This window comes from Microlunatus ginsengisoli (assembly GCF_039537205.1).
GTDB lineage: Bacteria > Actinomycetota > Actinomycetes > Propionibacteriales > Propionibacteriaceae > Microlunatus > Microlunatus ginsengisoli.
Map to the genome: position 1 here is coordinate 56,861 of NZ_BAABAB010000021.1, position 42,846 is coordinate 99,706.

The following is a 42,846-nucleotide window of genomic DNA, read 5'->3' on the forward strand; positions in this document are numbered from 1 at the left end:
CTTGTCCGGGATCCGGCTGCTGAGCACGTAGTCGAACGCCGAGATCGCGTCGGTGGCGACCATCAGCAGCCGGTCGTCGTCGAGCCGGTAGAGCTCGCGCACCTTGCCCTTGTGCACGAGCGGCAGTCCGAGCAGCTCGGCATAGTCGGGCAGGGCCTGGTCGGGCCGGGTGGCGTCGGGCTGGGCAGCTGGCACCCGGCCATTCTGACCGATCTCCGGGGTGACCCTCACGGTCCCCCACTGTTCCCGGACGGCACCAGCAAACCCCTTCGATCCGGCGGCACGGCGATGCAGGGTGGAGGGGTAGCCATCTCAGCCTCGGAAGGATCCATCCTCATGTCTACCCTCGTCCGCCCCACCAACGACCGGATGATCGCGGGCGTCTGCTCCGGGGTCGGTCGCCGGTTCGGGATCTCGCCGAACGTGGTGCGGCTGATCTTCGTGCTCAGCATGCTGCTGCCGGGTCCGCAGATCCTGATCTATCTGGCCGGCTGGATCCTGATCCCGAACGAGTCCCGCTTCTGACCGCGAGGCTCAATGGGGCATCCGATACAGCGTTGCCACGATGTCCTCGATGTCCGGCTCCTCCAGCGTGAGGTCGCGGACCTCGGCCTGGACGCCGACCGCGGCGAGCACCTGCGCCGCGGTCGTCGTCTCGGGCGCGAACGCGAAGCGCTGACGCAGTCCGTCCAGCTCGCTGCCGATGTGCTCGACGCCGGGGATGTGCAGCGGCGGGTGCGGCTCGATCAGGTCGACCACCAGCACCCGCCGCAGGGCGACCAGGCGGGCCAGGTCGGGCAGCGTTCCGTCGTAGGCCAACCGGCCGCGATCGACCACCAGCACCCGTTCGCAGAGCCGCTCGATGTCGCTCATGTCGTGAGTGGTCAGCAGCAGCGTCATGTTCGCCCGCTCCCGCTCGGCGATGAGGAACTGCCGTAGCCGCTCCTTGCTCAGCACGTCCAGACCGATGGTCGGCTCGTCCAGCACCAGCAGCCGCGGCCGGTGCACCAGCGCCGCCGCGACCTCGCCGCGCATCCGCTCGCCGAGCGACAACTGCCGGACCGGAGTGTCCAGCAGCCGACCCAGCTCGAGCTCGGCCACCAGCGCCGCGATCCGCTCGGCGGCGTCGCCGGCCGGGAGCCCGTGGATCGCTGCCAGGATCCGGAACGAGTCCTGCAGCGGCAGGTCCCACCACAGCTGGCTGCGCTGACCGAAGACGACGCCGACCTGACGGGCCAGCTCGCGCCGCTGCGGCACCGGCGTCATCCCGCAGGTACGGACCGACCCGCTGGTCGGCACCAGCACTCCGGTGATCATCTTGATCGTGGTCGACTTGCCCGCGCCGTTCGCGCCGATGTAGCCGACCGACTCGCCGGCGGCGATCCGCGCCGAGATGCCGTCGACGGCATGCACCACCCGCTTGCTGCGCCGCAGCCGTCCCGACTTGGCGCGCACCACGAACGAGCGGCGCAGGTCGGCGAACTCGATGATCGGTGCCGTGCCATCGGGATCGGCGATGCCGGGATCGGCGATGCTGGGATCGGTCACGCGTCAGCCGCCCGCCCCGACGAAGCGGCGGATGCCGGTCCGCCAGACAAGGGCCGCGATCACCCAGATCCAGATCGCGAACACCGGTGCGAGCCAACCGAGCCAGGCCGGCAGATACGGCGTACCGGGCAGGCCCAAGATCAACAGGGTCGGCAGGTAGGCGACGAAGGTGGCCGGGAAGACGAACGTGAACAAGATCCGGACCGGCTTGATCAACACGCTGCCCGGGAGCTGGGCGGCGTACGAACCGCCGTAGACGAAGCCGTTGGTCAGCTCGGCGCCGTCGACGACGAAGAACTGCAGGCCGCCGGCGATGGTGAAGAACGCCCCGAACACGGCGGCCCCGACGAACGGCGTGATCACCAGCAGATACAGCGTTGCCGGGTCGTACGTGATGTCCAGCCCGGGCAGAGCGATCGCGGCGATGACGGCTCCGATGGCGACCCGGCCCAGCCGCCTGAGCTGCAGATCGCCGGTGATCAGCTGGGCGAGCAGCGGCATCGGGCGGACCAGCATCACCTCGAGCCGGCCCATCCGGATGTTGGTCGGCATCGTGTCCAGCTCGCCGAAGACCATGTCGGCGAGCGAGAACCCGATGTTGGCCAGCGCGAAGACCAGCGCCGCCTGGCGGAAGTCGAGGCCGCCGAAGACCGGCACGTTGTACATGATCGCGTAGAGCTCGAGAAACTCGATCACGCCGACCCCGAATGAGGTCGCGACGGTCAGCCAGAAACTCGTCCGGTAGGCGTACTGGCTGCGGATCCGTGAGCCGAGCAAGATCGCGTACGTCCGGCGCCGGGTGAGCCCGCCGGCGGGCCGGCTCGCCGACAGATCAGCCACCCTGCACCACCAGCCGGCGCGATCCGCGCCAGGTGACGACCCGGGCGAGGGCGACCAGCAGCACCAGCCAGCCGAGCTGCATCAGCACCTGGAGCGCGGCCGCCGCGCCGAGCACCAGGCCGGACAAGACGTCGATCGGCACCTGGAGCATGGAAGGGAACGGGGTCGCGTACGCGATCGTGCGCAGCCAGGGCGGAAACAGGTGGATCGGCACGAACAGGCCGCACAGCGGCCCGACCAGCACGAAGTAGAGGCCGATGAAGCCCCGGACATCGACGCTCCAGAAGGCGACCAGGTTGAGCAGGTAGCGCAGCGTGAAACTGATCGACAGCGCTAGGGCCAGGCTGATCAGACCGAGCGGATATGCGGTCCACGACGTCGGCAGCGCGAGCCCGACGGTGAGCCCCCCGATCAGCAGCGGCGGCAGACCCCGGCTGAGCAGCTGGAAGCCGGCTCGCCCGACGTCGCGGGCCCACCAGCCGAGCTGCAGATCGATCGGTCTGGCGATGTCCACCGCGATCTCGCCGGTCCGCACCCGGTCGGCGATCTCGGTCCAGGCGAAGATGGCCAGCGGCGCGATCAGCGCCTGGCCGAGCCAGACGTACGTCGACGCGAGCTTCTGGTTGTAGCCGAGCAGCGTTCCGCCGCTGGCCGCGATCGCGGCGAACATGACGCTGATCCGGATGAACCCGAACACGCTCTGGGTCACCACCCCGGCCACGACGGCCAGCCGGTAGGTGCTGTAGCGCCGGAACTCCGCCGCTGCGAGCTCCAGATACCGACGCACAGTCACCCGACGCTAGGCGCCGGCCCGCGACCGGTCAAGCCGATTACCGCAGCGTGGGCTCCCTCCTGCAGGCGTGTCACCCGACTTCGCGCGCCCAACTGCGACTTCGCTCACCGTCGGAGGTGAGCGAAGTCTCGCTACGACGAGCGAAGTGGCGTCGACAGCCCGATCGGTCCCGCGACCTGCACAGTTTCGGCAGCGGAGGACGGGCTCACAGCACGAGGCCGGGCTGGTAGCCGGCCGCGTCGGGGTGCTCGGCAGCCAACTGTTCCACCCGGTCGACGATGCGGGCCACCTGCTGCTGGGCGGTACCGGCCAGCTCGAGCGGGCTCGCCACGAGCGCGTCCAGCTCGGCCCGGGAGAGCCGCAACCGCGGGTCGGCGGCGAGGCGGTCGTAGAGGTCGTTGGTCGCCAGACCCTCGCGCATGGCCAGCGCGACGGCGACCGCGTGCTCCTTGATCGCCTCGTGCGCGGTCTCCCGGCCGACCCCCTTGCGGACGGCGGCTAGCAACACCTTGGTGGTGGTCAAGAACGGCAGGTAGCGCTGCAGCTCGGCCTCGATCACCGCCGGGAACGCGCCGAAGTCGGCCAGCACGGTGAGGAACGTCTCGAACAGCCCGTCGAGAGCGAAGAACGCGTCCGGCAGCGCCACCCGGCGGACCACCGAGCAGGAGACGTCGCCCTCGTTCCACTGGTCGCCGGCCAGCTCGCCGACCATCGAGACGTAGCCGCGGACGATGACCGAGAGCCCGTTCACCCGCTCGCAGGATCGGGTGTTCATCTTGTGCGGCATGGCGCTGGAGCCGACCTGGCCGGGCCGGAAGCCCTCGGTCACCAGCTCCGCGCCGGCCATCAGCCGGATGCTGGTGGCGACGTTGGACGGGGCGGCGGCGACCTGGCCCAGGGCGGTCACCACGTCGTAGTCGAGCGAGCGGGGATAGACCTGTCCGGTCGAGACGAAGACGTTCGCGAACCCGAGATGATCGGCGATCCGCGCCTCCAGCGCTGCCAGCCGCTCGGCGTCGCCGTCGACCAGGTCCAGCATGTCCTGCCCGGTGCCGACCGGTCCCTTGATGCCGCGCAACGGGTAGCGGGCGATCAGCTCGCTGACCCGGGCGTACGCGATCAGCAGCTCCTCGGCCGCGGTCGCGAACCGCTTGCCGAGCGTGGTCACCTGGGCCGCGACGTTGTGCGAGCGGCCGGCGATCGGCTGCGCGGAGTACTGCGCGGCCAGCCGGGCCAGCTGGACCAGGGTCGCCACCATCTTGTCTCGGATCACCCCCAGCGCGGAGACGATCTGCAGCTGCTCCACGTTCTCGGTCAGGTCGCGGCTGGTCATCCCCTTGTGCACGTGCTCGAACCCGGCGAGAGCGTTGAACTCCTCGATCCGGGCCTTCACGTCGTGCCGGGTGATCTTCTCCCGCTCGGCGATGCTGCCGAGGTCGACCCGGTCGACGGCGGCCTCGTATGCCGTGATCACCTCGTCGGGGTCGGCGCCGCCGAAGTCCACGCCGAGATCGCGCTGGGCCCGGAGCACCGCGATCCACAGCTGCCGCTCGGCGACGATCTTGTGCTCGGGCGACCAGATGTCTCGCATCGCGGCCGACGCGTAGCGGGTGGCCAACACGTTGGGGACGCTCATGCGCCCAGCTCCGCAACCGCGACCGCGCCGGCGGCTGCCCGCTCGGCGATATCGCGCCGATAGAACGACCCGGCCAGGTCGATCCGTTCGATCCCGGCGTACGCGGCGGTGCGGGCCCGGTGCAGGTCGGCACCCAGCCCTACGACGGTCAGCACCCGACCGCCGGAGCTGACGATCCGGCCGGCCGGGTCGAACGCGGTGCCGGCCTGGACCACTAGCCGGCCGTCGGACCCGGCGACGTCCAGCCCCGAGATCACGCCGCCGGTCACCGGCGGTCCGGGATAGTTCTCCGCGGCCAGCACGACTCCGACCGCGCTCTCCGACCGCCACTGCAGTGGCGGGTGGTGCGCCAGCGATCCGCTCGCCGCGGCCAGCAGCAGCCCGGCGAACGGGGTGGCGAGCCGGGCCAGCAGCGGCTGGGTCTCGGGATCGCCGAACCGGGCGTTGAACTCGATCACCCGGACACCACGCCCGGTCAGCGCAAGGCCGGCGTAGAGCAGGCCGGCGAACGGGGTGCCCCGGCGGGCCAGCTCGTCCACGGTCGGCTGCAGCACCGTCCGGGTGACCTCCTCGACCAGGTCGACCGGCGCCCAGGGCAGCGGCGTGTACGCGCCCATCCCGCCGGTGTTCGGACCGGTATCGCCGTCGCCGACCCGCTTGAAGTCCTGCGCCGGCTGCATCGCCAGCACGGTGGTCCCGTCGGTGATGCCGAACAGGCTCACCTCGGGCCCGTCCAGGAACTCCTCGACCACCACCCGGCCGCAGCCGGCCGCGTGGGCCAGCGCGGTGTCCCGGTCGGCCGTGACCACGACGCCCTTGCCCGCCGCCAGACCGTCGTCCTTGACCACGTACGGCGGGCCGAACTCCGCCAGCGCCGCCGCGACCTGATCCGCGGAGTCACAGACCCGGGCGCGAGCGGTGGGCACGCCCGCCGCCGTCATCACGTCCTTCGCGAATGCCTTGCTGCCCTCGATCCGGGCCGCCTGCGCCGACGGTCCGAAGCAGGCGATTCCGGCGGCGCGGACCGCGTCCGCCACGCCGGCAACCAGGGGCGCCTCCGGACCGACCACGACGAGATCGGCCGCTACCTCGCGGGCGAGGGCCGCCACCGCCGGCCCGTCGAGGATGTCCACCTCCACATTGGTCGCGATGGCCGCCGTGCCCGGGTTGCCGGGGGCGACGTACAGCTTCGTCACCTGCGGATCCGCGCTCAGGGCCAGTGCCAGCGCGTGCTCGCGGCCGCCCGAGCCGACGACGAGGACAGTCAGACCGTGGGTCACCGGGCAAGCCTAATGGTGCTCAGCGGCCCGGGCGGGGCGCCGGCGCCGCCACCGAGTCACGGACGACCAGCGGGCAGTCCAGCAGCACCCGCCCGGCAATCGGGCTGTCGGCACCTTCGACCATCCGATCCAGCAGCGCCTGCATCGCGGCCTCACCCATCTCGCGATGCGGCAGCCGCACCGTGGTCAGCGCCGGAACCATCGTCGGCGCCACGTTCTGGTCGTCGTCGTAACCCACCACCGACAGGTCACCGGGGACGGATAGGCCGAGGTTCGCGGCCGCGAGGACCGCACCGGCGGCGGCCCGGTCGTTCGCACAGATCAGGGCCGTGGGGAGCGGATCGCGCGTGGTCAGCACGTGTGTCGCGGCCGCATGACCCTGTTCGATGTCCCAGCCGCCGACCACCGACGGCGGCACAGCGAGCCCGGCCGCCGCCATCACCTCGAGGTATCCCTGCTCGCGCAGGTGGGTCGCCACCACGTCCGGCGTGCCCGCGAGCAAGACGATGTCGCGGTGACCGCGCTCGACCAGGTGCCGGGCGGCCGCCGCACCGCCGGCGATCTCGTCCGGGACGAAACCGAGCACGCGGTCGTCGGGGTCGAAGCAGTTGGCCAGCACGATGGGCGCCCCGGAGCCCACGGGCGACGGCTCGTAGGAGCGGAGGCTCATCGCGGCGAAGAGAAAGCCGTCGACCTGCCGATCGCGGAGCGTGTCGAACGCGCGCGCCTCCTGGCTCGGGTCGCGCTGGGTGTCGATCACCAGCAGCAGGTAGCCGTGCGCCGCCGCCCGCTCCGATGCTCCCTGCAGCAGGCGACCCGCGTAGCCGGCGGTGGCGATCGCGTCGGTCACCACCCCGATGGTGGCACTGCGCTGGGTCCGCAGGCTCAGCGCAACGGGGTTCGGCCGGTAGTCCAGCTCCCGTGCGGCGGCCAGGATCGCCGCCTGGTTGGCCGCAGAGATGTTGCCGGCGCCGCGACCGTTCAGCACCAGCGAGACCGCGCTCCGCGACACCCCGGCGCGATCGGCCACGTCCTGGGAGGTCGCTCGACGGGTCATGACCGCGAGACTACCTAACGCGCGTCAGCCCCGGACGGGACCGACATCCGCAGAGCGGGGCCGGGACGCCCGGGTGCTGTCGGTGGACGGCGGGTCCGGTTACAGTGGCGACGGGTATCCGGGGGCCCGAGGCAGATTCCGAACCGAGGAAGCACTGATGCCGATCTCCCGCCGCGCCGCAGTCATCGCCGGTACCGTCACGCTCGTCGTCGCCGGCTGCGCCGGGCCGACCGGACACACCGATCTGGCCGTGCCGGTGCGGGTGGACGCCACGCTCGAGGCGGCGGCCCGGCCGTTGACCGCGACGACCGTCTCGGTGCCCTCGGCGCTCCGCGCCGCACCCTTCAACGTGAAGCGCACGCTGACCGTCCCGCAGGGCTGGACCGTCAGCGTCTGGGCGCGGCCGGCGAAGGCCAGACTGCTCGCCTGGGCGCCGGACGGCCGGCTGCTGGTCTCCCAGCCCGCGTCCGGCCGGATCACCCGGCTCACCCCGGACAAGCGTGGCTATCCGACCTCGCAGACCCTGGTCTCGGGGTTGACCCAGCCGCACGGGATGGCGTTCCGCGGCTCGACGCTCTATGTCGCCGAGAGCAACCGGATCAGCTCCTTCCACTACGAGAAGGGCAAGGTCAGCGGCCGGAGGACCGTCGTCAGCGGGCTGCCGGACGCCTCCACACCCGAACTGCACGGCGCCTACGCGCACGCCCTGAAGAGCATCGCGATCAGCCGTGACGGATCGCTGTTCTTCTCGATCGGTTCGAGCGGGAACGTCTCGGCCGGTGACCGCTCGGCCAGCCCGCAGCGAGCGACGATCATGAAGCTCGCGAAGGGCGCTCGCACGCCGACCGTGTACGCCCGCGGGGTGCGCAACGGCACCGGTCTGGCCTTCGCGCCCGACAACACGCTCTGGACGGCGGTGAACAACCGGGACCGGACCGCGTACCCCTACGACAAGGACTACGACGGCGACGGAGCGTCGGACCGCGGCAAGGTGATGACGGACTACGTCAACGAGCACCCGCTCGAGCCGATCGCCCACGTGTACTACAAACGCGACCTCGGCTGGCCGTACTGCAATCCGGATCCGGACGTCGAGCAGGGTGTCCGCGGCACCGCGCTGACCTTCGCGAACCGGCCGTTCGTGCGCGATGTCCAACTGAACCCGACCGGCTCGCATCTCGACTGCACGAAGCTGCCGAGGATCGAGCAGGGTCTGCCGGCCCATTCCGCACCGCTGGGCATGAGCTTCACCCCTGCTGCGCTGCCCGGCGGCTACGGGCACGGCGCCCTGATCGCCGCCCACGGTTCGTGGAACCGGACCCCGCCGCGCCCCCCGGAAGTCGCCTTCTTCCACCGCACGACGGGAGCGCTCGGCAACCGGCAGACCCTGGTCACCGGCTTCCAGCTCGCCGACGGCAGTCGCTGGGGCCGGCCGGTGATGGCGGTCCAGGGCAAGGACCACGCGCTCTACGTCAGCGACGACCTCGCCGGCGCGATCTACCGGATCGTGCCGAAGAAGGACTGAGCGGGTCGGTCAGAGCAGATCGTTGATCATGATCGACTGCTCGCGGCCGGGTCCGACGCCGATGCCGGAGATCCGGGCGCCGCAGAGCTCCTCCAGCCGGTTCACGTACGCCTGGGTGTTCTTCGGCAGGTCGGAGAAGTTGCGGCAGTCGGTGATGTCGTCCTCCCAGCCGTCGAGCTCCTCATAGATCGGCTTGGCGTGGTGGAACTCCGACTGGGTCAGCGGAAGCACGTCGTGCCGGACGCCGTCGACGTCGTACGCCACGCAGACCGGGATCTTCTCCCAGCCGGTGAGCACGTCCAGCTTGGTCAAGAAGATGTCGGTGAAGCCGTTGATCTTGGCGGCCTGCTCCACCACCAGCGGGTCGAACCAGCCGCACCGCCGGGGCCGGCCGGTCGTCGTGCCGAACTCGCCGCCGGCGTTGCGCAGCGCGTCGCCGGTCTCGTCGAGCAACTCGGTCGGCATCGGCCCCTCCCCGACCCGGGTGGTGTAGGCCTTGGCGATGCCGATCACCCGGTCGATCCGGGTCGGCCCGACGCCGGCGCCGACGCAGGCACCGCCGGCGATGGGGTTCGAGGACGTGACATAGGGGTACGTCCCGTGGTCCACGTCGAGATGGTGCGCCTGCGCACCCTCGAACAGCACGACGTCGCCGGCGTCGAGCGCGTCGTTGAGGATCCGGCCGACGTCGACGATGTAGGGCCGGACCCGCTCGGTGTAGGACAGCAGGTGGTCGGCCACCTGGACCGGGTCCAGGGCCCGCCGGTTGTAGACCTTCACCAGCAGGTGGTTCTTCTGATCCAGCGCGGCGTCGACCTTCTGCCGCAGGATCGACTCGTCCAGCAGGTCTTGGATCCGCAACCCGATCCGGTTCACCTTGTCGGAGTAGGCCGGTCCGACGCCACGACCGGTCGTGCCGATCCTGGCCTTGCCGAGGAAGCGCTCGGTGACCTTGTCGATCACCTGGTGGTAGCTGGCGATGATGTGCGCATTGGCCGAGAGCAGCGGGTGCTGGAACTCCACCCCACGCGAGGCAAGGGCCTCGATCTCACCGAACAGCACGTCGAGGTCGATCACCACCCCGTTGCCGAGGACCGGCACGCAGGAGGGGTTCAAGATCCCGGACGGGAGCAGGTGCAGCGCATAGCGCTCGCCGTTGACGACCACCGTATGGCCGGCGTTGTTGCCACCGGAGTAGCGGACGCAGTAGTCGACCCGGTCGCCGAGCTGGTCGGTGGCCTTTCCCTTTCCCTCGTCGCCCCACTGCGCTCCCACCACCACAATGCCCGGCATGTGATCGCCGCCCTTCGCTAGAAAGAGTGAAATCCCCGGGCGCATTGGCCACAGGGACTCTTGCGACGTAACTCTACCGACATCTCTCCCGCGGAGTCCGCACGGTCCGGCCCACCGCTCGAGAATGCCCTCCCCCGCGCGGAAAGTGTGCCGCTGTCGCATCGGCGGCCGGCGTGTCGCTGCAAGAGCCGCACAGTTTCGGTTGGCGGGGTGATGGGGGCGTCAGGCGGACAGCGCCCGGTAGGCCTCGAGCGAGGACTCGCGGAGGAACTCCGCGCAGCGCTGCTGCTCGACGTCGTCCCCGATCCGGCCGGCCGCCACGCTGAGCGCCCACAGCGCACGGAGGAAGCCGCGGTTCGGGGCGTGCGACCACGGAATCGGGCCCTGCCCGCGCCAGCCGCTGCGGCGGAGCAGATCGAGCCCGCGGTGGTAGCCGGTGCGGGCATAGGCGTACGCGGCCACGTCCTCGGCCGCCCCGCCGGCGGCCAGCGCCCGCTCGGCCAGCAGCGCCCAGCCCAGGCTGGAGGCCGGATTGGCCGCGACCAGCTCGACCAACGGGCCGTTCTCGGCGGCGGCCAGCTCCGCGGCCGCCGGATCGGGCGGCAGCAGGGTCTCCGGCAGCGACGAGGCGAGCAGGTTCACGGGCGGTTCGGTCACCGCCCCACTGTATCGGCGGCCCTTCGGGGGCCGAATGCCGATTGATAGACATCGAACGATTAGATGTCTAACATAGATGCATGAAGATCAGCCTCAGCGTCACGAGCTTCACCTGGCCGGACGGTCCCGGAGGCATCGCCGGCCGGCTCGCCGAGCTGGCCCGGATCGCCGACGACAGCCGGCTCGACACCATCTGGGTGGCCGACCACCCGCTGCAGTCCGACCCCGCCTGCTCCCCCGACGAGCCGATGCTCGACGCCTACACCACGCTGGGGCAGCTGGCCGGGCTCACCGGCCGGATCAGGCTCGGCACGCTGGTCAGCTGCGCCAGCTTCCGCGCGCCGGCACTGCTGATCAAGGCGGTCACCACCCTCGACGTGCTGTCCGGCGGTCGCGCCTGGCTCGGCGTCGGCGCCGGCTACAACGAACGAGAGGCTCGCGCGATGGGCCTCGACCTGCCGCCGGTCGCAGCCCGGTACGACCGGCTGATCGACACCCTCGAACTCGCCGCGCGGATGTGGGTCGACGACCGGTCGCGGTTCGACGGTCGCAGCACGGTGCTGGAGGCGCCGGTGTCGTCGCCGCTGCCGCTCAGCCGGCCGCGACCGCCGATCCTGATCGGCGGGGTCGGCGAGCGGCGGACCCTGCCGCTGGTGGCGCGCTACGCCGACGCCTGCAACCTGTTCGACCTGCCGGACAGCGGCAACGCGCTGCGCCGCCAGCTGGGCGTGATCGAGCGCGAGTGCGCGGCGCTCGGACGGCCGTACGAGGAGGTCGAGAAGACCGTGACGACGTTCCTCCGCGAGGGCGAGCCGGAGACCGACCTGGTCCGGCGCTGCCGGGAACTCGCTTCGATCGGCCTGGACCACGTGGTCGTGATCGTCCGCGGCCGGGCCTTCGACCGCGCCGAGGTGGAACTGCTGGGCCGGGCCGCCGACCGGCTCGCGCACGCCTGATGCCCCGGCCGGACGGCGCCGGCGTCCCCCTCGGGGTCGTCGTGGCGCAGACCGCCAAAGTCCTCGACCGGGCGTTCGAGGAGGCGCTGGCGAAAGCCGGCGGCAACCGGCCCACCTGGCTCGTGCTGCTGGCCGTCAAGTCCGGCGCGGGCACGCTGCAGACCGTGCTTGCCGACCGGGTGGGCATCTCCGGACCGACGCTGACCCATCACCTGGACCGGCTGGAGGCGGGCGGCCTGGTCCGCCGCAACCGCGATAGCCAGAACCGTCGGGCGCAGTCGGTCGAGCTGACCGAGGCCGGTGAGGCGATGTTCTTCCGGCTCCGCGACGCCGCGGTCGCGTTTGATGCTCGGCTGCGCACCGGGCTCGACGACGCCGCCATCGCCTCGGTGACCGAGATCCTGCAGCGGCTGGCGTCGAACGTCCGCGACTGACCTCGATCTTGTACCTGAGATGAACTGCCCAGCTGTTTTGCAGGATTACTGCTCTGCTGAAATCTGTCTATACTCGTCTCGTGAGTGCAACGACCGGACCTCGCTATCTCGGCATCCAGGGCCGTGGGACGATTGCGCTACCCGCGGACGTACGCCGCCGGCTGCACCTGGACGAGCCGGGGGCTCAGCTGGAGTTGACCGAGCGCGAGGACGGTGTGCTCGAGTTGCGTGCTGCGCTGCCGATTCCGGCCGACCAACGCTGGTTCTGGACCGAGCGCTGGCAGCAACGCGAGCGCGAGGTCGACGAGCACGTCGAGGCTGGACGACTGGTGACCCATGACTCCATCGAGGATTTCCTCGACCACCTCGACCGTCTCGACAATCTCGACCGGGAGTGAAGTTCGAGACCACGCCTGCCTTCGACAACGACTATCGACGGCTCAGGCGAGAGCACGCCGACGCGTTCAAGCGAGTCGTTCGGGAGAAGTTCGCGCCGGCGTGCGACGCTTACGCAACAGATCCCACGTCGATCTGGCCAGCTGCGCTGCGCGTGAAGTCCGTCCGGTCAGCGCCCGGAATCTTCGAGATGACGTGGTCGTTCGCAAGCCCTGACGGACGGGCCACGTTCGAGCTGATCACTGTGGACGGCGAGCTCAGATGCCGCTGGCGCCGCATTGGCGACCACGCGGTGTTCAAGGAACCATAGCGTCAGTAGTCGACCGCGTCCCGGATCAGCGGGCAGGTCATGCAGTGGCCGCCGCCGCGGCCGCGGCCCAGCTCGGCGCCCACGATGGTGATCACCTCGATACCGGCCTTGCGCAGCAGCGAGTTGGTGGTGGTGTTGCGGTCATAGGCCACCACGACGCCGGGTTCGATCGCGACCAGGTTGTTGCCGCTGTCCCACTGCTGGCGCTCGGTGTCGTACGAGCTGCCGCCGGTCTCCACGACGCGCAGCTCCGTCAGCCCGAGCGCGCGCTGGACGACGGTCACGAACGAGTCCTTCTCCGCGGTCACCTCCAGCCCGGGTGCCTTGTCGCTCGGTCGCAGGGTGAAGGTGTTGATGCCGTCGACGATGTCCGGATAGGCGGTCACACAGTCCACGTCGGCGAAGGTGAACACGGTGTCCAGATGCATCGCCGCCCGCAGCCTCGGCATCCCGGCGACGATCACCTGCTCGGCGCCGCCGCCCTCGAACAGCTTCTGCGCCACCTGGGTGATCGCCTGCCGCGAGCTCCGCTCGCTCATCCCGATCAACACCACCCCGTTGCCCGGCACCTCGACGTCACCGCCCTCGAGGGTGGCCAGGCGCCAGTCCTGCTCCGGATCGCCCCACCACACCTTCGAGCCGACGAAGTCGGGGTGGAACTGGTAGATGGCCTTCATCAGCAGCGTCTCGTCGTGCCGCGCCGGCCAGTACAGCGGGTTCAGCGTCACCCCGCCGTAGATCCAGCAAGTGGTGTCGCGGGTGTACAACGTGTTCGGCAGCGGCGGCATCAGATACTCCCGGCCGCCGAGGGCCTCGCGAGCCAGCGACACGTAGCCGGGACGGAAGTCGTCCGGGAGGTCCAGTGTCGACAACCCGCCGATCAGGAACTGGGTCAGCTCCCGGGGATCGAGGCTCTCCAGGTAGGCCCGGGTGTCGTCGACCAGACCGAGACCGACCTCGTTGGCGACGATCTTCCGATCCAGCAGCCAGTCCCGGGCCTCGGTGTTCGCCACCGTCTCGGCCAGCACGTCGTGCAGCTCGACGACCTCGACGCCGCGCTCGCGCATCTTGGTCATGAAGTCGAAGTGGTCGCGCTTGGCGTTCTGCACCCACAGCACGTCGTCGAACAACAGCTCGTCGCAGGTGGTCGGAGTCAGCCGGGTGTGGGCCAGTCCCGGGGCGCAGACCAGGACCTTGCGGAGCCTACCGACCTCGGACTGCACGGAGTAGGCGGCCGACGGCACCGGCGTCGATGACTGGGACATGGTTCTCCTCCGGAGTTCGACGAGCCTTCAATATGGTGACGAGGGCAGCTGATCACGAGAGACGGCGCCGTCGCTGATCAGATCCAGTCGCGGCGTTTGAACAGGGCATACAGCAGCGCCGCGGAGATCACCATCAGGACGAAGTACAGCCAGAAGCCTGCCAAAGTGCCGACCAGCGGGAACCGGACGTTCATCCCGACGAAGCTGGTGACCAGGGTCGGCACGGCGATCACGGCGGCCCATCCGGTCAGCTTCTTCATGATCGAGTTGAGCCGCAGATCGGCCAGCGCGAGGCTGGTGTCGAAGACCGACGACAGCGCCTCCCGCAGGGCGTCCGCCGCATTGGCCACCCGCTGGTGCCGCTCCTCGAGCAGCCGCCAGTGCCGGGCCAGCTCGGCGCGCCGCTTGCTGGACGCGGACCGGGACGGCTTGGCGTCGGGCAGGCTGTCGGCGAGCTCGGACAGCACGGTCCGCATCGGGTCGGTCATCCGGCGCAGCCGGGACAGGACCGAGCGGAGCCGAAAAGCCCACAGCTGCTCGTCCTTGGTCAGCGGCCGCTCGTGGAACAGCGCGTTCGCCAGCTCGTCGCTGGAGGTCTCCAGCCAGTCGACGACCTGTTCGTAGTTGCTGATCACCACCGCAACCAGCACCTGCAGCGCCGCCTCGACGCCGCCGGCGGCCAGCCACTCCTGTTTGCCGGCCAGTGCCGCCGCCGGGCGGAAGGTGCCGAACTCGTCAGCGCTGCAGATCAGCGCCCGATCGGTGACCACCAGCGAGACGGCTCGATCGGTCACCGCCGCGCGGTCGGTGTCCAGCTCGAGCACGTTGGTGACCACGATCCGCGCCTGGTCGAGCTGGTCGAACTTGGCCCGGCGATCGGTCGCGGTGAGGTCGCGGAGCGCGAACTCGTCCAACTCCAGCTGACCGGCCACCTCGTGCAGTGCTCGCGATGCATGCTCCGAGCGAGGCAGCACCCACCAGGCGAAGGCGTCGGAGTGCAGTTGCAGGACGTCGGAGAGGTCCTCACCGGTCAGGTCGTCGGCGACGACCCGGCTTCCCGACCAGACCCGGCTGAGCGGGGTCGGTCGGGAAGCACTCAACGCGGTCACGGCTGGAGACTACGCTCCGGACCGGCCGGGTGGTCGGCGCTCAGGCGTTCAGCGACGTACCGGTGCTGCGCAGGTCCTCGCAGGCGGTGATCACCCGGTCGGCCATGCCGGCCTCGGCCGCCTTGCCCCAGGCGCGGGGGTCGTACGCCTTCTTGTTGCCGACCTCGCCGTCCACCTTCAGCACGCCGTCGTAGTTGGCGAACATATGACCCGCGGCTGGGCGGGTGAACGCGTACTGAGTGTCGGTGTCGATGTTCATCTTGATCACGCCGAAGTCGACCGCGGAGCGGATCTCCTCCAGGGTCGAGCCGGACCCGCCGTGGAAGACGAGGTCGAACGGGCTCGCCTTGCCGATCTTCTCCCCGACCTTCTCCTGGATCTCCTTCAGCACCTCCGGACGGAGCTTGACCGCACCCGGCTTGTAGACGCCGTGCACGTTGCCGAAGGTGAGCGCGGTGATGTAGCGGCCCTTCTCGCCGGTGCCGAGCACCTCGACGGTCCGCAGGCCGTCCTCGACGGTGGTGTAGAGCTTGTCGTTGATCTCGTTGCTGACCCCGTCCTCCTCACCGCCGACCACGCCGACCTCGATCTCGAGCACGACGTTGGCCGCCGCGGTGAGCGCCAGCAGTTCGTCGGCGATGGCCAGGTTCTCCTCGACCGGAACCGCCGAGCCATCCCACATATGGGACTGGAACAGCGGCAGCCCGCCGTTCTTCACCCGCTCGGTGGAGATCGCCAGCAGCGGCCGGACGAAGCTCTCCAGCTTGGGCTTGGGGCAGTGGTCGGTGTGCAGCGCGATGTTGATCGGGTAGTTCTTGGCCACCTCGTGGGCATAGGCCGCCAGCGCGACAGCGCCGGTCACCATGTTCTTGATCGTCGGCCCGGACGCGTACTCCCCACCGCCGGTGGACACCTGGATGATGCCGTCCGAGCCCGCCTCGGCGAACCCAGCAAGGGCGGCGTTGATGGTCTGCGACGAGCTGATGTTGATGGCCGGATAGGCGAACGACTCCTGCTTCGCCTTGTCCAGCATCGCGGCGTAGACCTCGGGAGTTGCGATCGGCATTGCAGTTCCTCACCTCGAACGGATCTGTCTGCCGCCGCTCGCGCGCGGCGGGCAGGCACAGTCTGTCATCACGAGCGCCGAACGGAAAACGTGTCAGCACCGCCGGCCGCCGGCAGATCTGGTTTACAACGTTTTCGACACGAACCCCGCACCGACTATCCGGGGGCATCGTTCCGTGGGACGTTGTCTCGTGGCTCGGGGGCCACTCGACCGGCGCAGCCAACCCAGAGAAAGAAGCCCCCCATGCCCCCCGTCACTACCTTGCGACATCCGGATCGCCGATTCACCGCCGTCGCCCTGCTGGTGATCCTCGCGATGCTGCTCGCCGGCGCCGTCGTCTTCGTGCTCCGGAACACGGCCGGAACTCCGACCGCCGCGGCCGCTCCGGTCAAGGCCCACAAGCTGACCAAGGGCTCGCACGCACACGGCTACGTGATCGGCGGCGAGTGGTTCGGGACCTGGAAGACACCGGACGGCACCGGGTTCTGCATCGAGTTCGACAAGGACCATCCGAACAGTTCGGGGGCCGCGCCGCTCCCGGGACGGGTGCCCGGGATGTCCGCCGAGGAGTCCGCCCGGGTGAAGTACGTGGCGAACCACTACGGGCGGACGACCTCCAAGGTGGACGCGGCCGCGGCGGCGATCTATGTCTGGAAGACCCAGCGGACCAAGCGGTTCGACACCTTCTACGCCAAGCTGGTGAAGAAGGGAAAGATCTCCGCCGCGATCCGCGCCCGAGTCACCCAGATCTCTGCGGAGGCGGCGAATCACGGGCCCTACAAGCTGTCGATGACGATGGGCTCGGGGGTGGTCGGCCAGTCGGTGACCGGTGCCGTCACCGTCAAGGCACAGAACGGCAAGGTGGTTTCGGGTCGATCGGTCGTGCTGACCGCGAAGACGAACGCCACCCTGGTCAAGCAGGACAAGCTCAGCAACACCAAGGGCCGGGTCGGCTTCACCGTGAAGGTGAGTAAGGTCGGCTCGGTCCGGGTGGACGCGAAGCTGGTCACGCCGGCCGCCGGCGGGGTGTGGATCACCCGTCCCAGCTCCGGCCACCAGCGGCTGGTGCTGGCCGGTACGGCCACCGAGTCTGCGGTGGCAACGGTCGCGACCCTGCGCAGCGTGAACGGTCCGAGCCTCTCCAGCGCCTGCGCCGCCGACTGCGCCGGGGCAGCACCGGTGACCGTGCAGGCCAGCAATCCGTGCGGGGCCGCGACACTGCGGGAGATCGTCTACGTGAACGGCACCGCGTTGGCCGGCGGCACTGTCGACGTTCCCGCCTGCAAGACGGTGAAGAAGAGCTTCACGATCGCCGACGGCGCCGCGGTGACCTCGCGGTTCTGTTACCTCGACGGGGCCGGGACATGCATGGCTGCACCCGTGGCCAACGCCGGCGCTCTGTCCGTCGAGTGTCCGGCGCTGCCGGCGTACCGGTTCTCGGCGACCTGCCCGTGCGGCGGGGACAGAGCGATCACCTATGAGGTCCAGGTGCCGGCCGGCAGCCGGCGCAGCTACACCGCCACGCTGACCGTGAAGTCTGCGAACGGCTCGACCTGGACCCGCTCGGCCGTGCTGGCGACCGGCGGCGGCTGGCAGGCGCTGCCGACCGCGGCGCTCGCCGACGGATCCACGGCGACCCTGACCGTGACCGTGCTGGGCAAGACCCGGACGCTCGACCGGCTCACCGAGGCCGGCTGAGCGGGCTCAGCCGCCGAGCCGCCGGCGAAGCGTGTCGGCGGCTCGCTGGACGGCCTCGACCAGTGCGCGACGGCGCGCATCGTCGTCGTGCTCGGCCTGATAGGTGACCGATACCCCGGCGACGGCGTGCCCGGTGTGGTCGATCACCGGCACCCCGACCGAGGCGAGGCCGGCAGTCACCTGCCCGTCCTCGTACGCGAAGCCCCGCTGGCGCACCGTGGCCAGCAGGCGGCGCAGCTCGGTCAGTGTCGCCGGCCCGCGTCCGTCGCGTTGCACCAGCGCGGACGCGGTCGGATAGACCGCGCGGATCTGGGCCGCCGAGAGGGCCGAGAGGATGGCCAGGCCCGATGCCGTGAGGGTGGCCGGCAGCCGGACGCCGACATCGGTGACCAGCGGTGGACGCCCGGGGGCGCGCTCCTCGATCACGTAGTAGACGTCGGCACCGTGCAGCACCGCGAGGTGCGCGTTCTCGTGCACCGCCCCGACCAACCGGGTGAGCACAGGCTGGGCGACCCGGCGCAGCGGCATCTGCCGGGAATAGCTCGAGCCCAGCTCGAAGGCGACCACGCCGAGGCCGTACCGGCGCTCCTCCGGCAGGTAGGTGACGAATCCCTGCTCCTCCAACGCGCCGAGCAGGCGGTACGCCGTCGAGCGTGGGAGATCCAGCAGGGATGCGATCTGGGCCGCCGGCACCGGTTCGGCGTGCCGGGTCAGCAGGACGAGGATCCGCAGCACGGCATCCGCCGCCGGGGCCAGGGACATGCCACGAGAGTCTCAGATATGAGACGGATGCGCCAGAACACACCTTACGACCGGCGTGTCCCATCCCGTCCAATGGATGCATGTCCACTTCTTCTCTGCTCACGGTCCCGCCGCCGACCGCGCAGCCCGTGACCGTCGGCCGCGGCCCGGTCAGCATCGCCGAGGTCGTCGCGGTCGCCCGGTCGGGGGCGCGGGTGGAGATCGCCGAGGACGCGCTGGCCGAGGTCCGCCGGACGCGCGCGGTGATCGAGGCCCTGGCCGACGACCCGCAGCCGCACTACGGAGTCTCGACCGGGTTCGGAGCGCTCGCGACCCGCCACATCCCGGTCGAGCTCCGCACCCAGCTGCAACGCAGCCTGATCCGCTCGCATGCCGCGGGCTCCGGCCCGGAGGTCGAGCGCGAGGTCGTCCGGGCGCTGATGCTGCTCCGGATCTCCACCCTGGCGACGGGGCGGACCGGCGTACGGGAGGTGACGCTGCGGACGTACGTCGACCTGCTGAATGCCGGCATCACCCCGGTCGTGCACGAGTACGGCAGCCTCGGCTGCTCCGGCGACCTCGCCCCGCTCGCCCATTGCGCACTGGCGCTGATGGGTGAAGGCACCGTGCGGGACGCGACCGGAACCCTGCTGCCGGCCGCCGACGCCCTGGCGACCGCCGGGATCGCGCCGGTGGTGCTCGCCGAGAAGGAGGGCCTGGCGCTGATCAACGGGACCGACGGAATGCTCGGCATGCTCTGCCTCGCGCTGACCGACCTGGACAACCTGGTTCGGGTCGCCGACGTCACCGCCGCAATGAGCGTCGAGGGTCAGCTCGGCACCGACGACGTGTTCGCCGCCGATCTGCAGCGGCTGCGCCCGCATCCCGGTCAGATCGCCTCCGCGGCGAACCTGCGGGCGCTGATGGCCGGCAGCGAGATCCGCGAGTCCCATCGGACCGAGGAATGCACCCGGGTCCAGGACGCGTACTCGCTGCGTTGCTCGCCGCAGGTCGCCGGCGGAGCCCGGGACACCATGGCCTATGCCCGGGCGGTCGCGGGGATCGAGCTGGGATCGGCGGTCGACAACCCGGTCGTCACCCTCGACGGCCGGGTCGAGTCCAACGGCAACTTCCACGGCGCACCGGTCGCGTACGTCCTGGACTTCCTGGCCATCGTCGTCGCCGACCTGGCCAGCATCGCCGAGCGGCGGACCGATCGGTTTCTGGACAAGGCCCGCAGCCACGGCCTCAACCCGTTCCTCGCGGACGATCCCGGCGTCGACTCCGGCCACATGATCGCGCAGTACACCCAGGCCGCGATCGTCTCCGAGCTCAAGAGGCTCGCCGCGCCGGCGTCGGTCGACTCGATCCCGAGCTCGGCCATGCAGGAGGACCACGTCTCGATGGGCTGGTCGTCGGCGCGCAAGCTCCGTCGCGCCGTCGACGGGCTGACCCGGGTGCTCGCCATCGAGTTGCTCACCGCCGGCCGCGGCATCGAGCTCCGGGCGCCGCTCGCCCCGGCTCCGGCCACCGGCGCGGTGATCGCCGGCCTTCGTAGCGCCGGCTGGCCCGGCCCCGGGGTCGACCGCTGGCTCGCCCCGGAGATCGAGACCGCTGTCGGCTACGTCGCGTCCGGCGCCGCCGTCGCGGCTGCCGAGTCCGTGACCGGCCCCCTCAACTGACCGCATCGCCAGCCGTGCCCTGAGCCTGTCGAAGGGCACTCCCACTCGCACCCACCCTCGCACCCACCCGCCCCGAACAACACACCGCCCACCACCTACTCACCACCCCACCGCCCACCCACCGGTTCCGCCAGAAACTGTGCAGCTGTTGCAGTTGCCGCCGGCGTGTCGCTGTCAGAGCTGCACAGTTTCCGGGGCCGGGGGAGGCGGACGGGGGTGGGCGGGGAGACCAAGCAAAAGGAGACTGAAGATCATGGAAGGCGCTCGTCCCGTCCGCGCACCGCGCGGTACCACCCTGTCCGCCAAGAGCTGGGCCACCGAGGCCCCGCTGCGGATGCTGATGAACAACCTCGATCCGGAGAACGCGGAGCGGCCCGACGATCTGGTGGTCTACGGCGGCACCGGCCGGGCGGCCCGTGACTGGCGGTCGTTCGACGCCATGGTCCGGACCCTGCGCGACCTGGAGGCCGACGAGACCATGCTGGTCCAGTCCGGCCGGCCGGTCGGCGTGATGCGGACCCACGAGTGGGCGCCGCGAGTGCTGATCGCGAACTCCAACCTGGTGCCGGACTGGGCGAACTGGCCGGAGTTCCGCCGGCTGGAGAAGCTCGGTCTGACCATGTACGGCCAGATGACCGCCGGCTCCTGGATCTACATCGGCACCCAGGGCATCGTGCAGGGGACGTATGAGACGTTCGCCGCCGTCGCGGACAAGCGGTTCGGTGGCACGCTGGCCGGCACCCTCACCCTGACCGGTGGCTGTGGCGGGATGGGGGGCGCCCAGCCGCTCGCGGTCACCCTGAACGACGGCGTCTGCCTGATCGTCGACGTCGACAAGTCCCGGCTGCAGCGCCGGGTCGATCACCGCTACCTCGACGAGGTCGTGGAGGATCTCGACCTGGCGGTGGAGAAGGCGCTGCAGGCCAAGGCCGACCGCAAGGCCTGGTCGATCGGCCTGGTCGGGAACTGCGCCGAGGTCTTCCCCGAGCTGCTTCGCCGCGGCGTGCCGATCGACATCGTCACCGACCAGACCAGCGCGCACGACCCGCTGTCCTATCTGCCGGAGGGCATCAGCGTCGAGGACTGGGCCGACTACGCGGAGAAGAAGCCGGAGGAGTTCACCGACCGCGCCCAGGCGTCGATGGCCAAGCACGTGCAGGCCATGGTGGAGTTCCAAGACGCCGGTGCCGAGGTGTTCGACTACGGCAACTCGATCCGCGACGAGGCCCGCAAGGGCGGCTACGAGCGGGCGTTCGAGTTCCCGGGCTTCGTGCCCGCCTACATCCGCCCGCTGTTCTGCGAGGGCAAGGGCCCGTTCCGCTGGGCCGCGCTGTCCGGCGACCCGAAGGACATCGCCGAGACCGACCGGGTCGTGATGGAGCTGTTCAAGGACAACGACCGGCTGCAGAAGTGGATGCGCGGCGCCAAGGAGAAGATCGCCTTCCAGGGCCTGCCGGCCCGGATCTGCTGGCTCGGCTACGGCGAGCGGGACAAGGCGGGCCTGGCGTTCAACGACCTGGTCGCCCGCGGCGTGGTGTCCGCGCCGATCGCGATCGGTCGTGACCACCTCGATTGCGGCTCGGTCGCGTCGCCCTACCGGGAGACCGAGTCGATGGCCGACGGCTCCGACGCGATCGCGGACTGGCCGCTGCTGAACGCCTTGATCAACACCGCCTCCGGCGCCAGCTGGGTGTCCATCCACCACGGCGGCGGCGTCGGCATCGGCCGCTCCATCCATGCCGGCCAGGTCTCGGTCGCCGACGGCACCGAGCTGGCCGCGCAGAAGCTGGCCCGGGTGCTCACCAACGATCCCGGGATGGGTGTCATCCGGCACGTCGACGCGGGCTACGACCTCGCCGTCGACGTGGCCGAGGACAAGGGTGTGCGGGTGCCCATGCGCGAAGGCGCCTCGTCAACGCAGCGCGAAGGCGCTTCGTCGTCAACGCAGCGCGAGGACAACTGAGATGGCCGGCGGGGCTGCAATGGTGGAGACCCGCACCATCGACGTCGTGCCGGACGGCGAGCGGCACGGCCGCCCGCTGAACCAGTTCACCTTGTGGTTCGGGGCGAACATGCAGATCACCGCGATCGTCGACGGCGCGCTGGCGGTGGTGTTCGGCGCCGACGCGCTGTGGGCGATCATCGGGCTGACCATCGGCAACATCCTCGGTGGCATCGTGATGGCCCTGCACTCTGCGCAGGGTCCACGGATGGGGCTGCCGCAGATGATCTCCAGCCGGGCCCAGTTCGGCGTGCTCGGCGCAGCCATCCCGCTGGTCCTGGTGATCGTGATGTATCTCGGCTTCGCCGCCACCGGCACCGTGCTGTCCGGCCAGGCGATCAACGCGATCCTCGGCGTCGACGCGCCCTGGGTCGGCATCGTGATCTTCGGCCTGCTGACCGCCGCGATCGCCATCCTGGGTTACAAGTTCATCCATCATCTCGGCCGGATCGCCACCGTGGTGGGTATCCTCGGACTCGGTTACCTCAGTGTCCGAGTACTCGGTCAACTAGGCCCTTCGACAGGCTCCGGGCTCATCACCAACGCGCACTTCGACGTGGTCACGTTCCTGCTGGCGATCTCGCTCGGGGCCGGCTGGCAGCTGACGTTCGGGCCGTACGTCGCCGACTACTCCCGCTATCTGCCGCGTGACACCCCGGCCAGCAAGACCTTCTGGGCGACCTGGGCCGGCTCGGTGGTCGGCTCGTCTTGGGCGATGACCCTGGGCGCCCTGATCGCTTCCCTGCCCGGCGCCGCGGACGGCGGGTTCCTGGCCAACCAGGTCGGCTTCATCGGCAAGCTGGCCGGCGGCGGCCTGATCGCCCTGGTGATCTATCTGGTGATCGTGATCGGCAAGCTGACGGTGAACAGCCTGAACGCGTACGGCGGCTTCATGTGCGCGCTCACCACCGTCTCGGCGTTCACCAAGACGACATACGTCCGCAAGGGCATCCGTGCCGTCGCCATCTGCGCGTTCCTGGCCGTCTCGGTGATCATCGCGCTGGCCGCGTCGGCGGACTTCCTGACCTACTTCAAGAACTTCGTGCTGTTGCTGCTGATGGTGTTCACCCCGTGGAGCGCGATCAACCTGGTGGACTACTACCTGATCTCCCGTGAGCGGTTCGACATCCCGGCCTTCTACGACGCGCACGGCCGCTACGGCTCCTGGAACTGGATCGCGCTGGGGACGTACGCCGCCGGGGTCGTGCTGCAGATCCCGTTCCTGGCCCAGACTCTCTACACCGGGCCGATCACGGACCTGCTCGGCGGCGCGGACATCTCCTGGCTGGTCGGCCTGGTTGCCACCGCGGCGATCTACTACCCACTGGCGCGGCGGACCGCGCACCCGCCGCAGCAGATGATCTACCCCAACGACGATCGGGAGACGATCTCGGTATGAACAGCTTCGACGCTCTCTGGTCGGCGATCGCCGACCTCGGGCGGTCGCCGACCTCCGGCGGCTACCGCCGGTACGCCCTCACCCGCACCGACCACGACCTGCGCGAGTGGTTCGCCGCCGAGGCCACCACCCGTGGGCTGGACCTGACCACCGACCGGATGGGCAACCAGTGGGCCTGGTGGGGCGACCCGGACGCGAGGCCCGGCGTCGTCACGGGCTCCCACCTGGACAGCGTTCCGGATGGCGGCGCGTACGACGGCCCGCTCGGCGTGGTCAGCGCGTTCGCGGCGCTGGATCGGCTGCGGGAGCGGGGAATCACCCCGGCCCGGCCGCTCGGCGTGGTGAACTTCGGCGACGAGGAGGGCGCCCGGTTCGGCGTGGCCTGCGCCGGGTCGCGGGTCATTACCGGTGCGATGAGCGCCGAGCGCGCGCTGGGACTGACCGACGCCGACGGCGTTTCGATGGCCGAGGCGCTGCGGTCCGCCGGGCGCGACCCGGAGTCCATCGGAGCGGACCCGGAGACCCTGCGCCGGGTTGGCGCGTTCGTCGAGCTGCACGTCGAGCAGGGCCGGGGGCTGATCGATCTCGACCGGCCGGTGGCGATCGGCACCGACATCTGGCCGCACGGCCGCTGGCGGATCGACTTCACCGGTGAGGCCAATCACGCCGGCACCACCCGGCTGGAGGACCGGCACGACGCCATGATCGGGCTGGCCTCCACCGTGCTGGCGGCCCGGGCCGCGGCGGAAGCGAACGGTTGCGTGGCCACGGTCGGCAAGACGCAGATCACTCCCGGCGGGGTGAACGCCATCCCGTCGGCCGCCACGGCCTGGCTCGACGTCCGCGGCGCGGACGAGGCTCGGGTCAGGACCACCGTGGCCGATATCGCCGCGGCCGCCGGCGGCTTCGACGCTGCCGTGCGGGAGGAGTCGTGGACGCCGGTGACCCGCTTCGACGACCAGTTGATCAAGGAGCTAGGGACGATCCTGCCGGACGCGCCGCTGCTCGGCACCGGCGCCGGCCACGACGCCGGAATCCTCGCCGGGGCGGGGATCCCGGCCGCAATGCTGTTCGTCCGCAACCCCACCGGGATCTCGCACTCCCCCGCCGAGTTCGCGGAGCGGGAGGACTGCCTGGCCGGGGTTGATGCGCTGGCGGACGTCCTGGCCGAGCTCGTGGGAGCCGGATCGTGACCGCCTACTGGGTGCGCTTCGCCGAGCTTCCCGACGGTCTCGCCGAGCGGGTCCGGCTGACGGTCGCCGGCGGCCGGTTCGACGCGGTCGAGATCGGCGTCGACGCGGCTCCGGCCGACGTCCGGCTCGACGGGGTCGTCCTGCCCGGCTTCGCCAACGCGCACAGCCATGCGTTCCACCGGGCCCTGCGCGGACGCACCCACGGCGACGGCGGCACGTTCTGGACCTGGCGGGAACAGATGTACGCGACCGCGTCCCGGCTCGACCCCGACGGCTACTTCGCGCTCGCCCGCGCGGTCTATGCCGAGATGGTGTCGGCCGGCATGACGGCGGTCGGGGAGTTCCACTACCTGCACCATGATCACGGCGGACGGCGTTACGCCGACCCGAACGCGATGAACGACGCGCTGGTCGCCGCCGCGGCCGAGGCCGGGATCCGGCTCACCCTGCTGGATGTCTGCTATCTCAGCGGCGGGCTCACCGCAACCGGTCACCTGCCGCTGGATCCGGTGCAGGAGCGGTTCAGCGACGGCTCGGTGGACGACTGGGCCGAGCGGGTGGCCGGCTGGTCGTCCCCGCCCGGGGTGGTCGTCGGGGCCGCCGTGCACTCGGTTCGCGCCGTGCCGGAGAAGGACCTGACCCGTTTCGCCGAGGTCGTGAGCGGTCTGCGCGGCGGCGGCGGTCCGGTACACGTGCATCTCAGCGAGCAGCCGGCCGAGAACGCAGCCGTGCAAGCGTTCTACGGCTGCACGCCGACCGCGCTGCTGGCCCGGAACGGTCTGCTCGACGAGCGGACCAGTGCCGTGCACGCGACCCACCTGAGTGAGGACGACATCGCCGCGCTCGGGTCGGCGCGGACGTACGCCTGCTTCTGCCCGACCACCGAGCGCGACCTGGCCGACGGGATCGGCCCCGCGCACGCGCTGGCCGCGGCCGGCAGCCCGCTCACCCTCGGCTCGGACCAGCACGCGGTGATCGACATGTTCGAGGAGCTTCGCGGGCTCGAGCTGCACGAGCGGCTGATCAGCAACGAGCGCGGCCGGTTCACCCCCGCCGAGTTGATCGCCGCCGCGACCGAGACCGGGCATCGCAGCCTCGGCCGGCCCGACGCCGGCCGGCTGGAGGCGGGCGCCCTCGCCGACTTCGTCGAGGTGTCCGGCGACTCGGTCCGCACCGTGGGCAGCCGCCCCGACCAGATCGTCTATTCCGCGACCGCGGCCGACGTCCGGACCGTCGTCGTCGGTGGCGAGGTCGTCGTGCGCGCCGGCGAGCACCGGCTCGGCCCGGTCGCCACGCTCCTCGCGGAATCCCTACCCACGCTGGAGGAGCGATGAGCTCGACATTGATCACCGGCATCGGTGAGCTGGTGACCTGCGACGGCAGCGGCGAGGACCGACTCGGCATCCGACCCGACGCGGCGGTCGTCGCGGAGGACGACCGGATCGTCTGGATCGGTCGCGCCGCCGAGGCGCCGGCGGCCGATCGCCGCGTCGACCTGGACGGTCGCGCCCTGATCCCGGGCTTCGTCGACTCACACAGCCACCTCGTCTTCGACGGCGACCGGGCCGCGGAGTTCGCAGCCCGGATGACCGGCGCGGCGTACGACGGCGGCGGCATCGCTACGAGCATGACCGCCACCCGGGCCGCGAGCGACGGGCGGCTCCGGGAGCTGCTCGGTCGCCGGGTCACGGAGATGCGCGCCCAGGGCACGACCACTGTGGAGATCAAGAGCGGCTACGGACTCAGCGTCGCCGACGAGGCCCGGGCCCTGCGGATCGCGTCGGAGTTCACCTCCGAGACCACGTTCCTGGGAGCCCATGTCGTGCCGCCGGAGTGGCGGCACGACCGGGCCGGCTACCTGGACCTGGTGACCGGCGAGATGCTCGTTTCCGCCGGGCCGCATGCGCGCTGGATCGACGTGTTCTGCGAGCCCGCATCGCCCTACGCGTTCACCGGCGACGAGGCGCGGCGGGTGCTGCTGGCCGGCCGTGAGGCGGGACTGGAGCTCCGGGTGCACGGCAACCAGCTCGGCCACGGGCCCGGCGTGCAGCTGGCGGTCGAGCTCGGGGCAGCCAGCGTGGACCACTGCACGTATCTGACCGACGACGACGTCGACGCCCTGGCGGGAGCGCGCGACAGCACCGTCGCCACGCTGCTGCCTGGGGTCGAGTTCTCCACCCGTTCGCCGTACCCCGACGGTCGCCGGCTGATCGACGCCGGCGTCCGGATCGCGCTGGCCAGCGACTGCAACCCGGGAACCTGCTATTCGTCGTCGATCCCGTTCATGCTCGCACTGGCCGTCCGCGAGATGGGTCTTACTCCGGCCGAGGCCCTCTACGCGGCCACCGCCGGGGCCGCGAGATCGCTCCGGCGCACCGACATCGGCCGGATCGAGCTCGGCACCCGGGCCGATCTCGCGGTCCTGGACGCGCCGTCGTACCTCCACCTCTGCTACCGACCCGGTGTCCCGATCGCTCGCACACTGGAGCTGCCCGGCTGACCCGCCCCTCCGGTTGCCACCGATGAGTTCGGCCCGACGGCCTGGTCTATCGAGTGTCAGTGGCTCCGCGCACAATGGCCGGAGCAACTCGAACCGGGAGGAATCGTCATGGCCGTGCTCAATCCCTACATCAGCTTCGGCGGCAACGCGCGTGAGGCGATGGAGTTCTATCAGTCCGTCTTCGGCGGTCAGCTCGACGTCTCGACCTTCGCCGACTTCCAGATGCCCGGCATCGCCGAGGACGAGGCGACCAAGGTGATGCACAGCCAGCTGACCACGCCGGCCGGCTTCACCCTGATGGGCTCGGACCTGCCGGAGAGCATGGGCAGTGTGCCGGACACCAGCAACATCACCGTGTCGATCAGCGGCGCCGAGTCCGACCAGATCCGCGGCTACTGGGACGGCCTGGCCGCCGGCGGCCAGGTCGGGATGCCGCTGGACCAGGCGCCCTGGGGTGACTACTTCGGCCAGCTCACCGACAAGTTCGGGGTCAGCTGGATGGTGAACATCGCCGGATCGGCCGCCGCACAGGGCTGATCCGCGGTTCGTAGTTCCGAGTCGTCGCCTCGCGGGCCGCAGACCGCCATAATCGAGCCCGAGAGATCGGGAGGCGACCATGGCGGATGGCTCGTTGGCTGCGGCGGTGGCGGCCGCATATCGGCGTGCGTTCCGGCCACCGTTCGAGATTCCGCTAGCGCTGGCCGCGAACGCGGCGCTGATGACGGCGGCCTGGTTCCTGCTGCCCCCGCGCGCCCACGACTGGCTGTTCACCCTGCACGGACCGCTCGCGTTTCCGGTGGTGATGGCTTCCTGGATGCTCGGCGACACGCCGTCGACCAATGTCGCCGGACTGGACCGCCAGAACGCCCTGGCGGCGCTGGACGACCCCCGCTCGTTCCGGCTCTGGCTCGCGGCGCGCAGCATCGTGCTGAGCTCGCTCGTGGGTGTCCCCTGCGCGATCATCGCGCTGGTGATGGGTTATCAGGGCCAGCCGGCGGCGAAGGTGGCTGCCGCCTGCGCCGTGATCGCGATCCTGCCCGCCGGGATCCTGCCCGTCGCGTCCTGGATCGGCCTACTGCTGCCCTATCACCCGCGTCCGCTCGGCTGGCGCTGGCAGCATCGGACCGAGTGGCGCCGGATTGTGCGCTGGGTCGTGCTGCTGCTGGCACCGTTCGTGGTGGTGCCGGTCGTGGCGGCGCTGATCGTCGGACCGTCGCTGCTGCTCGCGCGCGGGCTGGGCGCTCCGGCGGTGCCCCTGACCTCGGCCAGGTTCGTGCTGGTCGCGACGTGCATCTGCGTCACCGCGATCGTGATCGGGTGGATCGGCCTTCAGGTCGCGAGCGCGTTGCGGAGCCGACGGCACGATCATCTGTCGCGATACCTCCTCGATCCGGAGGCGCACTGACGATCGCGGCTCGCCGGCGGGCGTCAGCCCAGGCCAGGTTCCCAGGACCGCCACGACGCCACGGCGGTGGCACCGTGGCCGGGATCGATGCCGACGATCCGGCCGCGGTCGAGGGTGGTCACCGCGTGCCGCGCCGCAAGGTCCAGCCGGGTCCGACCGGCGATGGCGCGATCGACCAGGAAGCGGTCCTGGGCCCAGTCGTACAGCGAGCTGTGCCCGTGCACCTGGCTGAACGGCAGCCATGCCTCCAGCCAGCCGGGCATCAGCTCGGTCGTCGCGGAGGCCCAGAGCGGCCCGGCGGCGAGGTTGGGCCGGCCGCCGCCGAGCATCTGGCCGGGCCGGAACAACAATTCGTCCCTGCTGCCGATCATGGCGTTCAGCAGCTGGGCCACCCGTCCGACGTCGGCCGGCGCGCCGAGCACCCGCCGCCAGTAGCCCTCGGTCAGCCCGGCGTGGGTGATCAAGATGTCCTCGCCGCCGATGTCGTGCAGATCTGCGGCCACCAGCAGCAGGCCGTCGGCCCACCAGCCGCGCAGCGTCGCCACCGACTCGTCGTCCAGGCGCTCCGGCCAGTCGAACGAGGGCGCCGCCAGATATCGGGCCTCGTGATTTCCGACCAGCTGGATCCACTGCCCGGGCTGGGTGTGCAGATAGCGATCCACCAGGGCGATCACGCCGGCCGAGTCCGGACCGCGATGGACCAGGTCACCGACCTGGATGACCACCAGGTCGTGCGGGAGATCCCCGGTCTCCGGGTCGGCGCCGAGCCGCGCCAGCTCGCCGCGGAGCGCGTCGCGCTGGCCGCCGACATCGCCGATGACCGCGAAGCGATGCCCCCACTCGTCCCGCCAGACCGCACCGTCCATCAGGCTCGTCCGTCCCTCACGTCTCCGGTGCCGTCCAGTCGCCGATCGGGATCCGCTGGGACACGTTGTCCATCCGGCGCTGGATGGCCGCGATCTCGCGCACGGCCTGGGTGACGATGCTCCGGTCGATCGGTGACAGCCGGTCCATGGTCAGCAGGTCCGACGGCTGCTCGCCGCGCTGCACCTGGAGCAGCTGATAGCGCAACCTGAGCCGTTGCAGCACCTCGAACGCCTCGACGATGATCTGGACCCGCTCCTCCGGCAGCATCGCCGACCCGGCCGCGGCGCGGAGCCGATCGGTGGTGGGCAGCACGGCCGATCCGACGCTGAGGGCGGCCCACCGGGCCAGGTTGACGATCGGTAGGATGGCGTACGTCTTGATGTCGAAGGTGTCCGAGCGGCGGGTGAGCACGTCGAGCATCGAGTGCAGCTTGGCGCGGTGGGCGAGCGACTCCTGCAGCAGCAGCCGCATGGTGCCCTTGTGCTGACGCAGGTCGGAGAACACGTGGCTGACGGCCGGCAGCCCCGGATCGCCGTAGATCGGCCTGCCGTCGACCAGCAGCGAGGCCATCACGGCGCCCTGGTTCTTGTGCGGTGCGGACATCCACCGCAGGCCGGCGGAGCGCCACTCAGCGTTCGTTCGCGAGAACGCAGCCCGCGACGCGATCGCGCCGTGGTCGTCGCGGCTGAGACCGGCCGAGGCCAGCACCGCGTGCACCTCGTCGAATGCCACTCGATAGCCGCCGATCAGGGTGTGGTCGACGGTGTCGATGAAGGCCACGGCGCTGTCGACGTCCGAGCTCGGCACCGCCTCCCGCCGCCCGTTGCTGCCCAGCGACAACCAGGTGAACGCGTCGATCGGCAGCTCCGGGTGCTGGTCGAAGACCAGCTCGATCGCCCGCCGCACCAAGGTGTCGATCATCGCGGAGTAGATGGCGATCACCCGGCCTGAGGTGAGGCCGCGAGCCAGCAGATCGATCATCATCGCCGTCACCTGGCGGCCGCGCCGGCCGAGCTCGGCGACGCTGGAGGCCCGCCGCAGCTGCTCGTGCAGGGAGACGCCGGCGGTCGACGGCGACACGGCGAAGTCGCGCGGCTCGACCACCCCGCGGAGAAGTCCGGCGTCGTCCAGCACCAGCAGGTATCCGGCGTCGCGCTCGAGCATCAGCATCAGGGCCTCGGCCGCGGTGTCGCCGAGGTCCACGGCCGGCACCTCCACGTCCACGATCGTGCCGACCGGGGTCGTCGGTGCCCTCCCGCCGGCGAGCACCTGGCTGCGCAGCAACGCATCGGTGACCAGCCCGTATCGCGACGGACCATCGGCGAGCTCGACCACGGCACAGCCGACGCCGTGCTCGGTCATCCGGACCGCGACCTCCGCCACCTCCGCCGACGGCTCGACCAGCAACGGCTTGCCGGCGATCAGCTCCTCGACCAGGCTGTAAGCCTGGTTGCCGGTCGCCCGCCGCAGGGCCGCCGAGAGGTGCTCGGCGAGGAAGCGAGCACCCTCGGCCGAGGTCAGGGCCGGTTCGACCACCGCCGCGGGGATCGCGGCCACCACCACGTCCCCGACCGCCACCACCCGCGGACCGACGGAGCGTTCGGTCAGCATCGCCGAGAAGCCGAAGACAGCGCCGGGCCCGAGCCTCTCGTCGGCCGCCTCCAGGATCCGGTCCCGGTCATCCCAGACGTCGACCTCGCCCTCGACGACGACGAACGTCTCGACCGACGGATCGAGGAAGGCGTCGAGGATCAGGTCACCGGCGCCGTGCGGCACGACCCGGGCGGCGCCCGCCATCTCGGCGAGCGTGCCCGGGTCGAGCTCCGCGAACGGCGGATGCCGTGCCAGGAACTGCTCCAGGTCGGTCCGGTCCATTCCCCTCATCATGCCCTGCCGGACCGGCGACTCAGCTCCCCGGAGTCGGCGGCGCCGGGATGTCGTAGCCGGACGGGCGGACGTTCTTGTCCAGCGACGCCTTCCACGAGCCGTCGGCGATATAGGCCTTCAGCGCCGTGTTCACCTTGTCGACCAGGGCGGAGTCACCCTTCTTGATGCCGACGCCGTACAGCTCGTCGGAGAACCCCTTGCCCACCACCTTGAGCTTGCCCTTGTACTGATCCTCCGCGGCGAAGCCGGCCAAGATCACGTCGTCGGTGGTGACGGCGTCCACCTCGCTCCGGTCCAGCGCGGCCACGCAGTCGGAGAACTTGCTGTATTCCTTCAGTGTGATCCGGCCCTTGTACTTCTCCTTCACCAGAGCCGCGGAGGTGGTGCCGGGGACCGAGCACAGGATGCGACCGTCCAGCGTCTCCGGACCGGTGATCTCCTCCTCGTTGCGCCGCACCAGCAGATCCTGATGGGCCTCGAAGTACGGCCCGGCGAAGTCGACCACCTTCTTGCGGTCGTCGGTGATCGAGTACGTCGACAGCACCATGTCGACGGCGCCGCTGGTCAGCAGGCTCTCCCGATTTCCGGGATCGGCCTCGATCCAGGTGATCTTGTCCGGTTCGACGCCCAGCGACTTGGCGACGTACGTCGCGGTGTCCACGTCGAAGCCGCTGTAGGTGTCGCCGTCCTTCAGGCCGAGCCCGGGCTGGTCGAACGAGATGCCGATCCGTAGCGAGCCGCCGGGTGTCGCGCCGGGCACGACCGACGGCGAGGGGTTCACCTCGCCGCCGGATCCGCATCCGGTCAGCGCGAGAGCAAGGGCCGCACCGAGGGCGACCAGCGAGGACCGCACGGCGTGGGCCCGCATCACCGGTCCTCCTCCCCGTTCTCAGCCGGATCGAGGTCGTCCGGAGTGACGTCTCGACCGTAGGTCGGCCCGTCGTCGGACCAGACCGCCTTGATCTTGCCGCCGGTGTGCTCCACCACGTTCTTGCGGACCAGGAACCAGCCGATCACGAGCAGGATGGCGAGGACCGGGATGCCGATCACCACCACGATGAAGGTGGTCTTGTGCCAGAAGTAGGGCGAGGACTGCCAGCCCGAGATCGCCATCCCGACCAGCACGAAGACGAGGAACGCCAGCCCGAAGTAGCTGGTCCACGGATAACCGGGTGCCGGGAACTTGCTCGGTGGGATGACACCCTTGTTGACCAGGGCTCGGAAGCGCAGCTGGGACGCGAAGATCGTCCCCCAGGTGAAGACGATTCCGATCGATGCCGCCTCCAGCGCGATCTCGAACGCGTCGGGCTCGAGGAAGTTCAGCAGCGCGCCGAAGACGAAGACGACCGAGGTCATCACGATCCCGGCCCAGGGCACGCCCTGGCTGCTCATCTTCAGCGTGAACCGCGGCGCTTGCTTCGACATCCCGAGGCTGCGCAGCACGCGGCCGGTGGAGTACAGCCCGGAGTTCAGGCTGGACATGGCCGCGATGATCAGGATCGCCTGGATCAGGCTGGCCATCCAGGTCAGGCCCATCCGGTCGAAGACGGTGACGAACGGGCTGGTACCCGCCGTGTACTCACTGGTCGGCAGCATGCAGCAGAGCAGGAAGATCGAGCCGATGTAGAATACGCCGATCCGGAAGATCACCGCGTTGACGGCCTTCGGCACCTCTTTTTCGGAGTTCTCCATCTCCCCGGCCGCGACGCCGACCATCTCGATCGCCGCGTACGCGAACACGACACCGGACATGACCAGCAGCGGGCCGTACCAGTTGTACGGGGCCTCGGTCGGCCAGAAACCGCCCGGATTGCTCCACAGGTTGGAGATGCCGGCCTTGTGATCACCGACGTTCAGTCCGAAGGCCACTACCACCACGCCGACGACCAGGAAGACGACGATGGCGCCGACCTTGCCGATCGCGGCCCAGAACTCGAACTCACCGAACGCCCGGGCGGACAGCAGGTTGATCACCAGCACCACCGCCAGCGCTATCAGCACGGTGGCCCAGGTGGGCATGGTCGGGATCCAGTACTGGACGTACAAGCCGACCGCGGACAGCTCCGCGATACCGGTCAGGGCCCAGTTCATCCAGTACATCCAGCCGGTGACATAGGCTGCCTTCTCGCCGTAGAACTCCCGCATGTAGGAGACGAAGGCGCCGGATGTCGGCCGGTGCAGCACCAGTTCGCCGAGCGCGCGCATCAGGAAGTACGCGACCACGCCGACGAAGGCATAGCTGAGGATCAGGGCCGGCCCGGTGTTGTGCAGCCGGGACGCCGAGCCGAGGAACAGACCGGTGCCGATCGCGCCGCCGATGGCGATCATCTGGACGTGGCGGCGACCGAGGGTCTGCTTGTAGCCCACCTGTTCGGCGTTGAGGTGGGCAGAGTGGTCACTCTGAGGTGTGTCGAGTTGCGTCATGATCTCTCGTTTCGGGGGCGTCTTCACAGGGCTGGAAGGCAGGCGAGAATGCCGGACGGCGATGACAGGCGAGGAACGAATGAAGCGGGTGGTGCTGGGCTCAGCTGATCGCGCTGACGGGGCCGTCGCGTTGGCCCGGACGTGCGGTGTCGTCGGTCAGCGACTCGGCCACGGCGTCGTGGACCTGGTCGAGATGGAATCGCATCGCATCCTCGGCCTCGACCACCGAGCTCCGGGCGATGGCGGCGGCGATGCTGCGATGCTCGGAGTCGGAGTCTCCCCGCCGCCGGCGGGAGCGGTCGTTGAGCATCCCCGACTGCCCGGTCAGCGCGGCGCGGATCGAGTTGATCACCTGGGTGAACACCGGGTTCTTCGACGCCTCGGCGACGGCCAGATGGAAGCTCGCGTCCAAGCCGATCCACACCTGCGGATCGGACTCGGCCTCCATGTGCTCGATCAGTCCCTGGATCTGCTCCAGGTCGGCCTCGGTCCGCCGCAGAGCGGCCAACCCGGCGGCTGGCACCTCGATGTGCGGACGCACCTCGAGCAGATCGCCGACGGAGTACCCACCGAAGATCAACTCGCTGGGACGCCGACCGACGACGAAGGTGCCTTTGCCGGTCCGGGTCACGGTCAGCCCGAGGGCGGAACTGGCACGTAGCACCTCCCTGATGACCGACCGGCTGACCGAATAGCGCGCGGCCAGGGCGGCCTCCGACGGCAGCCGGTCACCGACCCTGATCACGCCGGCGGCGATCGCGTCCTGAAGATCATCCAGCACGAAACCGACTGCCGACTGTCGTGGGAACACTGACGGACCAGCTGTACGGCTGTCAGACAGGTAACCCACGCGTTCACCTTGGCACCGGAGAATACGGGGCGTCAAGCATTGCTATGTAACGAGCGCGTTGAATACTGATGACGTGCACCAGGAGCGCAACGTGCTCGGTGGGGAGCTCGAACCCTGCGGTTGGGACCCGGTGACCGGCTTCTATCGCGACGCTAGCTGCACCTGCGGACCGGCGGTGGCCCGTCACCTGGTCTGCGCGGTCGTCACCGCGGACTTCCTCGCCCATCAGCGGTCGGTCGGCAACGACCTGATCACCCCGGTCCCTGAGTTCGGGTTCCCGGGACTGCGGCCCGGCGACCGGTGGTGCGTCGTGCTGGACCGCTGGCTGCAGTCGTACGAGGCCGGCCTGGCCTCACCGATCGTGCTGGCGGCGACCAACGAGCGGGCGCTCGACCTGGTCGAGCTCGACGTGCTCCGCCGCTTCGCCGTGGACGTACCGGACGATCTGAGCGTGCTGGGATAGTCGGGCATCCTGCCTAGCTTTACGCACCATTGCGTATGGCTCGCGGTGGCCCGACTGAGCGAGTATGTCATCATGCGGCTCCGCGGGTTGGTCACGGTCGCCCTCGTGATGATCGCCTCCGGTCTGCCCGCAACGGCGGTCCCACACCACGCTGCCGCCGCTCCCGCGGCTCCGCCCGCTCGGCCGGCGACCGCACCCGCTCGGCCGGCGACCGCACCCGCTCGGCCGGCGACCGCACAGGGCCGCATCGACATCAACGGCGACGGCTATCCGGACCTGGTGATCAACCAGGATCGGGCCGCCCGGATCCTGTACGGCTCACCCACGGGGCTCTCGGCGAGTCGATCGGCCTTCTTCCCTGACGACGTCCTCACCCAGCCACTGCCCGAGGACTTCGAGTCTTCGGGATCGACCACTGCCGCGGCCGACTTCGACGGCGACGGCTATACCGACCTCGCTGTGGGCGTTCCGGAGGCACAGGTCGGTCGCAAATCGTCAGCCGGCGCGGTCTATGTCCTGTACGGGTCGGCCACGGGGCTCGATCCGACGCGTCGGCAGACCTGGAGCCAGGACAGCAGTGGCGTCGCCGGGACGGCCGAGCCCGGTGACTGGTTCGGCGGCGCCCTGGCGGCCGGAGACTTCGACGGTTCCGGCGACGCCGACCTGGCAATCGGTGTGCCCGGCGAGCAGCTCCGCGGGCACCGGAGCTGGCCGGGCGCCGTGCACGTTCTCTACGGCTCGGCTCGCGGGCTGACTGCGAACCGGAGCCGGTGGTTGACGTCGGGCTCGCCCGGTGTGCCGGGAACGCTGCGCGACAAGGCGTTCGGGGCAGCACTTGCCGCCGGGGACCTGACGGCGTCAGGCTACGACGATGTCGTAGTCGGCGTGCCCGGCGCGAGGGCAAACGGACGGCAAGCGGCGGGCGCCGTCGTTGTCCTCCGCGGTGGTCCGACCGGAATCACATCCAAGCGCGCACAGCGCTGGACGCAGGCCACCAAGGGGGTCCACGGCCGCGCTGAGGCCGGGGACGAGTTCGGCGGCGGCCCATTGGTCGTCGGGCATTTCGCGGGTCGCAGGTATGCCGACGTGGCGGTCGGTGTCAGGTTGGAGCGCGTGCGCGGCCAGATCCAGGCCGGCGCGGTCAATGTGCTGTACGGCACCGCCCGCGGTCTGACGTCGAAGGGCAATCAGATCTGGACGAAGGCCAGTGCCGGCATCTCCGGGAAGCCGGGAGAGTACGAGGAGTTCGGGATCTCGCTCGCGAGCGCAGACCTCGGACGCAACGGCGGAACGACCACATACGACGACCTTGCCGTCGGAGCGATCTGGGGCAACGGGGGCGCGGTCTTCGTTCTGCACGGATCGGCCACCGGGCTGACAGCACGCGGCAGTCAACGCTGGACGCTGGCCAGCCCCGGAGTACCCGAAGACCCGGACGACCTCGACTCGTTCGGTGCCTCCGTGGCTGCCGCCGATTTCGGCAGGGGCCCGTACGCCGACCTGGTGATCGGCATCCCCGACCTGATCGTGGATGGGGACGGGTCCGAGCCAGAGCGTGGCGGTGGGGTCCTTCTGCTCCGCTCGACCCGGGACGGCCTGACGGGTGCCGGCAGCACGATCTGGACGAATTCCTCGTTCGGGCCCGACGCCGGCGCACCACAGCTGGGCTACGGTCTGCTCGCCCGCTGAGGTCTCAGGCTCATCCGCGACCGGCCGGTCATCGGAGTGATCAGATCTCGAGTGCGGTCAGGTCGACGCCGTGCCGGCCGGCGGAATAGACCCGGGTCGTCGAGTCCAATGTCGCCGGCAACACGCTGACCTGGTCCAACGCAACCGACGACGTACGTCCGTCGCGCAGGCGCAGCGCCAGCCGAGCGCTCCGGCCGAGCCCGCCCTTGACCGTCGCGATCTCGGCGACGCCGTCCCACCCGGACGACAGGTCGCCGATCACGACACCACCGCGACCGATCCGGATCGCGGTCCCGGGCCGCAACTCGCCGAGTTCGCGTCGAGCCCGTCGATAGATCAGGTAGGAAATGGCCGCCCAGGCAACGCTGATCGTCACGATCACGACCGAGACCCATAGGCCCAGCGGCTGCCCCTGCGAGCGAAGCCAGATCGCAAAGCCCACCACGACCAGCACGGTGATCAGCAGGCTGACCAACCTGGACCGGAACAGCCGGCGGCGGCGCTCGGCCCGCTCGGTCACCCGCTCCAGGTCGTACGCGACGACGAGCTCCTCGATCGCCCCGCCGGTCATGGCAGCAATCCTGCCAGGCCCGGCTGACTCAGCAGGCGACTCCCGCGCAGGGCGGCCGGTGGCCGGTGCTGACCTGCGTGTTTCCGCCGAGGTCGGTGCCGTTCGGGGCGTAGAAGGCCCACCCGCTGTTCCGGACGGCTCGGTTGCCCTTCAACGCGACCCCGGCCTCGGTCGTGAAGACGCCGTCGGTGTTGTGCACGAAACGGTTGTTCACCAGTGTCGCCACGAAGTCGCTGTCTTGGGACGAGGCGGTGAAACCGGTGGTGTTGTCGGTGAACGTGTTCCCGGTCAGCGTGGCAGCGCTGAGGGTGAGATCTACCCCGGTCGTGTTGCGGGCGAACGTGTTCGACGTCAGCTCGAGCCCGAATCCGACCACTGCCGACACCGCCGTGGTGGCGCCGGTGATCGTCGTCCGGCGCAGCACGAGCGGGCTGGTCCGGACGGATACGCCGGTCGTGCTGTTCTCCACCCGGCTGTCGGTCAGGCTGCACTGGGCTTCCTCACAGCCGAACGCCTCGGACGTGTTGTTGCCGAAGTACGACCGAGTCACCGAGACGCCGCCGGTGTCGATGTGAACACCACGATCGTTGTTGGTGAACGACGAACCGCTCACGGTGAACATGCCGGTGAAAACGCCGGCGATACCGGAGCCGTTGCGGTGGAAGTGCGAGTCCTTCACGTCCACGTCCGTGTACCGGTTCTGGAACATCCCGTTGGTGCCGGAGGCATTGATGCCCAGCCCGTTCCAGGCGAACAGCACGCCGCGCACGGTGATCGTGCGAGCCGGCAACCCGGTGTCGCTCTCCTCCTCCGCGGCCGCCAGACCCGTGCTCGACTCGCTGATCCGCCCGTTGCGCACGGTGGGGCTGCCGTCTCCGGTGACGGTGACGGCGGTCCCACCCTTGGCCGTCAACCGATGACCTCGCAGGTCGAGGACCACGTTGCCGCGAAGCGTCAGTGCGTTGCCGCGGCAGCTGAGATCCGAGGCGAGGTAGGCGTTTTTGGTCAGCACCGCCCCGCAGCGCGCGACCTCCGATCCCGTCGTCGCGCTCGCCGGCCCCCGCGACGGCGACCATGGCGGCCACCAGCAGCGTCCCGATCCCGGCCATCCGCATCCGCATCCGCATCCGCATCCGCATCCGCATCGATGATCTCCCGTGAGTCGAGCAGGCCGCTCCCGGCGGCCGGCGTTCTCCACGGTCAGTCTGCGGCACTCCCGTCGCCGCTGTCAGCGACGGCGTGAAATCGATCAGGACCGGCCGACGATCGTCTCCGAGACCGGACGACGCGGCGTGGCAGGCAGCGGCGTCTCCGGCGCCCAGCCGATCCGCAGCAGCAGCTGCGGGCACAGGCTTCCGCCGAGGACGTCCGCGGCGACCACGGCGCGGCTCTGCTCGACTTCGAGCACCTGGCTGAGCGGGCAGCTCGCCAGTCCCTGCCGGGTCGCCTCCAGCAGCACCGCGCTGGCCGCCTCGCCGGCGCGCAGCCGGGACAGCCGATCGTCCGATGCGGTGCCGAGCACGACCAGCATCGCCTGCTCGGGCTCGATGTTGTTCACCGTCTCCCTCGGCACGCCGAAGTCGCGCGCCGCGACCACCGACGGCGGCGCGGGCCGGACCAGGTTCTCCGCCGGGATCCCGTGGGAGTCGATGTGATCGGTCCAGGCAGCCAGCTCCTCGACGTACTCCGGTCGGCTCGTCTGCACCGCCGCGGCCGTGGCGAAAGCGCCGGCCAGCAGCGCCCGCCGCTCGGCGTCGTCCACGTGCAGCAGCAGGACGCCCTGCTCGGCGGCGCGGTCGAACAGCTGCTGCCGGAAGGCGTCGGGTAGCGGCCAGTTGCGGAAAGCCCGCCGGTCGGACCGTCGGCGCGGGATCTGCTCGACCAGGGTGGCGTCGACCCGGTCGACGCCGCCCTCCAAGACGACGGACGCGAGCAGGTCGGGCCTGGCCGGATCCGGCAGCCGGCGCACCTGAGCGCCGATCCCGGCCGCGGCGAGCGCCACCCGCAGATGGTGCAGGGCGGCGCCGCAGCTCACCACCAGGTCACGCTGATCGGGGTCGGCCACCCGCAGCCAGCACTGCTCGTCTGCGTACAGGTCGATGGCGTCGCCGGAGAGGGCGAACCGCCACGGCTGGGTGTTGTGCACCGAAGGCGCTCGACCGGCCAGCTCGACAGCGTTCCGGACGGACTCGCTCAGGGCGTTCATCGTGATCATCGTGGGCCACCTGACATCGTTGGAGGGACGTGTCGAGCCTGGCACCGGCCGCGCCCGGCCAGCAGGGCCGAACGGCCCTGCCCGCCGCGGGCCATCGACCCCGGCTTCGGGGGCTGATCAGACCTCCGGACCTGCCCGGCCGGGACCTCCGGCACTGGGGCCGGCCACGCACGGCTGCCTACGGTCGAGACATCGGCGCCCCCTCGGCCTGCTCGACGGGCCGATCGGTGTCGGGTGCCGCTGTGACATGAGAGGAAAGGCGATGTCAACCGCAACCATGCCTTCGACGACGTGGGTTCATGGGTTCGATCGACTCGACGAGGTGGAGGCGGGCCTCGATGGCGGGTGGGACTCGGTCCGGGGACTGCTCGGCGGGAAGGGGGCGAACCTCGCGGAGATGACCCGCCTGGGCATTCCGGTCCCGCCCGGCTTCACCGTGACCACGCGAGCCTGCCTGAGCTATCTCGACGGCGACGGCCGGCTGCCCGACGGGCTGTGGTCGCAGGTGCTGCACGCCCTGCACGCGATCGAGGACCGGCTGGACAAGCGCTTCGGCGATCCGGCGGCCCCGCTGCTGGTGTCGTGCCGATCCGGTGCCAAGTTCTCCATGCCGGGGATGATGGACACCGTCTTGAACCTCGGCCTGAACGACGAGACCGCCAAGGGTCTGGTGGCCCTGACCGGTGACGAGCACTTCGTGTTCGACTCCTACCGCCGGCTGATCCAGATGTTCGGCACGGTCGTGCTGGGTCTGCGTGACGAGCTGTTCGAGAACGTGCTGTCCGACGCGCGCCACGTGCGCGGCGTGACCAGCGACGCCGATCTGAGCGCGGACGAGCTGCGGACCGTCGTCGCCCGCTTCCGCGACCTCGCGGCCGGGTTCCCGACCGATCCGGCCGAGCAGCTGCGGATGGCGATCGAGGCCGTCTTCTCCTCCTGGAACGGCCGGCGTGCGGTCGACTACCGCAACGCTGCCGGGATCGCGCACGACCTGGGTACGGCGGTCAACATCCAGGCGATGGTCTTCGGCAACCTCGGGGAGCACTCCGCGACCGGGGTCTGCATGACCCGCAGCGGCGCCACCGGACTGCCCGGCCTGGAGGGCGACTTCCTGGTCAACGCCCAGGGCGAGGACGTGGTTTCCGGCACCCGCGCCACCCGGCCGATCGAGGCGCTGGCGCAGGTCATGCCCACCGCGTACGCGGAGTTGCAAGCGATGGCCGCGAAGCTGGAGGCGCGCTACCACGAGATGCAAGACATCGAGTTCACCGTGGAGGACGGCCGGCTGTGGCTGCTGCAGACCCGCGACGGCAAGCGGACCGCTCAGGCGGCCGTCCGGATCGCGGTCGATCTGGCCAACGAGGGCCTGATCGGACGCGCCGACGCGGTCCGCCGGGTCACGCCGAGCCAGGTCGACTTCTTCCTGCACCCGCAGCTGGCCGTCGCCGCACGTCAGCAGGCGGCCGACGAGGGCCGGCTGATCGCGACCGGCCTGAACGTCTCCCCCGGCGCCGCCGTGGGCGTGGCCGCGTTCGATCCGGACGTCGCCCAGCGGCTGGCCGGGGACGGGCGCCAGGTCATCCTGGTCCGGCCCGAGACCAAGCCGGACGACGTCCACGGCATGCTCGCCGCCGAGGGCATCCTGACCACCAGAGGTGGTCGCACCAGCCACGCCGCCCTGGTGGCGCGGCAGTTCGGCAAGCCCGCGGTGGTCGGGGTCGGCGCGCTCGAGGTGGACCTGGTCGGGCACCGGGCGACGATGGGCGAGCTGGTGATCGAGGAGGGCGACTGGCTGTCGCTGGACGGCAGCACCGGCGAGGTGTACGCCGGCCGGCTCGACACCTTCGTCCCCGACATCTCCGACGGCTGGCTGGCCACGCTGCTCGGCTGGGCCGACGATCTGCGGACCCTCGGTGTCCGCGCCAACGCCGACTACCCGGCGGACGCCAGGCGAGCGCGCGACTACGGCGCCGAAGGCATCGGGCTGTGCCGGACCGAGCACATGTTCTTCCAGTCCGAACGGCTGCCGGTGATGCAGCGCATGATCATGAGCGACTCGGTCACCGAGCGCCGGGACGCGCTGGCCGAGCTGGAACCGCTGCAGCGAGACGACTTCCTCGGCCTGTTCCGGGCGATGGACGGGCTGCCGGTGATCATCCGGCTGGTCGACCCGCCGCTGCACGAGTTCCTGCCCACCTTCGAGGAGCTGTCCAAGCGGATCACCGACGCCAAGATCAGGCTGTCGGCGGCCGGGTCGCTGGACGAGGTCGACGACCTGCTCGGCCGGCTGCGCCGGGACGAGGACCTGCTCCGCCAGGTCCGGGCGTTGCACGAGTCCAACCCCATGCTCGGCCTGCGCGGCGTGCGGCTGGCGATCCGGCACCCGGAGATCTTGCAGATGCAGGCCCGGGCGATCTTCGCCGCCGCCTGCGACGCTGCCGAGGAAGGTGGCGGCCCGCGGCCGGAGGTGATGATCCCGCTGACCAGCGACGCCGGCGAGCTGATCCGGGCGCGGCAGGTGATCGACAGCGAGGCCGCGGCGGTGTTCGCCGACCGGGGCATCACCGTCGACTATCTGGTCGGCACCATGGTGGAGACGCCGCGCGCGGCCCTCACCGCCGACAAGCTGGCCGAGCACGCGGACTTCTTCTCCGTCGGGTCGAACGACCTGACCCAGACGACGTACGCGCTGTCTCGGGACGACGCCGAGACGAGCTTCCTGATCGACTATCTGCGGACCGGCGTCTACGACCACGATCCGTTCAGCTCGCTCGACCCGGACGGTGTCGGGCTGCTGATCGACCGCGCGATCGCGGCGGCCCGCACGCGGGAGGACGACTTCGAGGTCGGCGTCTGCGGCGAGCACGGTGGGGACCCGGCCTCCATCGCCTGGTGCCACGCGCACGGGCTGACCTACGTCAGCTGCTCGCCCTTCCGGGTCCCCGTCGCCCGCCTGGCCGCCGCCCAGGCAGCCCTGGCGACCGCCTCCTGACCGGCACCCGGCACCCGGCACCCGGCCGGCCTTCCCCGGAGCTCACCTCCCCCGGAACCTCACCCCTCCCCCGGAGCCTCACCGCCCCCCGGAACCTCACCTC

Annotated in this window: 40 protein-coding genes (1 of these 40 running past the window's edge); 19 read left to right on the top strand and 21 right to left on the bottom strand. The window is 70.3% G+C overall.

Annotated features, from left to right (window positions below; genetic code table 11):
• Positions 1–195 carry the 5' portion of a phosphoribosylaminoimidazolesuccinocarboxamide synthase gene (locus tag ABD747_RS14395; protein ID WP_344805685.1) on the bottom strand. 753 nt of this gene lie to the left of the window's left edge, so only the first 195 of its 948 coding nucleotides appear in the window; its start codon is at positions 193–195; its stop codon lies off the left edge, out of view.
• 141 nt (positions 196–336) lie between these two features.
• On the opposite strand from ABD747_RS14395, the gene ABD747_RS14400 reads away from it, so the two are divergent.
• Positions 337–525, top strand: a complete 189-nt coding sequence (locus ABD747_RS14400; protein ID WP_344805687.1) for a PspC domain-containing protein — start codon at positions 337–339, stop codon at positions 523–525.
• Between the two features lie 9 nt (positions 526–534).
• Here the strand turns inward: ABD747_RS14400 and ABD747_RS14405 are convergent, their stop codons facing one another.
• The 6 genes from ABD747_RS14405 to ABD747_RS14430 form a co-directional block, all read right to left on the bottom strand.
• A complete protein-coding gene (locus tag ABD747_RS14405) occupies positions 535–1,548 on the bottom strand; it encodes an ABC transporter ATP-binding protein (RefSeq protein ID WP_344805689.1) in 1,014 nt (337 codons plus the stop codon).
• Positions 1,549–1,551: 3 nt separating this feature from the next.
• On the bottom strand, positions 1,552–2,388 hold the full coding sequence (locus tag ABD747_RS14410; protein WP_344805691.1) for an ABC transporter permease: 837 nt from the start codon (positions 2,386–2,388) through the stop codon (positions 1,552–1,554).
• Complete coding sequence (locus ABD747_RS14415; protein ID WP_344805693.1) at positions 2,381–3,181, bottom strand: ABC transporter permease; 801 nt, start codon at positions 3,179–3,181, stop codon at positions 2,381–2,383. The genes ABD747_RS14410 and ABD747_RS14415 overlap by 8 nt, the downstream gene beginning before the upstream one ends.
• A gap of 205 nt (positions 3,182–3,386) precedes the next feature.
• A complete protein-coding gene (gene purB, locus ABD747_RS14420) occupies positions 3,387–4,817 on the bottom strand; it encodes an adenylosuccinate lyase (RefSeq protein WP_344805695.1) in 1,431 nt (476 codons plus the stop codon).
• Positions 4,814–6,085 (bottom strand): phosphoribosylamine--glycine ligase, encoded by a 1,272-nt coding sequence (gene purD / locus ABD747_RS14425; protein WP_344805911.1) that lies wholly within the window; start codon positions 6,083–6,085, stop codon positions 4,814–4,816. Before purD ends, purB begins: the two co-directional genes overlap by 4 nt.
• Positions 6,086–6,116: 31 nt before the next feature.
• Complete coding sequence (locus tag ABD747_RS14430; RefSeq protein ID WP_344805697.1) at positions 6,117–7,154, bottom strand: LacI family DNA-binding transcriptional regulator; 1,038 nt, start codon at positions 7,152–7,154, stop codon at positions 6,117–6,119.
• Between the two features lie 157 nt (positions 7,155–7,311).
• Here ABD747_RS14430 and ABD747_RS14435 point away from each other — a divergent pair, with 157 nt between their 5' ends.
• Positions 7,312–8,679 (top strand): PQQ-dependent sugar dehydrogenase, encoded by a 1,368-nt coding sequence (locus ABD747_RS14435; RefSeq protein WP_344805699.1) that lies wholly within the window; start codon positions 7,312–7,314, stop codon positions 8,677–8,679.
• A 9-nt stretch (positions 8,680–8,688) separates the two neighbouring features.
• Here ABD747_RS14435 and ABD747_RS14440 read toward each other — a convergent pair whose 3' ends face one another.
• Both ABD747_RS14440 and ABD747_RS14445 read right to left on the bottom strand, forming a co-directional pair.
• A complete protein-coding gene (locus tag ABD747_RS14440) occupies positions 8,689–9,972 on the bottom strand; it encodes an adenylosuccinate synthase (protein ID WP_344805701.1) in 1,284 nt (427 codons plus the stop codon).
• Positions 9,973–10,194: 222 nt separating this feature from the next.
• Positions 10,195–10,629 (bottom strand): DUF3151 domain-containing protein, encoded by a 435-nt coding sequence (locus tag ABD747_RS14445; protein ID WP_344805703.1) that lies wholly within the window; start codon positions 10,627–10,629, stop codon positions 10,195–10,197.
• A gap of 80 nt (positions 10,630–10,709) precedes the next feature.
• Here ABD747_RS14445 and ABD747_RS14450 point away from each other — a divergent pair, with 80 nt between their 5' ends.
• The 4 genes from ABD747_RS14450 to ABD747_RS14465 all read left to right on the top strand — a co-directional run bounded on the left by ABD747_RS14450 (position 10,710) and on the right by ABD747_RS14465 (position 12,725).
• A complete protein-coding gene (locus tag ABD747_RS14450; RefSeq protein ID WP_344805705.1) occupies positions 10,710–11,585 on the top strand; it encodes an LLM class flavin-dependent oxidoreductase in 876 nt (291 codons plus the stop codon).
• The gene (locus ABD747_RS14455) at positions 11,585–12,019 is read left to right on the top strand and encodes a MarR family winged helix-turn-helix transcriptional regulator (protein ID WP_344805707.1); all 435 of its coding nucleotides are present in this window, start codon (positions 11,585–11,587) and stop codon (positions 12,017–12,019) included. The genes ABD747_RS14450 and ABD747_RS14455 overlap by 1 nt, the downstream gene beginning before the upstream one ends.
• A gap of 80 nt (positions 12,020–12,099) precedes the next feature.
• Positions 12,100–12,417 (top strand): AbrB/MazE/SpoVT family DNA-binding domain-containing protein, encoded by a 318-nt coding sequence (locus ABD747_RS14460; protein ID WP_344805709.1) that lies wholly within the window; start codon positions 12,100–12,102, stop codon positions 12,415–12,417.
• Complete coding sequence (locus ABD747_RS14465) at positions 12,414–12,725, top strand: hypothetical protein (protein ID WP_344805711.1); 312 nt, start codon at positions 12,414–12,416, stop codon at positions 12,723–12,725. Before ABD747_RS14460 ends, ABD747_RS14465 begins: the two co-directional genes overlap by 4 nt.
• 2 nt (positions 12,726–12,727) lie before the next feature.
• On the opposite strand, the gene ABD747_RS14470 is transcribed toward ABD747_RS14465, so the two are convergent.
• The 3 genes from ABD747_RS14470 to fbaA all read right to left on the bottom strand — a co-directional run bounded on the left by ABD747_RS14470 (position 12,728) and on the right by fbaA (position 16,165).
• Positions 12,728–13,990 carry an arginine deiminase gene (locus tag ABD747_RS14470; protein ID WP_344805713.1) on the bottom strand — a complete coding sequence of 421 codons (1,263 nt, stop codon included), beginning with the start codon at positions 13,988–13,990 and terminating at the stop codon, positions 12,728–12,730.
• Between the two features lie 77 nt (positions 13,991–14,067).
• On the bottom strand, positions 14,068–15,099 hold the full coding sequence (locus tag ABD747_RS14475; RefSeq protein WP_344805715.1) for a magnesium transporter CorA family protein: 1,032 nt from the start codon (positions 15,097–15,099) through the stop codon (positions 14,068–14,070).
• Between the two features lie 40 nt (positions 15,100–15,139).
• Positions 15,140–16,165, bottom strand: a complete 1,026-nt coding sequence (gene fbaA / locus ABD747_RS14480; protein ID WP_344805717.1) for a class II fructose-bisphosphate aldolase — start codon at positions 16,163–16,165, stop codon at positions 15,140–15,142.
• Between the two features lie 243 nt (positions 16,166–16,408).
• On the opposite strand from fbaA, the gene ABD747_RS14485 reads away from it, so the two are divergent.
• On the top strand, positions 16,409–17,863 hold the full coding sequence (locus ABD747_RS14485) for an Ig-like domain-containing protein (protein ID WP_344805719.1): 1,455 nt from the start codon (positions 16,409–16,411) through the stop codon (positions 17,861–17,863).
• A 6-nt stretch (positions 17,864–17,869) separates the two neighbouring features.
• Here ABD747_RS14485 and ABD747_RS14490 read toward each other — a convergent pair whose 3' ends face one another.
• Positions 17,870–18,625 carry an IclR family transcriptional regulator gene (locus ABD747_RS14490; RefSeq protein WP_344805721.1) on the bottom strand — a complete coding sequence of 252 codons (756 nt, stop codon included), beginning with the start codon at positions 18,623–18,625 and terminating at the stop codon, positions 17,870–17,872.
• Positions 18,626–18,705: 80 nt separating this feature from the next.
• On the opposite strand from ABD747_RS14490, the gene hutH reads away from it, so the two are divergent.
• From hutH to ABD747_RS14530, 8 genes are all read left to right on the top strand, one after another.
• Positions 18,706–20,286, top strand: a complete 1,581-nt coding sequence (gene hutH / locus ABD747_RS14495) for a histidine ammonia-lyase (protein WP_344805723.1) — start codon at positions 18,706–18,708, stop codon at positions 20,284–20,286.
• A gap of 253 nt (positions 20,287–20,539) precedes the next feature.
• Complete coding sequence (gene hutU / locus ABD747_RS14500) at positions 20,540–22,249, top strand: urocanate hydratase (protein WP_344805725.1); 1,710 nt, start codon at positions 20,540–20,542, stop codon at positions 22,247–22,249.
• 1 nt (position 22,250) lies between these two features.
• Entirely contained in the window at positions 22,251–23,687 is a 1,437-nt protein-coding gene (locus tag ABD747_RS14505) for a purine-cytosine permease family protein (protein WP_344805727.1), read from the top strand.
• Positions 23,684–24,880: an allantoate amidohydrolase gene (locus ABD747_RS14510; protein ID WP_344805729.1), complete on the top strand. Its 1,197-nt coding sequence runs from the start codon at positions 23,684–23,686 to the stop codon at positions 24,878–24,880. The genes ABD747_RS14505 and ABD747_RS14510 overlap by 4 nt, the downstream gene beginning before the upstream one ends.
• Entirely contained in the window at positions 24,877–26,214 is a 1,338-nt protein-coding gene (locus ABD747_RS14515) for a formimidoylglutamate deiminase (protein WP_344805731.1), read from the top strand. Before ABD747_RS14510 ends, ABD747_RS14515 begins: the two co-directional genes overlap by 4 nt.
• The gene (gene hutI, locus ABD747_RS14520; protein WP_344805733.1) at positions 26,211–27,380 is read left to right on the top strand and encodes an imidazolonepropionase; all 1,170 of its coding nucleotides are present in this window, start codon (positions 26,211–26,213) and stop codon (positions 27,378–27,380) included. The genes ABD747_RS14515 and hutI overlap by 4 nt, the downstream gene beginning before the upstream one ends.
• A gap of 108 nt (positions 27,381–27,488) precedes the next feature.
• Complete coding sequence (locus ABD747_RS14525) at positions 27,489–27,917, top strand: VOC family protein (protein WP_344805735.1); 429 nt, start codon at positions 27,489–27,491, stop codon at positions 27,915–27,917.
• A 106-nt stretch (positions 27,918–28,023) separates the two neighbouring features.
• Complete coding sequence (locus ABD747_RS14530; protein ID WP_344805737.1) at positions 28,024–28,785, top strand: hypothetical protein; 762 nt, start codon at positions 28,024–28,026, stop codon at positions 28,783–28,785.
• Positions 28,786–28,808: 23 nt separating this feature from the next.
• On the opposite strand, the gene ABD747_RS14535 is transcribed toward ABD747_RS14530, so the two are convergent.
• From ABD747_RS14535 to ABD747_RS14555, 5 genes are all read right to left on the bottom strand, one after another.
• Complete coding sequence (locus ABD747_RS14535; RefSeq protein WP_344805739.1) at positions 28,809–29,651, bottom strand: metallophosphoesterase; 843 nt, start codon at positions 29,649–29,651, stop codon at positions 28,809–28,811.
• A 16-nt stretch (positions 29,652–29,667) separates the two neighbouring features.
• Positions 29,668–31,527 (bottom strand): putative nucleotidyltransferase substrate binding domain-containing protein, encoded by a 1,860-nt coding sequence (locus ABD747_RS14540; RefSeq protein ID WP_344805741.1) that lies wholly within the window; start codon positions 31,525–31,527, stop codon positions 29,668–29,670.
• Positions 31,528–31,558: 31 nt separating this feature from the next.
• Positions 31,559–32,407 (bottom strand): glutamate ABC transporter substrate-binding protein, encoded by an 849-nt coding sequence (locus tag ABD747_RS14545; protein WP_344805743.1) that lies wholly within the window; start codon positions 32,405–32,407, stop codon positions 31,559–31,561.
• Positions 32,407–33,963: an amino acid permease gene (locus ABD747_RS14550; protein WP_344805745.1), complete on the bottom strand. Its 1,557-nt coding sequence runs from the start codon at positions 33,961–33,963 to the stop codon at positions 32,407–32,409. The genes ABD747_RS14545 and ABD747_RS14550 overlap by 1 nt, the downstream gene beginning before the upstream one ends.
• 100 nt (positions 33,964–34,063) lie before the next feature.
• A complete protein-coding gene (locus tag ABD747_RS14555; RefSeq protein WP_344805747.1) occupies positions 34,064–34,744 on the bottom strand; it encodes a FadR/GntR family transcriptional regulator in 681 nt (226 codons plus the stop codon).
• Positions 34,745–34,886: 142 nt separating this feature from the next.
• Between ABD747_RS14555 and ABD747_RS14560 the strand changes: the two genes are divergently transcribed.
• Positions 34,887–35,276, top strand: a complete 390-nt coding sequence (locus ABD747_RS14560; RefSeq protein ID WP_344805749.1) for a DUF2237 family protein — start codon at positions 34,887–34,889, stop codon at positions 35,274–35,276.
• A gap of 72 nt (positions 35,277–35,348) precedes the next feature.
• Positions 35,349–36,965 carry an FG-GAP-like repeat-containing protein gene (locus ABD747_RS14565; protein WP_344805751.1) on the top strand — a complete coding sequence of 539 codons (1,617 nt, stop codon included), beginning with the start codon at positions 35,349–35,351 and terminating at the stop codon, positions 36,963–36,965.
• Between the two features lie 40 nt (positions 36,966–37,005).
• On the opposite strand, the gene ABD747_RS14570 is transcribed toward ABD747_RS14565, so the two are convergent.
• Positions 37,006–37,536, bottom strand: coding sequence for a hypothetical protein (locus tag ABD747_RS14570; protein ID WP_344805753.1), 531 nt, complete (start codon positions 37,534–37,536; stop codon positions 37,006–37,008).
• 28 nt (positions 37,537–37,564) lie between these two features.
• Positions 37,565–38,548: a right-handed parallel beta-helix repeat-containing protein gene (locus tag ABD747_RS14575; protein ID WP_344805755.1), complete on the bottom strand. Its 984-nt coding sequence runs from the start codon at positions 38,546–38,548 to the stop codon at positions 37,565–37,567.
• Here ABD747_RS14575 and ABD747_RS14580 point away from each other — a divergent pair.
• Positions 38,538–38,687, top strand: a complete 150-nt coding sequence (locus ABD747_RS14580; protein WP_344805757.1) for a hypothetical protein — start codon at positions 38,538–38,540, stop codon at positions 38,685–38,687. The two genes, ABD747_RS14575 and ABD747_RS14580, sit on opposite strands and share 11 nt — an antisense overlap.
• 98 nt (positions 38,688–38,785) lie before the next feature.
• On the opposite strand, the gene ABD747_RS14585 is transcribed toward ABD747_RS14580, so the two are convergent.
• Complete coding sequence (locus ABD747_RS14585) at positions 38,786–39,742, bottom strand: Acg family FMN-binding oxidoreductase (RefSeq protein WP_344805759.1); 957 nt, start codon at positions 39,740–39,742, stop codon at positions 38,786–38,788.
• 286 nt (positions 39,743–40,028) lie between these two features.
• Between ABD747_RS14585 and ppdK the strand changes: the two genes are divergently transcribed.
• The gene (gene ppdK, locus ABD747_RS14590; protein ID WP_425562539.1) at positions 40,029–42,743 is read left to right on the top strand and encodes a pyruvate, phosphate dikinase; all 2,715 of its coding nucleotides are present in this window, start codon (positions 40,029–40,031) and stop codon (positions 42,741–42,743) included.
• Positions 42,744–42,846 lie beyond the last annotated feature (103 nt).

What these genes read in the sequence shown, in the direction of transcription:
- ABD747_RS14400 (WP_344805687.1), top strand. Translation starts at nt 337, where the DNA reads ATGTCTACCCTCGTCCGCCCCACCAACGACCGGATGATCGCGGGCGTC.
- purB (WP_344805695.1), bottom strand. Translation starts at nt 4,817, where the DNA reads ATGAGCGTCCCCAACGTGTTGGCCACCCGCTACGCGTCGGCCGCGATG.
- ABD747_RS14430 (WP_344805697.1), bottom strand. Translation starts at nt 7,154, where the DNA reads ATGACCCGTCGAGCGACCTCCCAGGACGTGGCCGATCGCGCCGGGGTG.
- ABD747_RS14435 (WP_344805699.1), top strand. Translation starts at nt 7,312, where the DNA reads ATGCCGATCTCCCGCCGCGCCGCAGTCATCGCCGGTACCGTCACGCTC.
- ABD747_RS14440 (WP_344805701.1), bottom strand. Translation starts at nt 9,972, where the DNA reads ATGCCGGGCATTGTGGTGGTGGGAGCGCAGTGGGGCGACGAGGGAAAG.
- ABD747_RS14450 (WP_344805705.1), top strand. Translation starts at nt 10,710, where the DNA reads ATGAAGATCAGCCTCAGCGTCACGAGCTTCACCTGGCCGGACGGTCCC.
- ABD747_RS14455 (WP_344805707.1), top strand. Translation starts at nt 11,585, where the DNA reads ATGCCCCGGCCGGACGGCGCCGGCGTCCCCCTCGGGGTCGTCGTGGCG.
- ABD747_RS14470 (WP_344805713.1), bottom strand. Translation starts at nt 13,990, where the DNA reads ATGTCCCAGTCATCGACGCCGGTGCCGTCGGCCGCCTACTCCGTGCAG.
- fbaA (WP_344805717.1), bottom strand. Translation starts at nt 16,165, where the DNA reads ATGCCGATCGCAACTCCCGAGGTCTACGCCGCGATGCTGGACAAGGCG.
- ABD747_RS14485 (WP_344805719.1), top strand. Translation starts at nt 16,409, where the DNA reads ATGCCCCCCGTCACTACCTTGCGACATCCGGATCGCCGATTCACCGCC.
- ABD747_RS14490 (WP_344805721.1), bottom strand. Translation starts at nt 18,625, where the DNA reads ATGTCCCTGGCCCCGGCGGCGGATGCCGTGCTGCGGATCCTCGTCCTG.
- hutH (WP_344805723.1), top strand. Translation starts at nt 18,706, where the DNA reads ATGTCCACTTCTTCTCTGCTCACGGTCCCGCCGCCGACCGCGCAGCCC.
- hutU (WP_344805725.1), top strand. Translation starts at nt 20,540, where the DNA reads ATGGAAGGCGCTCGTCCCGTCCGCGCACCGCGCGGTACCACCCTGTCC.
- ABD747_RS14505 (WP_344805727.1), top strand. Translation starts at nt 22,251, where the DNA reads ATGGCCGGCGGGGCTGCAATGGTGGAGACCCGCACCATCGACGTCGTG.
- ABD747_RS14510 (WP_344805729.1), top strand. Translation starts at nt 23,684, where the DNA reads ATGAACAGCTTCGACGCTCTCTGGTCGGCGATCGCCGACCTCGGGCGG.
- hutI (WP_344805733.1), top strand. Translation starts at nt 26,211, where the DNA reads ATGAGCTCGACATTGATCACCGGCATCGGTGAGCTGGTGACCTGCGAC.
- ABD747_RS14525 (WP_344805735.1), top strand. Translation starts at nt 27,489, where the DNA reads ATGGCCGTGCTCAATCCCTACATCAGCTTCGGCGGCAACGCGCGTGAG.
- ABD747_RS14535 (WP_344805739.1), bottom strand. Translation starts at nt 29,651, where the DNA reads ATGGACGGTGCGGTCTGGCGGGACGAGTGGGGGCATCGCTTCGCGGTC.
- ABD747_RS14540 (WP_344805741.1), bottom strand. Translation starts at nt 31,527, where the DNA reads ATGGACCGGACCGACCTGGAGCAGTTCCTGGCACGGCATCCGCCGTTC.
- ABD747_RS14545 (WP_344805743.1), bottom strand. Translation starts at nt 32,407, where the DNA reads ATGCGGGCCCACGCCGTGCGGTCCTCGCTGGTCGCCCTCGGTGCGGCC.
- ABD747_RS14550 (WP_344805745.1), bottom strand. Translation starts at nt 33,963, where the DNA reads ATGACGCAACTCGACACACCTCAGAGTGACCACTCTGCCCACCTCAAC.
- ABD747_RS14565 (WP_344805751.1), top strand. Translation starts at nt 35,349, where the DNA reads ATGCGGCTCCGCGGGTTGGTCACGGTCGCCCTCGTGATGATCGCCTCC.
- ABD747_RS14570 (WP_344805753.1), bottom strand. Translation starts at nt 37,536, where the DNA reads ATGACCGGCGGGGCGATCGAGGAGCTCGTCGTCGCGTACGACCTGGAG.
- ABD747_RS14585 (WP_344805759.1), bottom strand. Translation starts at nt 39,742, where the DNA reads ATGAACGCCCTGAGCGAGTCCGTCCGGAACGCTGTCGAGCTGGCCGGT.
- ppdK (WP_425562539.1), top strand. Translation starts at nt 40,029, where the DNA reads ATGCCTTCGACGACGTGGGTTCATGGGTTCGATCGACTCGACGAGGTG.